This is a genomic window from Croceibacter atlanticus HTCC2559 (assembly GCF_000196315.1).
Taxonomy (GTDB): domain Bacteria; phylum Bacteroidota; class Bacteroidia; order Flavobacteriales; family Flavobacteriaceae; genus Croceibacter; species Croceibacter atlanticus.
In genome coordinates this window covers 1,211,100-1,255,000 of the sequence record NC_014230.1, presented here as the reverse complement: position 1 = coordinate 1,255,000, position 43,901 = coordinate 1,211,100, and the positions used below count along the sequence as shown (strand labels likewise).

Here is a 43,901-nt window from a genome sequence, read left to right as displayed (position 1 = left end):
ACTATAGGAAGCATCTGCTAAAAAATAATTACCATTAGTATCACCAGAGACACTCGTCATTAAGTTCGCTTTCACTTTAAACTTCCCTATTGTATTAAAGTATTCTGCTCCTACCTGAGGTATTCCACCCAAAAGCCTATTAGCTATAAAAGTGTTATCAACGTTTACTGTCCTATTATAACCATAATTAAAGTCTGTATAACCTGCCTTAACTGTAAATTCACCTAATGTTTTATTATAGTAGGTTAATCTACCTTCATTATATATATCTTGAAATTCAGTTAGGTTTTGTAAATCTGTAGTTTCAAAAGAGTCTCCAAAAAGTGAGCTAGGTGTAACTTGAGTATACTCTAGTTCTTTGTCTGTGAAATTCATTTTATGTCCTACAGATACCTCATTGTTTGGTATTGAATCGGAGGATTTTATTATATAGTATTTGTGATCTAGATAAAATCGCCTGGAATCCATCAAACTTTGGGCATCTTGAAAGTTAACCTCTAATACACTTCTATCATCAAATTCCTGTATTTCGTCTATATATTGCTGAACAGCTTCTTCTGTTAATCCTCCATTTTCATTTATGGTGTAGTCTTGCGCTACAAAATGACTCTTTATATAGTATCTTTTGTTTTTAGTATTATAACTAAAGCCTAATCTTAAATTACCAACACTAGTTAAAGAGCTTTGGTACTTCCCTAAAGATCTTAATCCTTTATAGGCAACAAAGAAATTAAATTGGGGTGACGTATTAGATGTAAATAAAGCATCTAAATTCTGTCCTTGTTCTAATACGGTTTTAAAATACAACTCTGTAAAAGGTGTAGCAACATTATAGTAGTTTATGTCTTCTACTTCATAATGATTAAAGTGTTTTGCTCTCGCACCAAATTTTGGTGCTATATAGACATCACTGAATTCATATCCCAATTTAGTATAAGGTTGGCCAACATTATTAAAAGGGAGCAATTCAAAATCATCTTTTTGTAAATAGTTCCATTTATAGTCCTTATATATAGACAAGGTTGTATCTACATAGGTAGTATCATTTTTCGCAGATATAATTTTATAATCTGTAATTGGAGGTCGCTCTCTTTTATCTACTACAGTTTGTTGACTATTATTTTGCCTGTTTTGAGTGCCTGTTGGATTTATTTCTGAACCTATAAAATCTTGAGCAGTTACCGTGGTTGCCCAAGTGATTAAAACAGAAAGTAGAAGAAGTTGTTTCATTATATATATTACTGAAGCAAAAGTATGTTTTTTTAACGAGTCTATTTCTTATAAATTGTTTGCTATGACCTTATCTATTTTAATACTTTAGCACCCATGTTATTACCGCAATACTTATTAGATGTTATAGAGTGTGGCACAGACGAAGCTGGAAGAGGTTGTCTTGCAGGTCCAGTTACAGCAGCAGCCGTTATTCTTCCACAAGACTTCAATAATCCCGTTTTAAATGACAGTAAAAAATTAACTCATAAACAAAGAGATTTACTAAGACCAATTATTGAAACAGAAGCTGTTTCATTTTCTGTTATACATATAGATATAGATACTATAGATAAGATAAATATTCTTAATGCATCTATTTTAGGGATGCAGGAATCTATAAGAAGTCTACAAACAAAACCTGAACATATAGCTGTAGATGGTAATAGGTTTAAACCTTGTGATGATATTCCTTATAAATGTATTATTAAAGGTGACGGCAAATATTTAAATATTGCTAGCGCATCTATATTAGCAAAAACATATAGGGATAACTATATGGAGAAAATACACGAAGAATTTCCGATGTACAATTGGAAACAGAATAAGGGGTACCCAACTAAAGAACATAGAGAAGCTATAAGAACTCACGGCCCTTCAAAATATCATAGAAAAAGCTTTAGGCTATTACCAGAACAATACCAATTTAACTTTTAATATCTTAAATAGTCTGTTCACTAAAATACAGATGGTCTTGTTACATTTGTAAAAATTGAATTGCTATGAAAAAGTACCTTTTCCTATTAATAGGTATTACAATACTAGGATGTACAAAGAAAACATCTCAATCAGAAACTCTGGCACATTACGCTCCTAAAGATGCCGCTATAGTGTTTAGCATTAAAAGTTTAGACATCTTTACTTCTAATCTTCAGAATAATGAATTTATTTATGACAATTCAGATTTTCACCTCAACCAAGATACTAAGGAGGTTTTACAAAATTTAAAATATATTAAAACGCCTAATAGCGCATTACTATCATTTTCTAAAATCGGTCAAAATGAATTTGGGTTTACGTTTATCACTAAAGACTCACCTAATTTAATACAGACAGACTCCATAGCTAATAAAACTATTGAAAGTCAAGATTACTCAAATAAGACTATAAAAAAACTCACTTTAGAAAACTCGGTATCCTATGCCACCACTTTAGACAGTATTTTTATAGCCAGCAACTCTAAATTGCTAATTGAGAATGCAATTAGAAATTACAGTAATAATATTAAGAACCAGGATTTAAAGGAATTAATAGACACAAGCGGAGATGGCACTTCAGTTTTTATTAATACAACATACTTTAATACAGCATTCAACGATTACTTTTCAAACACTAAAAATCTCCCTATTGAAAAGTTTACCACCAACTTATCTCTAGATCTCGAAATAAGCCAAAAAACACTTCAGTTAAATGGTGTAGCAATTACTAACGATTCTATTCCCAAAATTCTTGACATTTTTAAAGGTGTAGAACCTCAAGAAACTCACATCGCTAAAATTACTCCTTTAAGTGCTACAGGCTTTTACTCTTTTACATATAACAGTTTTGAAATATTAAGAGAAAATTTAAAAACTTATCACGCTAAGGATAGAGCATTAAACCCTGTTTCAAACGAAGCCTTTTTTAACTCCTTAAATGAAGTTGGAGTAATTTATAATAATGACCAGAGCATAGTTATTGTTCATTCTTTAGATCCTGATGTAACTGAACAAGCTTTAATAAGCCAACAAGATGAAGAAAAAAGTTATAGAGATGTTACTATTTTCAAATTAAGCTCATCTAATATATTTACTGAAGCTTTTAATCCTCTTATAACTATTAAAGAATTAAATTACTATACAAGAATAAAAGACTATTACCTTTTTGCTAAGGATACAGAAGCTCTTGAAAACATTATCGCTAATTACCAAAACAAATCAATCTTAGGAGAACAAGATTATTACATAGATGTTTCAAAAAGCTTGAGTGATGAAAGCTCTATATTAATGGTAACAAATACAGATGAGCTAAAAAACAAGCTTCCTAATATCGTGGACTCAAAATTTAAATCATCTGCTGAGAAAGTTAAATTTAAAGATCATAAGCTAGCTGCACTTCAATTTATATACGAGCGTAATTTTGCACACGTACACGCTATAATTGAAAAAGCTGGTGCAAAGTCATCATCTAATGGCATCTCTCAAGTTGCAACAGTAAAACTAGATGCTAGTTTACAGAACACGCCTAAGCTTTTCAAAAATCACACTAACAAAACCAGAGACATTGTAGTGCAAGATGTATCTAATACCCTTTATCTTATATCGAACAAAGGAAAAATAAAGTGGAAAAAAAATCTTGGTGCTGCAATTTTAGGAGACATAACAGAAGTAGATTTATATAGAAATGGCAAATACCAACTTGCATTTACTACTCAAGACAAATTATATGTTTTAGATAGAAATGGTAAAGAAGTAGAAAGTTTCCCAATAGAATTTAAGGATCCTATTACTCAACCACTAGCTGTATTCGATTATGACCGTAACAGAAAATACAGATTTCTAGTAACCCAAGGAAATTCTGTGCTTATGTATAATAAGGACGCAAAACGTGTTACTGGATTTAAATTTGACAAAGCAGACAAGACCATAGTAACACAACCTAAACATATTAGAATTGGCAGCCGAGATTACATCTTAGTAATGTCTAATTCTGGAAAGCTAAATATCTTAAGTAGAACTGGAACAGAACGTGTTTCTATTAAGACCAATCTAGATATCTCAGATAATAATTGGTATAAGTATGAAAACACGTTTGCCAATACCAATGAAAATGGTGAGCTAATGCAAATTTCAGAAAAAGGGAAACTAAATATTACAAAACTAGGATTACCACAAGATCATTATATAGAAAGTACAAACAAGACATTTGTAAGCTTAGCTGAAAATAAATTAACTATAAAGGGTAAAACGATAGAGTTAGATTTTGGGCTGTATACAAGACCTCAGATATTTTATATTAATAATAAAATTTACGTGAGTGTTACAGACACACAGTCTCATAAAGTGTATTTATTTGATAGTAATGGTATACTAAGACCTAACTTCCCTGTGTATGGTAATTCTCAAATTGATTTTGAAAATATGGATTCAGACAATAATTTAGAGTTTGTCGTAAAAGGCGAAGAAGATAGTGTCCTTATATATAAGGTAAACTAACCTTTAAGTTCAGCTTCAAACAAATTTAAAAAGTGATGTAATAGTTTTTCTCTTACATCATTCATATTCACTTCTGCAACACCAAGCTCTACATTAAGAGATGTAACTGCTTTCCCTTTTATGCCACAAGGTATCATATTATCAAAATAACCAAGGTTAGTATTTACGTTCAAAGCAAATCCATGCATAGTTACCCAACGGCTTGCCCTAACACCCATTGCACATATTTTTCGTGCAAACGGTGTACCTACATCTAACCAAACACCTGTCTCTCCTTTACTACGCTCAGAAGTTATGCCGTAATCTTTAAGGGTAAGAATAACCATTTCTTCTAACAGCCTAAGATACTTATGTATATCTGTAAAGAAATTTTCAAGATCTAAAATAGGGTATCCAACAATTTGTCCTGGACCGTGATAAGTAATATCGCCACCTCTATTTATCTTGTAAAAAGTAGCATCAATCTCTTTAAGGTAATCTTCTGTAACCAATAGGTTTTCAAAGTCACCACTTTTACCTAAAGTATAAACGTGAGGATGCTCAACAAATAAAAGATAGTTTGGGGTTTCCAACTCTAAGTCTTCTCTTCTGTTTCGTATTTTCAAATCAAGAATTTCTTTAAAAAGTTGTTCTTGATAGTCCCAAGTGTCCTTATAATCTTTAAGACCTAAATTTTGAAGTGTAATTTGCTTATTCATCTCTGCAAATTTCGTGAAAATTTATGAGTAATACCTTTTTTAAGTCTTTTGTCGAAACTACACTACATCTTATAGAATTCATAGCAACAAATAGGGCTTTAATTTTGCACTTCGTTAATATATTAACTGTTTTTAATGAATTATCTTTAATAATCATATTTTTAAGTATTGAATCCTCATCTATGAAAAAAATTACATTATTTGTATTGCTGTGTTGTTTTGTCTTCTCGGGCTTTTCTCAAGAAAATTTATGGCAATTAGTCGAAGCTTCTAAAATAGAACAATCTTCACAATTTTTAAGACGTTCAAACCCTACTAAATTTTCATTATACACTTTAAACTTAAACTCTCTTTCAAACACATTATCTAAAACACATCTAAGCAAAGCCAAAGATGTCTTATTAAAGTTTCCTTTAGCAGATGGTAATTTTGAAACCTTTAGAGTAACAGAAAACTCTAACTTTCAAGATGGGTTACAAGCTAGTCATCCAAACATTAGAGCTTATAAAGGAGTTAGTTTAAAAAACAAATCAACCATTATTAACTTTAGCGTTTCTCCAACAATGGGCTTAAACGCTATGATTACATCAGGAAAATTTGGCTCATTCTATATAGACACTTACACAAAAGATAAGGCAACATATATGGCATATGAGCGCCAAAATCTTCCAGCTCCAGATGAAGCGTTTCAATGTGAGGTTATTGGTAACTCAGCATTAAATCAACTACCTAACTCGTCATCTAGTAAAAATGCAAATGATGGTGTATTAAGAAACTACAGATTGGCATTAGCTTGTACGGGAGAGTATGCCCAGTTTCACTTAGATGCTGCAGGTATTCCTATTACAGACATCACAACGCCAGATTCTGAAAAGAAAGCTGTTGTTTTAGAAGCTATGAATGTTTCTATGACAAGAGTAAATGGTATTTACGAGAGAGATATTTCTATTCATATGGATATTGTAGACAATAATGAAGACATAATTTTTCTAAATTTTGCTACAGATCCTTATGTTAATGAAGATGGTGTATCTATGCTTGCTACAAACCAAGCTACGTGTGATGGTATAATAGGAGAAGAAAATTATGATATAGGTCATGTGTACAGTACTGGTGGTGGTGGTGTAGCATTTCTGGGTGTACCTTGTAGCTTACAAAAAGCTGGTGGTGTTACAGGTTTACCAGAGCCAACAGGAGATCCTTATTGGGTAGATTACGTATCACACGAAATGGGACATCAATTTGGTGCAAATCACACACAAAATAATGACTGCCAAAGAAATGGCAGTACATCTATGGAGCCAGGAAGCGCCTCTACTATCTTAGGATATGCAGGTATTTGCGCTCCAAATGTTCAAACAAATAGTGATGCTCACTTTCACGCCATAAGTATAGATGAAATTTGGAATTATGTAAACACACAAGATTGTGAAGTACAGACTCCGACTGGAAATACTGCACCGCAAGCTATTGCTCCAGCAGATTTTACAATACCAGCATCTACGCCTTTTCAACTAGATGCAATTGGTATAGATAGTGACAATGATGAACTTACATACTGCTGGGAACAAATAGATGAAGAAATTGGTGAGGTTATGCCTCCAGATCCTACAAATACATTAGGACCAATGTTTAGGTCTTTACCTCCTACTACAGAAAGAACTCGATTTATGCCAGATATGCTTACTGTTATGCAAGGCTTATCTGCAAATATTTGGGAAGTTGTACCGTCTGTTAACAGAACAATGGAGTTTAGAGTAACGGTTAGAGACAATGCACCTAATGGTGCAAGCTCTGCTTCTGATGATGTTATTGTAACTGTTGACTCTTCTTCTGGTCCTTTCATTATTACTTCTCAAAATACAGAAACCACTTGGGAGCCAGGTTCTAGTCAAACAATTACTTGGGATGTTGCAAATACAGATCAAGCACCTATAAACACAACAAATGTAAACATCTTGTTTTCTGAGGATGATGGCATTACATTTCCAACGACATTGGCATCTAATGTACCAAATGATGGTAGTCAAGATATAACTGCACCTAATCTCCTTACTACAACTGCAAGAGTAAAAATTGTACCTGTGGGCAATTCGTACTTTGATGTTAATGATGCTCCTATAACAATTGATGGTGTTTTAGCAACTACAGATATAAATGAAAATTTTGGGACTACCATTTACCCAAACCCTTCAACAGGAAACTTTACGGTACAATTTAATCCCTTAGCAAAACAAGATATCTCGATAGCACTAATAGATATTAGAGGTCGTCTCATTACGACTAAGCATTTTTCTCATCAAGAATCATTCAACAGAACTCTCAATTTTAGCCAAGCCTCAAAAGGTGTATATTTTATTAAAATAACTAACGGAGACTATCAAATTACCGAAAAAATAGTCATAAAGTAGTGTTCACCTTATAGGTATATAAAGCGAAATCAAATGTATTTGATTTCGCTTTTTTTTTTATCGGTTTGGGTTATTTAAAATTACCAAAGCTGCAATTACTCCAGGAATCCATCCACAAAGTGTTAGTAAGAAAACAATTAAAATACTTCCACAGCCTTTATCTATAACAGCTAAAGGTGGAAACAAAATTGAAAGTAAGACTCTAAAAAATCCCATGATATAAGTTTTGATTTGATTGATGTATATAATAGGTCTATAAACAAATCCTAATGTTACAACTATTGATTGCTTACTACATAAATGGTATCTTTGCACGCTTAAAACTAAAGTAAATGCAACTCTCTGAACAAGAAATCGTAAGACGCGAAAAACTAAGCCAACTGCGCGAGTTGGGCATTAATCCATATCCAGCAGATTTATATCCTGTCAAACAAACTACTGCAGATATTAAAAACAACTTTGAAGATGGTAAGAAAGTTGTAATTGCTGGGCGTTTATTACAGAAAAACATTCAGGGAAAAGCATCTTTTGGTCAATTGCAGGATAGCGCAGGTCGAATTCAAGTTTACTTTAACAGAGATGAAATTTGTGAAGGTGAAGACAAAACACTTTATAATACAGTATTTAAAAAGCTTTTAGATTTAGGAGACTTTATAGGTATTGAAGGTGAATTATTCACAACACAAGTTGGAGAAAAAACCGTAATGGTTAAGAATTTCTCCATCCTAAGTAAATCACTAAGACCTTTACCATTACCTAAAAAAGATAAAGATGGTAATGTGTATGATGAGTTTAATGATCCAGAGTTACGTTATCGCCAACGTTATGTAGACTTAGTAGTTAACCCAAAAGTAAAAGAAGTCTTTGTTAAACGTACAAAGCTTTTTAATGCTATGCGTAATTTCTTTAATGATGCTGGCTATTTTGAAGTTGAAACACCTATCCTACAACCAATTCCTGGCGGAGCTGCAGCAAAGCCATTTATATCTCACCACAATGCCTTAGACATACCTTTATATATGCGTATTGCTAATGAGCTCTATTTAAAGCGTCTTATTGTTGGTGGTTTTGATGGTGTGTATGAGTTTTCTAAAAACTTTAGAAACGAAGGTATGGACCGTACCCATAATCCAGAATTTACAGCGATGGAAATTTATGTAGCCTATAAAGACTACAATTGGATGATGGAGTTTACTGAAAATTTACTTGAACACTGTGCAGTAGCAGTAAACGGAAAAACAGAAGCTACTTTTGGAGAACACACCGTTAACTTTAAAGCACCTTATGCTAGAGTAACTATGACAGACTCCATAAAACACTTTACAGGTTTCGATATTTCTGGAAAAACTGAAAAAGAGCTTTACGAAGCTGCTAAAGGTATGGGTATCGATGTAGATGAAACTATGGGTAAAGGAAAGCTTATCGATGAGATTTTTGGAGAAAAATGTGAGGGCAACTATATACAACCTACATTTATTACAGATTATCCTAAAGAAATGAGTCCTTTATGTAAGGAACATAGAGACAATCCAGAATTAACTGAACGTTTTGAGTTAATGGTTTGCGGTAAAGAAATTGCAAATGCATATTCAGAACTTAATGACCCTATAGATCAACGTGAACGTTTTGAGGCACAATTAAAACTTGCAGATCGTGGAGATGACGAGGCTATGTTTATAGATCAAGATTTCTTACGTGCTTTAGAGTATGGTATGCCACCTACTTCTGGTTTAGGTATTGGTATGGACCGTTTAATTATGTTCTTAACAAACAACCAAAGTATACAAGAGGTTCTATTCTTTCCTCAAATGAAACCAGAAAAGACAATTTCTGTTGAACTTAATGAAGATGAAAAACTCATTTTTGAATTACTTAAAAAACAATCTCCAGCAGAGCTTGATAGTATAAAAGCAGATTCTGGTTTAAGTAACAAGAAATGGGACAAAGCTGTAAAAGGATTACGTGCTAAAGATGTGGCTACTGTTAATAAAACAGATAACGGTTTGTTCGTTGAACTTTTATAAACGTATGAACAGTTAATGATTAAAATAAAAAACAGGATGTAGAAACATCCTGTTTTTTTTGTCATTAAAACGACTGTAAAATCACATTTAATTTAAGTTTCTAATTTAAACCTAAGATTTCCTATTAAATAATATATAATTCAACTCTTAATATGGTTCAACCATAGCGACAACTTATGCATTTTTTGCATAGTTAATCAATCGTTTAGTTAAAATTATGCATTTAATTTAAATATTATCAAGCATTGATAATGACTCGATAATCCTCGTTAAAGTTTGTACTTTTGCCGTCGAAATACATATTTCTGACACAAAAGCTTATTTTATGATGATTACCAACAAATGTTTAACATTTTACCTTATAATGTTTTTTAGTATTTTAGGAAGTGTTGTAACATCTGCACAAGTAGGAATTGGCACAACAACACCTCAAGGCGCCTTAGACATATCTAGCTCTAATTCTGGCGTTGTTATTCCTAGAGTCGGAATTACATCTGCTACAGATAATACTACAGTAATTAACCCTAATGGCGGCGCAGTATTACCTAGTACTATGATATATAATGATGGTAGTGGCGGTTTTACTCCTGTAGGTTTTTTATTTTGGAATGGCGCAAACTGGACGGCAGTATCTGGTAAAAGCTCTGGAGATATAAAACATGGGTTTCAATCTGCAGACCATAATGGATGGTATTTATTAGATGGCCGTTCCATATCAAGTTTACCTGCTAACGCACAAACAGCTGCAAACAACCTAGGCTTTTCTGGAAACTTACCAGATGCTACAAATAGAGTATTAAAAAATACAAACGGTTCAGAAACTTTAGGCAGTACAACTGGCTCAAATTCTGTCACCTTATCACAAGCAAACCTTCCAAATTTTGATATGAGCGGAACAACGTCCACAGATGGAAACCACAATCACTCAGGTTCAACTTCTGAAGATGGAGAACACGACCACGATTATCTAGATGCAGGAGTTGGAAGTATAAGAGTTAGAGAAAATGGTGGACAATCTACATTTGTTGCAAATGATGTTACAATAACAGATGAAACAGATGAAGATGGAGATCACACGCACTCTTTAAATATAAACTCTAATGGTAATCATAACCATACCGTATCTGTAAATTCTGGAGGTAGTAATAGAGCTATTAATACTACACCAGCAAGTTTAGTGACCAATACCTTTATATTTTTGGGTAAATAATCACTATCCATAACTTCATCATCATGAAGTTATACGCTTTATCGATGTTTTCAGTATCTTGTAGGTTTATTAATCAAACTTACATATGAGATATTCTTATTTAATGCGCTTAGGCTTTGTAGGCGCTATGGCGGTCGGCATTTCCAGTTGTGCCGTTTTCCAGCCAAACAAGAAGGCGAATTCAAAAACTGCTGCCGCCGCAAAGAAAAAACCAGAAAAAGGAGACATTCAACCTTACAGTAAAGTCATCACTAAAGATGCAAAAAGCGACGAAGGTCTTTTTACAGTACACAAACTAAAAGAAAATTACTTTTACGAGATACCAGACAGTCTTTTTAACAGAGAGATGCTAATGGTAACTCGTATTGCAAAAACAGCTACCAATATTGGTTTTGGTGGTGGTAAGCAAAACACACAAGTATTACGATGGGAAAAGAAAGATAAGCAAGTTTTACTAAGAGTTGTATCTCATCAAATTTACGCTGCAGACTCTTTACCAATTCATGAGGCAGTAGTAAATTCTAATTTCGAGCCTATACTCTATTCATTTCCTATTAAAGCATTCAAAAAAGATTCTATAGCAAACAATACTGTTATTGATGTTACAGAGCTTTTTAATAAAGATGTTAAAGCTTTAGGTTTCCCTGAAAGCAGACGTAAATCTTACAAAATATCACGTCTTGATGAAAAGCGTTCATACATTGATACTATTAGAAGCTATCCATTAAACGTTGAAGCACGACACATTAAAACTTATAATGCTGGTGCACCACCAAGCAACTCAAGTACAGGTTCTATTTCATTAATGATGAGCAATTCTATGATATTGCTACCTAAAGAACCTATGAAACGCCGTTACTTTGATCAACGTGTTGGTTGGTTTGCAAGAGGGCAAGTGGATTACGGCCAAGATGCTCAAAAAAGTAAAACACTTACGTATTTAGATAGATGGAGGTTAGAAGTAAAAGATGAAGATAAAGCCAAGTTTGAACGTGGTGAGTTGGTAGAACCTAAAAAGCAAATTGTTTATTATATAGATAGAGCAACACCTAAAAAATGGCGCCTATATATTAAACAAGGAATAGAAGATTGGCAAGTAGCTTTTGAAGCTGCAGGTTTTAAAAATGCAATTATTGCTAAAGATCCCCCAAGTGTAGAGGAAGATCCAGATTGGAGCCCAGAAGATGTACGCTATTCTGTTGTGCGTTATTTAGCATCTCCTATTCCTAACGCAAACGGACCTCACGTAAGTGATCCTCGTTCTGGAGAGATTTTAGAGAGCGACATAAATTGGTACCACAATGTTATGACCTTGTTGCGCAATTGGTTCTTTATACAAACTGCAGCTATTAACCCAGACGCAAGAGGTGTTGAATTTAAAGACGAAGTTATGGGGCGTTTAATACGTTTTGTATCTTCTCACGAAGTTGGACATACATTAGGGTTACCTCATAATATGGGAAGTAGTGTTGCTTATCCTGTAGAGAATTTAAGAGATCCAGAGTTTACTAAAAAGTATGGTACTGCACCTTCTATAATGGATTACGCTCGCTTTAACTACGTTGCACAACCTGGAGATGGTGATGTTGCCTTAATGCCAAACATTGGTATTTATGACAAATATGCTATTAAATGGGGTTATCGTCCTATTCTAAATGAATCTGCAAAAGATGAAAAGGAAACTTTAGATGCTTGGATTTTAGAGCACGCTGGCGATCCTATGTATAGGTTTGGTAAGCAACAGTCTGGTGTTATAGACCCTAGTTCTCAAACCGAAGATTTAGGAGATGATGCTGTACTTGCAAGCCAATATGGTATTGCTAACCTTAAGAGAATTGTCCCTAATTTATTTGAATGGACAAAAGAAGATGGTAAAGATTATGAAGATTTAGAAACTCTATATGGTCAAGTTCTTTCTCAATACAACCGCTATATGGGTCACGTCTCAAATAATATTGGTGGTGTTTATGAATACTATAAAACATATGACCAAGATGGCGCAGTATACACTCACGTTCCTAAAGAAAAGCAAGAAAATGCTATGAAGTTTATTCAGGATGAATTATTTACAACTCCAGAATGGCTTATAGATCAAGAGATTTTTAATAGAATTGAATTTGATGGTAATTTAGAGCGCATTAGAGGTTACCAAGTAAGAACTCTAAATAACATTCTTGATTTTGGTAGAATGGCTAGATTACTTGAAAATGAAGAGGTAAATGGCAGCAAAGCATATGGTTTGTTAGATATGATGACAGACTTACGTGAAGGCTTATTTAATGAGGTGAGAAATGGAAAAACTATTAATCGCTACAGAAGAAATCTTCAACGTGCATATATAGAGCGTTTAGAAATGTTAATGACAGAAGAACAATCTGCTATTCCTGCAGCTTACAGACGTTATGTATCTAGAAGTAATATAGATGTGTCTCAAAGTGATATTCGCCCAGTAGTTAGAGGAGAATTAGAAACATTACAAGGGCAAGTTAAAAGAGCTTCAAACAGAACTGGAGACAAGATGACAAAATATCATCTTAAAGATTTAGCCGAACGTATAGATTTAATTTTAAATCCTATCACAAAACCTTAATCTAACTTAAGGTTATACTTTTAAAAAGCTTCCTCTATACCGAGGAAGCTTTTTTTATGCATAAAACTACGATTAAGTGCATAGGTGTTGTTAAATATTAATCAACCTCTAACATTGTTAGTATTAGGATTAAAGAACGTTTACACAGTCATCATCTTAAGGTAACTGCATCTACTTTGCTTTGAAGGTAATTTTGCAAAATAACTAAAGCAAGCTACCATGAAACATATTTTACTATTAGGTTTTCTAATAATTGTACTTTCATCGAAAGGACAAAACATTCAATACCAACGTTCCTCAAACAATTTAGCCACACAATCTTCTACAGCAGTATTTAATGAAGATTTACAACCATTTTATCATGGCGTTGCCTCTGGTGATCCGCTTTCAGATCGTGTTATAATTTGGACTCGTGTAACTCCAGAAAACAATGAGACAACTATTGATGTGCAATGGAGAGTTGCTACAGATATAGAATTTACAAATGTAGTGTTACAAGGAGCTACCACTACAGATGCAACTGTAGATTATACTGTAAAAGTAGATGCTATTGGTCTTAATCCTGCAACTACATACTACTATCACTTTTTTGCTTTAGAAAGAAGCTCAATCATAGGTAGAACTAGAACAGCACCAAGTGCAGATGCAGATCAACTAAGGTTTGCTATAACAAGCTGCTCAAACTATCAAGCAGGATATTTTAATGCGTATAAGAAAATTGCCCAACGCCAAGACTTAGATGCTGTTATACATTTAGGAGACTATATTTATGAATATGGTTCAGGACCTGGAACATATGGTTATAGCGCAGAAAGACCAGATAGAGCAAATGAACCTTCTAATGAAATTATTTCTTTAGTAGATTACAGAACACGTTACTCATTATATAGGTTAGATCCAGATTTAAGAGCTGTGCACCAACAACACCCATTCATTACAATTTGGGATGACCACGAAAGCACTAATGACAGTTACAAAGATGGTGCAGAAAACCATAATGATGGTGAAGGCGAATGGGAAGACCGCAAAGCCATTTCTAAACAGGTTTATTTCGAATGGTTGCCTATAAGAAATCATCCAGATAATAAAATTTCAAGAACACTTAATTATGGTAATCTTGCAACTATAATTAACTTAGACACACGCCTTGAAGGCAGAGAACTACAAATAGATGATGTAAACGATCCAGAATTATACAATGTAAATCGCACAATGCTTGGTGAGCCACAAAGAGATTGGTTCTTTGATGAACTAAGCAACTCAACCGCAAAATGGAAAATAGTCTCTAACCAAGTAATGCTTGCTGAATTTAACTTAGGCTGGGCTTCTGGTGGTTTAGGGTTAGGTGGTGATGAACTTGAGAGTTCCTTCTTAGATATATGGGATGGATATCCTGCAGAACGAGATAAAATTTTAGATCATATACAAGACAACAATATTAATGATGTCGTTTTTTTAACTGGAGATATTCACACTTCGTTTTCTTATGATGTTTCTAAGAGGCCAACAGACAACCATCCAGATGCAGATAACCAAGACTTTATGGTTGATTATGATCCAAATACCGGAAATGGATCTATAGCAGTTGAATTTGTTGGACCAAGTGTTACTTCAGATAATTTTGATGAAGTTTTAACTGCAGCAGGATCTGCCTATATTGCTTCTGGCATAAACCAATCAAGCGTTGCTAACGGTTTTTCTAATCCTAATCCGCACATGAAATATACTAACCTAAACGATCACGGTTACTATATACTAGACTTAACTAACACTAAAGCACAGGCAGATTACTACTTTATAGATATATTGAATTCTGACTCTAACACTGAAGCTTTTGATGAAGGTTGGTTTACAAATACGTTAGATAACCACCTAACACAAGCAACTGAAGCCGCACCAGAAAAAAATGAACAACCAGAATTAGCACCTGTTGAAGTTCCAGATTTTGGTACACTTTCAAATGATGAGTTTACTTCAAAAGATTTAGCAGTATTTAGCCTATACCCTAACCCACTTTATAGTAACAACATTTTATACTTACAATATGGTGTTAAGAATGATACCAGAATAAAAATAAGTTTATACAACTTACAAGGTAAACAAGTTCACACATTTTATAATAAGGAGACGCCACAAGGAATTTTCTTTAGCGGTTTTACATTACCGGCAATAGCTAATGGTAACTATATTTTAAACATTTCAACAAGAGACACTACCATTTCAAAACAAATTATTATCAAGTAAACACCTCTTATTTGTTAATACCAAGCTACTTTTTAATTAAAGTAGCTTTTTTTATTTAAACCATTTAAGTTTTTAAGAGTCATAGTATTATAACTTAAAATAAAAAATTATGAAAACTAAAATCACAGTAATGCTTGCCATATTATTAATGGGTACAGCAATGGCGCAAGACAGAAAAGACCGTCCTAACAGAAAAGGAGATAGAACAGAAATTTCTGCAGAACAGAAAGCTGAACTTATCACTAAAAAGATGACGTTAAAGTTAGACCTTAACAAGTCACAACAGGATAAAGTAATGGCTTTACACTTAGATAACTTTTCTAAAATGGAAACAAAGAGAAAAGAACTAAAAGCAAATAGAGAAGACGGCAAAAGACTTACAAAAGAAGAACGCCATGATCAAAAGCTTGCAATGCTAGATCATAAGATAGAGATGAAAAATGAAATGAAATCTATCTTAAATGCTGAACAGTTTGAAAAGTGGGAAGCATCAAAAAAATCTCCACGAAAGATGAAAGGAAAACGTGGCGGTAAAGATTCTCATAACCGTAGAAGATAATTGAAAAAGAAGTGATAATTGATTTGAATTAGCCAAAAAGCCTCATTTTAAATGGGGCTTTTTTTAGGGCTATGCTTGAGCTAACATAGTCTTCAAACTATCAATATTTTTTGATTTTTGTACAGTAAAATTTCGTTGTGCAAATGGCGTATGAAATTTATGCCCTTCTAAGAATTTAATATTTAAATCTGCCCACTCAACATCTGTAAACTTAATATTATTACAGGTTTCCCATTCAAATCTTAATTTTAAGTTTTTAGTAATAAAATTGGCTTTACCAAGATGTGCCAAATCTGCATCACAAATTATTTGCTGTAATTTACTTACTGGTTGTTGTGGCATCTTTGTGGCTTTTATTGCACTTACCACATTTTTAATTCTATGCTCAGGAAAATCTTCATTGGCTAGAAAAGATGCTGCAAACTCACAGCTAAAATGCTCGTGGTTACAAACGTCTTCAATATTTCCTGTATCGTGAAAGTAAGAAGCAATAATTAAGTCTTCTGCTTCAGTATCTTTTAAATTTTCAAAAGAAGATATTAACGCTGTTTGTATTGCTACATCTTCTGTGTGTTGCCAATTGTGAAATGGCAATTCTTTACACTTACTATTATCTATTAAAGATTTGCAGTAAGCTCTTACTTTGGAAATTAACTCTAAATTCATACTCAAACATTAGTAACTAATTAAGACACCTATTTATTGTTTGAATAAGTATAAATTTTGAAGTTTTTAAAGTTTATCCAGGATTTGTTCCAAAGCCATTCCTCGGGATCCTTTTACAAGCAATGTTCCTGTTTTATATTTTGAAAAATCTTCGTTTTCCAATAGCTCTTTTGTTGAAGTATAATATGCTATACCTGGCGCATCAAAATTTAAATTGCTGAAATTTTCACCTACCAATAAAACACCATCTAAATGTATTGATGCTGCTAACTTAGCAATACTCATATGCTCTTTCTTAGCTGAAGCACCCAACTCAAACATATCGCCTAGAATTGCATATTTAGGAGTGTCGTTTAATGCCTGAAGGTTTTCCAAAGCAACTTTCATACTACTAGGATTTGCGTTATAGGCATCTAATAATATTGTCAAGTTATCTTTTTTGATAATTTGAGATCTGTTGTTTGAAGGCACATAATTCTCAACAGCTTCAACTATATGCTTATCTGAAATTTTAAAATATCTTCCTATTGCAACGGCAGCCGCAATATTATTTGAATTGTAAACTCCTATAAGGTTACTTTTTATAGTAAGGTTGTCTAAATTCATTTCAACCAAAGGATTTACATTTTTAAAGGACACCCAAACATCAGATTGTTTTAATCCAAAAGTAAAGGTTTTCATTCCTTTAGTTAAATCAACTTGCTTTGCATCATTAGAGTTAACAAAGACAATTTTATCGTGGCTTTTTAAGTGTTTATATAATTCACTTTTACCAATAACTACACCTTCTTCACTACCAAATCCTTCTAAGTGAGCTTTGCCAAAATTAGTGATATAACCATAGTCTGGTTGTGCAATATTACAAAGCATCTCTATCTCACCAATATGATTTGCTCCCATCTCGACTATTCCTAACTCTGTGTCTTTAGACATAGAAAGCAATGTTAGCGGCACACCAATATGATTATTTAAATTTCCTACTGTGGCTACTGTTTTATAACCCTTAGTAAGTACTGCATTTATAAGTTCTTTTGTAGTGGTTTTCCCATTACTTCCTGTTAATGATATAATAGGTATTCCTAAGTAGTTTCTATGAAAAGAAGCTAATTCCTGTAGGGTTTGTAAAACATCATCTACCAAGATGTATCTATCATCTTTTTTAAATTGCTCTTCATCTATTACCACATAAGATGCACCTTGGTCAATAGCTAAATCTGCATAAGTATTACCATTAAAGTTATCTCCTTTTAGGGCAAAGAATATATTATCCTTTTTAATCTTTCTGGTATCTGTACTTATACCTGTACTGTTTAAAAAATGGTGATGAAGTGTCATTAAATTTGGAAATTGGGTATAAAAAAAGTCCTAATGTAAACTTAGGACTTTTTTAAATATGTGTTACTAAAAATTAGTTTCTAGCGCGTTTTCCTTGTTTAGATTTAGAACCAACACGTGACATTGCATTTCTAAAACCAATGTAATCTGTTGCCATATCTTGAGGGAAATAACGACGGTTTGCAGGATCTAGCCAATAAGCTCTATCTCTCCAGCTACCACCTTTATAAACACGTACTTGGTCATTAACTAAAGTTGTTCTTTTAGATGACTCATCGTATTCTCTTAATAAAGAACCAGAGCTATCTGCAGATACTTGGTGTGTTGGAGCGTTATACATACGCTTAGTATCAGAAACTTCTTCATCTCCAAAAGTTGTGTAATATCTTGTAGAGCGCTTATCTCCATCTCTAAAGTCACGGTTGTCACTTGTTGAGAATTGAGTTCTTAAGTAAGTTTCTTTTTCATCAACAGGTACGCTAACAATTTCTCCAGGTAAATCTCTAGCTATAATTTTACCGTTGCTTAAAGTATCATAAACAATATCTTCTGTAGTTACTAGCTTAACTGTACCATCCTCATTAATATCGTTTTTAGTATAAACGTTACCACGATAGTAGTTAAAGTCGTTAAACTCATCATCTACAATAGGTCTGTAAACATCTGCTACCCATTCTGCAACATTACCAGCCATATCATAAAGACCGTAATCGTTTGGCTCATAAGTTTTAATTTCTGCAGTGATATCTGCACCATCATCACTCCAACCAGCAATACCACCATAATCACCATCACCTTGCTTAAAGTTTGCTAATTGGTCTCCACGAGATCTGCGGTTTCCAGAACGTGTGTACTGGCCATCCCAAGGATATTTCTTACGTCCTCTATAAACATTATAATCTCTAATTCCAACTAAACCAAGTGCTGCGTATTCCCACTCTGCCTCTGTTGGCAATCTGTATTCTGGTAATAAAAGACCATCTTTACGTTGTACATAAAGATCTGTTGCTTCTCCACCACCAGTACCATCTTTATTGGTACGAGGTGTATTATTTTTTTCTAAACGCTCAGACATCTTACCACCACGAGTAATCTCATCATTTCCACCGTAAGTAGATGTTGGAGAATTTATGTAAGTCTCAGTATCAAAAGTAGAACCTGCGTCTACATTATATTTTGCGCCTCTTTGCGTAAAGCCTTCTTCCTCAAGAATAGACTCGTTAACTCTATTTGTACGCCATTTACTAAATTCAACTGCCTGTATCCAGTTTACACCAACTACTGGGTAAAATGCATATGCTGGGTGGCGTAGGTAGTTATTGGTCATTGTTTCATTATAACCTAAACGGTTTCTCCAAACTAAAGTATCTGGTAATGCACCATTATATATGTTTCTGTAGCTTTCTTCAGTTGGAGGAAATACTTTTTTCAACCAATCTAAATACTCTAAATACATTGCATTGGTCACCTCGGTCTCATCCATATAAAAAGACTGAACGTGTTGTTGGTTAGGAGTGTTATTCCAATCATGCATAACATCATCCTGTACCTGACCCATTGTAAAAGTACCACCTTCAACAAAAACTAATCCTGGACCTGTTTCTTGTTCTTGAAAATCTGTGTTTAATTGAAAACCACCATCTTTTCCGTTAACATTCCAGCCAGTAGCTCTTGAAGAATCTCTATATTCTCGCGAGTTGTTACAACTTACCAAACCAAGACATAATGTAATGGCAGCAAGCACTCTATAGGTTAATTTAATTTTCATACGCATTATTAGGTTTATGAAATTTGGGTTTGCAATATAATAATTAACGCAAACTTTTCAAGATTATTTTACGTTAATTGAAGTACAAACATACATTATATTATTAGAAGAACGAAAATAGGTTAAGATTCGTATAAATACTTAATTTTGTTTTTGTTGTCTTAACAAATACTACTCCATAAAAATTTGCGTTATTGTAGTCCATGAAAATATCTTTATTCTTTACTTTTTTATTATTTACTGTCGTTGTTACCGCACAATCTAAGCAGTTTTCTATTGTTTGGGAAGATGAAAAAGCTGTTGCAACCTCTAGATCTTCATTTACAGTACCAGGTTTTGAAACCAAGAATTTTGAATTTGATGATGTTTTAAAAACAATACATTATAGCACACAATGGAAAGAATCTGGATATATTTCACAAAATTCTGTTTCCTTAAGTAATGTATCTTACCAAACTATTAATAAGACATTACTATCTAACCTAGATACTTCGAAAATACCAACTAACCATAATCCTGAACTTAAAATTTCATACGCAAGAGGCATTGGTTATGCTACATTACGATTAAGCCCAATTATTAAAGACAAAAACACTTACAAGAGACTTACTTCTTTTACGGTTAATTACACCAACAACCCATCACTTCAACGAGCAACTAATAACACACAGTCTCAAGCAGTAACAAATTCTGTATTAGCATCTGGAAATATTTATAAGTTTTATGTTGAAAAGGATGGTGTGCATCAACTTACCCGTAGTTTCCTCCAAGATTTAGGTATGAATGTGAATAACATAGATCCTAGACGTTTAAAGATTTATGGACATGGCGGAAGAGCGTTACCATTATTAGTTTCAGAAAATGAACATTTTGATCCACCACAAGTTAGCATTCAAGTTATTGGCGAAGAAGACGGCAGTTTTGATAATAATGACAGTGTTCTTTTTTACGCCGAAAGTATTAATGGTTTTGTAGAGGAAAACAACAGCAATATTAATCCGTATGCAGAACGTGCTTACTACTATATCACAGCCGATGGTGATTTAGGTAATCGTATTTTTCCTTTTACTCAGCCTACAGGAACACCAGACGTAACTTTTACAACATTTGATGATTACAAGTTCGTTGAAGAAGACAGGTTTTCTCCTGTTTTAGTAGGAAGACGTTGGTTTGGAGATCGTTTTGATGTTGAGAATGACAGAACTTATGAGTTTAACTTCCCCAACATTGTAAATTCTGAGCAAATGCTCGTAAAAGTTTATGCAGCAGCAGCTTCAGAAAGCTCTACCACATTAAATGTAAATATTAATGGTGAAGATGTAGATAATCTCTTTTTTGGAGCCATTGCAGGAACATCCTTAGGAAGTGCTAATCAATTTGTCGGCAATGTAGATGCAACTTCAGATAATGTTTCAGTTAATCTCAATTACAATAATAATGGTAATCCTGCCAGTAGAGGCTACTTAGATTACATAAGTATAGAAGCACGACGAGAACTCATTGCAGACAATATTCAGTTTAAATTTAAAAATCGTGACGCTATATCAGCCTCTGGCATTGGAGAATATATAATTCAGAATTCACAAAACATATCTCAGGTTTGGGATATCACCAATGCACAACAAGTTACAAGTATTGCAAATACTACTAACGCAAATACATTATCTTTTAAAACCACATTAGGTGAAGAGAGAAACTATGTGGCTATTTCACCAACAGACTATTACACACCTTTGAGAGAATCACAATCACAGGTAATTAATCAAAATCTTAAAGGCACAATATTTAACAGCAATACAGCGAATTTTGAAGATGTAGATTATCTAATGCTGGTAGATAATACTTTAATTTCTGAAGCTAATAGGCTTGCTCAATACAGAAGAGATAGAGATGGCCTTAATGTAAAAGTAGTGCAGCTACAAACCATTTATAACGAATTTAGCTCTGGACAACAAGACATTTCTGCAATAAGAAATTTTGTTAAATATGTTTATGACAACGCCTCATCTCCAGCAAGCCGTTTAAAATACGTGTGTTTGTTTGGTGAAGGCTCTGTAGATTATAAAGACAGACTTCAAAATAACAACCTTATCATACCTACCTACCAAAGGCTTCGTAGCTTCTCTTTATTAAGCTCGTTTGCTTCAGATGATTATTTTGGGATGATAGACCCTAACGAAGGTACCTTTCAGAACTTTGACAAACTAGATATTGCTATTGGTAGAATTTTAGCCGACACACCTCAATTAGCAAGAACGTTAGTAGACAAAATTATTGATTACGAAAGCAAAGTATCTTATGGAAGATGGCGAAATAACTTTCTACTAATTTCAGATGATGTAGATGTTGAGTTTGAATATGAAGGTATCGAGGTACAACTAGATGCCTTGGGAGATGAAATAGGACAAAACAAACCTAGCTTAAATGTATATAAAATTCACTCAGATGCATTTCAACAAGAATCAACAGCTGGAGGAAACAGGTATCCAGATGTAAACGAAGCCATTACAAATGCAATAGAAAGAGGTGCCACTGTAACAAATTATTTTGGTCACGGCGGAGAAGATGGCTTAGCTAATGAATTTATTGTTACACAACCAGGAATTAATAATTGGGCAAATACAAACAGGTACACCATGTTTGTTACTGTAACTTGTGAGTTTACAAAATTTGACAACCCTTTAAGGATTGCTGCTGGAGAGTTAACACTACAAAATCCAATTGGCGGTTCTGTAGCTATGATTACTACAACAAGAGAAATTACCGTAGTAAATGGTGTAGATTTTAATGCAATCTTGGCACCATTCCTATTCGACTATGATGGTAATGACGACTCTGTTGCAGAAGCTTTAAGGAAAACTAAGAACGAAATAAACAACAACGGAAAACGTGTTGTGTTTTATTTAGGAGATCCTGCAATGAAACTCTCTAACCCTAAACCAAATGTGAGATTAACACATATTAATGACACTCCTATTTCTCAACCTACAGATACCCTAAAAGCATTAAGCTATGTAAAAATGAGAGGTCAAGTAACTACACCTTCTGGCGGATTGTTAAATAACTACACTGGTAATTTAGAAGTTACCATTTTTGATAAAAGGATACAACGCACAACATTAGGAAATGATAATGTGAGAGATGATGATGGGCAATTACTCCTACTAGATTTCACAACGTTAGGAAATACAATTTTTAGAGGCCAAGCCTCTGTCACTAACGGTGAGTTTGAGTTTGATTTTATAGTTCCACAAGATATAGGTATTCCTGTTGGTAATGGTAGAATTAGTTTTTATGCTGAAAAAGAAGGAGAGCTAGATGACCAATCCGGTTTTAATGAACAGATATTAGTAGGTGGAATAAATGAAAATGCGCCAGAAGATAACGAGCCTCCAATTATAAATCTCTTTATGAATGATGAGAGTTTTGTGTCTGGAGACATAACAAATAGCTCTCCATTTATATTAGCAAAATTAGAGGACCTTAATGGTATAAATACGGCGAGTGGTATTGGCCATGACATTACAGCTGTTTTAGATGGCGAAGAAATAGATCCTATAATCCTTAATGACTACTATGAAGCAGAAGTAGATGACTACTCTAAAGGTGAAGTTGTTTATAGGCTAAGAGGACTAGAAGAAGGTTTACATACATTAACCTTTACAGCTTGGGACACCTACAATAATAAATCTACTGCAGACATACAGTTTATTGTAACTGGTGATGATGAGCTTGCAATTACAAGGGTTTTAAATTACCCAAACCCATTTACAAATTATACAGAGTTTTGGTTTAAACATAATCGCCCATTTGAACCTTTAGAAGTACAAGTACAAGTTATGACTGTTTCCGGAAAAGTGGTCTGGACAACTAACCAAATAGTGAATACAGGTGTTTCAGAATTATCCAGAGATATAACTTGGGATGGCAGAGATGATTTTGGTGACCGTATAGGAAAAGGGGTTTATATTTATAAACTTTCGGTTAAATCTACAGTTACAAATAAGAGTTTCAGCAAATTTGAAAAACTGGTCATTCTATAAATACAATTAAAAATCTATATTTGTTAAAATTTTGAACTACATGAAAAAAGCAGCATTTGTTTTATTTGGCACCCTTCTGTTATTCAACATACAAGCTAACGCGCAAAGTGAAAACAACAGAGTTATTACAACAGGTGTTCCTTTCTTATTAATTTCAGGAGACGCAAGAGCATCTGGTATTGGTGATATGGGAGCAGCGTCTTCACCAGACACCTACTCACAGCAATGGAACCCAGCAAAATATGCATTTGCACTTGACCAACAAGGTATTGCAGTTTCATACACACCATACCTAAGAGAGTTGGTTAATGATATAAATATAGGTACGCTAACCTATTACAATAGATTTAGCGAACGTAGTGCTGTTGCAGGATCTTTAAAATATTCGAGTTATGGTGATATTGAGTTAAGAGAAACACCAGACCAACAACCACTATTAGTAAAACCAAATGAGCTTGCCTTAGACCTTGGATACTCTCTTAAATTAAGTGAGCGTTTTTCTATGGGTGTTACAGGTCGCTATATAAGATCAGACTTACAAATACAAAGTACTAACAATGACGCTTCTGCAGCAAATACCTTTGGCGTAGATGTTTCTGCTTATTATCAAAGTGAAGAAATTGCTTATAATAATTTTGATGGACGCTGGAGAGCTGGTGTTAACATAAGTAATATAGGCCCTAAAATTAAATATGATGATGCAGGACAAGAAAGCTTTATTCCTACAAACTTTAGACTAGGTGTAGGGCACGACTTTATACTAGATTTCGACAATAAGATTTCTGCAATAGTTGAAGTTAACAAGCTATTAGTACCAACGCCACCAGCTGTCGATGAGGATATGGACGGACAGTTATCTGAAGAAGATGAGCAAGCAATAAGAGATTACAATAATACAAGTTCTTTTGGTGCTATTTTCTCTTCTTGGGGAGATGCTCCAGATGGTTTTAGTGAAGAATTAAAAGAATTTACTTGGGCTATTGGTGCAGAATATTGGTACCAAGATAGCTTTGCTTTTAGAGCTGGTTATTTTAATGAAAGTGATGAAAAAGGGTTTAGAAAATTTGCAACAATTGGTGCAGGTTTTAGGTACAGCTTAGCAACTATAGATGTTTCTTATCTATTCTCTACATCTCAAACTCAAAACCCATTAGAAGGCACTTTAAGATTTAGCTTAGCCTTTAATTTTGGAGATACTTGGGATGAATATTAAAATCTCTAATTAAATAGATATACAAAAAGCTCCTTTTGGGAGCTTTTTTTACCTTTATCATATATGAAAGAAGTTAACATTACCGCTACCCTACACGTTTACGATAATTTAGAAGAGTGTCCAGAAGATATTCAAGGACTAATGCATAAAGCTTTTGAAGCTCGAGATAAAGCTTATGCACCCTATTCAAAATTTTTAGTTGGAGCAGCACTCATATTAGAAGATGGTACAATTGTAACTGGGAACAATCAAGAAAATGCAGCTTACCCTTCAGGTTTATGTGCAGAACGCACTGCTATATTTTATGCTGGCTCACAATATCCTGACAAAAAAATAACGAGAATGGCATTATCTGCATCTTCATCAAACCATACGGTAATGACTCCTATTCCACCTTGTGGCGCGTGCAGACAATCTATATCCGAATACGAGATAAAACAAGAAACACCTATAGAAATTTACTTTATGGGACAAACAGGAAAAGTTGTAAAAGTTAGCTCATTATCAGACTTATTACCATTAGCTTTTGATAAGTCTTATTTATAGGCATTCTTTCCTTGTCGTAAATTTTTTAATCACCCTTATTATCTTATTTTTGTTACCCATTTCAAGAATTTTGAAATGCTAACACGATCACTATGAAGAAAATCACAAAAGCTACCTACCTAAAGTGGTATGAAGACATGCTATTTTGGAGAAAGTTTGAAGACAAATTAGCACAAGTATATATACAACAAAAAGTTAGAGGGTTTTTACACCTTTACAACGGTCAAGAAGCTATCCTTGCAGGTACATTGCATGCTATGGATACAGATAAGGATCGTTTAATAACCGCTTACAGAAACCACGTACAACCAATTGGTATGGGTGTAGACCCTAAACGTGTAATGGCAGAATTATATGGTAAAGGCACAGGTACCTCACAAGGTCTTGGTGGGTCTATGCATATTTTCTCTAAAGAACACCGTTTTTATGGTGGTCACGGTATTGTTGGTGGTCAAATTCCTCTAGGTGCAGGTTTAGCATTTGCAGACCAGTATCATGATAGAGACAATGTTACCATCACATATTTTGGAGATGGTGCTGCAAGACAAGGTTCACTTCATGAAACCTTTAACTTGGCTATGCTATGGAATTTACCTGTAGTATTTTGTGTTGAAAACAATGGATACGCCATGGGAACATCTGTTGCAAGAACAGCAAACCATACAGATATCTGGAAACTTGGTTTAGGATATGAAATGCCTTGCGGACCAGTAGATGCTATGAACCCTGTTAAGGTTGCAGAAGCAATGTCTGAAGCAATTGAGCGTGCAAGAACTGGTGGTGGCCCAACTTTCTTAGAGTTAAAAACATACAGATATAGAGGACACTCAATGAGTGATGCTCAAAAATATAGAACTAAAGACGAAGTAGCAGAATACCAAAAGATAGATCCTATAACGCAAGTAAAAGAGATTATCTTAGATAAAAAATATGCTACAGAAGATGAAGTTAAAGAAATAGATCAGAGAGTTAAAGATCTTGTTAAGGAATGTGAAGAGTTTGCAGAAAACTCAGACTTCCCAGAAAAGAACGTGATGTATGACGTTGTTTACGAGCAAGAAGACTATCCATTTTTATCACATAAACCAGTTTAAGAGATGGCCGAAGTAATAAATATGCCAAGATTAAGTGACACCATGGAAGAAGGTGTTGTTGCTAAATGGCTAAAGCAAAAAGGAGACAAAGTTGAAGAAGGTGATATTCTTGCTGAAATAGAGACAGATAAAGCTACTATGGAGTTTGAGTCTTTTTATGAAGGCGTATTACTTCATATAGGTGTTGAAGAAGGCGAAACTGCTCCTGTAGACCAACTCTTGGCAATTATCGGTGAAGAAGGTGAAGATATTTCAGACCTACTAAATGGTTCTAGTGCTTCAGGTTCTAAAAGCGACAAAGAAGATAAAAAATCTTCTGAAAGCGATAATGAAGAATCAAATGATGAGGAGAAAACTGACGAGAAAGAAGAGTCTTCTTCAGACGATTCAGGCATACCAGAAGGTGTAGAAATAATCACAATGCCTCGCCTTTCTGATACTATGGAAGAAGGTACTGTTGCAACTTGGTTGAAACAAGAAGGCGATACTATTGAAGAAGGTGATATCCTTGCAGAAATAGAAACCGATAAAGCTACAATGGAGTTTGAATCTTTTTACTCTGGTACCCTTTTAAAAATTGGCGTAGCAGAAGGTGAAACTGCAAAAGTAGATAAGTTATTAGCTATCATAGGACCTGAAGGAACAGATGTATCTGGAATTTCTGGAGACAGCCCTAAAGCTTCTAAAGCAGAAACAAAATCTTCTAAAGAAGAAAAAGACGCAAAGGCTGATACCGACAAAGAAGAAACTTCATCTAAAAGCAGTACAACTTCAGACGGAAAACGAATTTTTGTATCTCCTTTAGCTAAGAAAATGGCAGAAGAAAAAGGAATAGATTTATCTGAAGTAAATGGTAGTGGAGATAATGGCCGTATTGTAAAGAAAGATATAGAGAACTTTAAACCTTCAGCAACATCTAAAAAAGACACTGCTCAAGCTAAAGAGTCTCAAACTAATGAGGCACCAACAATACAACCTTATGTACCTGCTGGTGAGGAGTCTTTTGAGGAAACTAAGAATTCTCAAATGCGTAAGACAATTGCAAAACGCTTAGGCGAATCTAAATTCTCGGCACCACATTACTACTTAACTGTAGAGATAAATATGGAGCACGCAATGTCTTCTAGATCTCAAATTAATCAAATGCCAGATGTAAAAGTATCTTATAACGATATGGTTATAAAAGCTGCTGCTATGGCGTTACGCAAACATCCACAAGTTAATTCTCAATGGGATGGCGACAAAACAAAAGTAGCTAACCACATACATATGGGCGTTGCTGTTGCTGTAGATGAAGGCCTATTGGTGCCTGTACTTAAATTTGCAGACCAAATGTCTCTAACCCAAATTGGTGGTAATGTAAAATCTTTAGCTGGCAAAGCTAGAAACAAGAAAATCACTCCAGATGAGATGTCTGGCAGCACTTTTACAGTGTCTAACTTAGGAATGTTTGGTATTACAGAATTTACTAGTATTATTAATCAGCCTAATTCTTCTATTCTATCTATAGGTGCAATCGTTGAAAAGCCTGTAGTTAAGAACGGTGAGATTGTTGTTGGACATACTATGAAAGTTACTATGGCAAATGATCATAGAACTGTGGATGGTGCAACAGGAGCACAATTCTTACAAACCTTTAAAACTTATATGGAGAACCCAGTTACAATGCTGGCCTAACTCTTTTGGGTAAATAAAAAAAGGTCTGTAATTTTTACGGACCTTTTTTTATGCTCTTAACTCATATAATATTACAATCTGATATTAATAATTACAACATCAGGTTTTTAATTCTAGAATGTTTATTTTTTGTAAAATTATCATACATGAAACACATAATAATTACTGGCGCAAGTAAAGGTATTGGCTTAGAGTTGGCAAAACTATTTTCCATACAAAATCACAAGGTTATTGCGCTATCTAGAAACACATCTCACCTTAAGTCTTTATCCCTAGATAATGTTACTTGTTTAGATCTTGATATTACAAAAGAAGAGCAAAACAACATTCTTAACAATGCTATAAAAAATGTGTTTAATAATCGTGTAGACATATTAATAAACAATGCAGGCCTGTTAGCAAATTCATCTTTCAACACTACTTCTTTAGATACCTTTAAAAGTGTTTACAATACTAATGTTTATGGAGTTGTAAATATGACCCAACAAGCACTACCTTATATGAACAACAAAAGCCATGTTGTTAATATAAGTAGTATGGGCGGCATACAAGGAAGTATGAAATTCGCAGGATTATCTGCCTATAGTTCTAGCAAGGGTGCACTCATTACATTAACAGAGCTTTTAGCAGAAGAGTATAAGGAAACAGGACCGTCGTTTAATGTATTGGCTTTAGGTGCTGTTCAAACCGAAATGTTAGAGCAAGCTTTTCCTGGTTTTCAAGCTCCAGTAACTGCAGAAGAAATGGCAGAATATATTGCTAATTTTGCTTTAACTGGACAACAGTTTTATAATGGAAAAATATTACAGGTTTCAAGCACCACACCTTAATGGCTAATGTTTTAACTAAATATTTACCACCAATGGCTGTAGAGCCAGCGTTTAATCTTATAAAGACTTATGGCGTACACCTTAAAATTGTAAACGAACGTAAGACGCGCCACGGCGATTATAGGAAAATGCCAGATGGCACCTTACAGATTACTGTTAATGCCAACTTAAACCCATATCGGTTTTTAATTACTTTAATACATGAAATTGCTCATTTAAAAGCATTTCAGGAATTTGGATTTCAAATAAAGCCACACGGCAAAGAGTGGAAACGTACATTTACTTTGTTAATGTTACCATTTATTAATCCTAATATTTTTCCTCAAGAGCTGCTACCCTATCTCGCAAGACATTTTAAAAACCCCAAAGCAAGTAGTGATACAGATACGCAACTAGCTATTAAACTGAAGTCTTACGATCCTCCAACTGATAAAAATTATATATTTGAAATACCTACCGGAAGTATCTTCAAAATTTACAATGGTAAAGTTTTCAAAAAAGGATTACAGCGTGTAAAACGCTATGAATGTGTTGAAATAGCAACAGGAAAAGTATACCTGTTTCAACCTAATGCAGAAGTTGAATTTATTAAAAACTAACTATTAATGGAAAATAAAAATTACTATGCTGTGCTAATGGCTGGTGGTATTGGATCAAGATTTTGGCCTGTAAGCACTACTAGTTTCCCAAAGCAATTTCATGATATGCTAGGCACTGGCTCTTCATTAATACAAAAAACCTTTGCAAGGCTTTCTAAAACTGTACCAGAAGAGAATATTTTTATACTCACCAACTCAAAATATGAAGACCTGGTAAAAGAGCAGTTACCTAATGTAACAGATAGACAAATAGTCCTAGAGCCTGTAATGAGAAATACGGCACCTTGTATATTATTAGCAGCTTTAAAAATTCAGAAAGAAAATCCTGATGCATTAATGCTCGTAGCTCCTAGTGATCATTGGATAGAAGATGAAAATGCTTTTAACGATAATATTCGTACGGCTTTTGATGCTTGCCAAAGACAACCTATTCTTATGACTCTTGGTATTGAGCCAACTTTTGCAAATACGGGTTATGGTTATATAAATTATATAGAAGACACTTCTACACCAATAAAGAAAGTTAAGCATTTTACCGAAAAACCTAATAAAGAGCTTGCAAAACAATTTTTAGCTGACGGCAATTACTTATGGAATGCCGGAATTTTTATTTGGAGTGCTAATACTATTGTCGAAGCTTTTGAAAAACAAATGCCAGATATGCATCATCTGTTTTTTAGAGGAATTGATGCTTTAAATACAGAACGTGAAACAAAATTCCTATCAAGAACATATCCTAAAGCAGATAACATTTCTATAGATTTTGGTATAATGGAAAATGCTGCTGATGTAAGAGTACTACCCGCTACTTTTGACTGGAATGACCTTGGTACTTGGGGATCTTTATATGAAAAGCTTACCAAAGATTTTCAGAATAATGCAATTGTAAATGCTGAAACATTTGCACCCAACAGCCAAGGAAATATGATACACACACAGTCTAACAAAGCTGTGGTAATAGATGGTTTAGAAGATTATATCATTGTAGATAGAGATGATGTTTTAATGATTGTTCCAAAGGAGAAAGAACAAGACATAAAATCTATTAGTAAATCTGTACAGCAAAAATTAGGTAAAAACTTAAATTAATGGCAAACGAACCTAATATAGGTAGCAATCCTCCTTTAGATGAGGAAAACAAAGACTTACGTAAAGAAGCACAAGGTCTTTGGCAACAAATTAAAATTTTTGTTTCAGAGCTTCTGAATATAAAAAATGATACCGATCGGGATTCGACTATTGAAGCCGTTAAGAAAGACATACCTTTTAAAGGGCATAACGCTTGGATTCTTATCTTTTCAATATTTGTAGCTTCTATCGGGCTTAACGTTAGCAGTACTGCTGTTGTTATAGGAGCAATGCTTATTTCTCCATTAATGGGACCAATTGTAGGTATTGGGTTGTCTGTTGCTATTAATGATATTGACACCTTAAGACGATCTTTAGTAAACTTAGGTGTTATGATTTTCCTAAGTGTTATTACTGCATTTATCTATTTTAAAATATCGCCTATAACCGAGGCTACTCCAGAATTATTGGCTCGAACTTACCCAACAATATTAGACGTACTTGTTGCCTTATTTGGTGGTTTGGCTCTTATTGTAGCTAAAACTAAAAAAGGAACCATTGCAAGTGTAATATTTGGTGTTGCTATTGCTACTGCTTTAATGCCACCATTATGTACTGTAGGTTATGGCTTAGCTATTGGTAATTGGAGCTATGCTAGTGGTGCTATGTATTTATTTTCTATAAATGCAGTATTTATAGCATTATCTACATTTTTAGTATCTAAGTTACTTGGTTTTCCATTAGTAAAGTATGCCAACCAAAAACGCCGTAAGCGTATAGCTTTTATTGCTTCACTAATTGCAATTATAGTTATGGTACCAAGTGTCTACTTATTTATAAACTTGCTTAGAATACAAGTCTTTGAAACTAAAACAAACGATTTTGTAACCAATGTTATTAAGTATGAAGGTACAGAAGTTGTAAAATCTACTCAAGATTTTAAATCAAAGGATATTAATGTGTACTTAATAGGACAACCAGTTCCTAGCAGTAAAATAAATAGTTGGATTGCTGAACTTAAGAAAGATGAAGCTCTTAAAGATGCTAATCTTAAAATTCATCAAGGATCAGATCAAAGTAGTGATTTGGCAGAACAACTGAGCTCTTCTGTAAAAGCTGGAATATTAGAAGATCTTTATCTTAAAAATCAAGAAGCACTTCAAAGTAAAGATGCACGTATCCTATTGTTAGAAGATCAACTTTCTAAACTAAAAGGTGCAGGAATCCCTTTTGAAGGTCTAAGTAGAGAAACAAAAATTAACTACCCTAACATTCAGCGGTTTTCATTTTCAAATGAATTGGTTAGTACATTTTCTGCTACAGACTCTATTAATACAACTCTAGATACCATTCCTACCTTTTCTGTAAAGTGGGTAGATAGTATTCCGCAACAAACTATAATAAAAGACCAAAAAAGACTTAGGGCTTGGCTCTATGAAAAATTTGATATGGATACCATAGCCATTAATCGAATTCAATAAAAAAAGCGATCCTATTAGGATCGCTTTTTAAATTTTAAGTCTAATAAAATTACTTCTTAATTAGCTTGAAAGATTTGTTTTGACCATTTACAGTTACTTTAGCTAAGTAAATTCCAGAAGAAAGATCTGCAAGACTTACTTGTGCTTCTTGAGAAGCTAGCTTCACAGTTTTTACTTGTTTACCTAATACATTATATAGTTCTACAGATTCTAACACTTCATTAGAAGACATATACAGAGTATTATTTGAGTCTACAAACTGCGTGAAATTTAATGCTGCAAATTCTTCAACAGCAAGTGGATTTTCTGCGTAAGTTAAATTATCAAAGTATGCTCCACTTTCAAAATTATCAAATAAGAAAACAGCAGACTCTACATTAGTTGCTCCAAATGCTTCTCCTGTATAAATAAGAGAATCATCTATGTAATATAGAATTTCATTATCAGCAAACCTATGCTCTATTTTAAATTCGAAAAATGCATTTCTAACAAATGTACCTGCAGGAATAAATGCTAAAGTTTCAGTACCAGTACCATCATCGTCTAATACAGAAACATTGCCTTGAAAATCAAAATTTACACGAGCCGTAACCAATTCTTGAGATGGAGATTGGGTGATAATCTGAACATCTGAATTTTCACCTCCAGTTGGAGCAGCTTCAATAAATGCATCAACGGTAAATACTACTACATCTGCAGAAGATGTAATTGTTGGCCCTAATGCAACTAAGTTAGATTGACCATTAGTTGGAATTAATTGCAAAGATTGTGTTCCATCTGTAGCTTGGTCTGTAGAGATTGAAAAATTTGCGTCGGCACCGGTTGTATTAGCCCAACCATTTTGACCATTTAGAGCACCAACAGTGAATCCTTCTCCTGTTTCAAAAGAGGTTTCAATTTGCGCATTTGAATAGAAAGCAACCAGTAAAGCTGCTAACAAAGTAATTTTTTTCATAATAAATAGTTTAAAGTTTAGTATTTCATCTATAAATGTAAACATTTCATCGGATTTTGTTTACTTTATTTTAATATAAATTATTCAATTTGGCTTATGTATCTTTGTAATAGTGAAAGTAATATCTAAAATAAAGCAGCCCATTGAACAGGAAATGGAAGACTTTGAAAAGCGTTTTCGCCAATCTATGTCTTCTCAAGTGGCACTCCTAAATCGCATAACCCATTATGTGGTTAATAGAAAAGGAAAGCAAATGCGCCCAATGTTTGTGTTTCTTGTGGCTAAGATGGTAAGTGAAGGTTCTGTAAACGATCGTACCTACCGTGGTGCGGCTGTTATTGAGCTTATACATACGGCCACATTGGTACATGATGATATTGTAGACGACTCTAATAGGCGTCGTGGTTTTTTCTCTATTAATGCGCTTTGGAAAAACAAAATTGCAGTTCTTGTAGGGGATTATCTGCTATCTAAAGGTTTATTATTATCTATTGACAACAATGATTTTGATTTACTTAAAATTATTTCGGTTGCAGTAAGAGAAATGAGTGAAGGTGAACTTTTACAAATTGAAAAAGCGCGCCGTTTAGACATAACTGAAGATGTATACTACGACATAATCAAGAAGAAAACGGCCACTTTAATTGCCGCTTGTTGTAGTTTGGGCGCTGCATCTGTTAACCCAAATTCTGATGATGTTACGCTTATGCGTTTATTTGGTGAGAAGATAGGTATGGCTTTTCAAATTAAAGACGATTTGTTTGATTATGGAAATACTGCTATTGGTAAACCTACCGGAATTGATATAAAAGAACAGAAAATGACACTGCCACTTATTTACACACTTAATACTGTAAGTAAAGAAGACAAACGTTGGTTAATTAACTCCGTTAAAAACCATAACAAGGACAAGGCTCGTGTAAATAAGGTTATTGAATTTGTAAAAGAAAATGGAGGCTTAGAGTATGCAGTTATGCAAATGAAACAGTTTCAAAAAGAAGCTTTAGCACTATTAGAAAAATTTCCGCCTTCACCTTATAAAGAAAGTTTAGAACTTATGGTAAATTACGTGATAGAGCGTAAAAAATAAAGCTTAGGTTAATAAAGGCCTCTTGTGTTTTACTATCCAAATTTCATATACTGCCATTCCTATAACAACCAAATACTCAACAGCTACCAGCCACAAGTTTTCGTTAAATTCTTCGCCATATGCACTATAGCTTAGCATAACTAACAGAGACCAAACTATTGCAAATCTATACCTTGTAAATACAGACAGCAACAACGGCGTTGCCACATACCAAGGATGCACTGTTGTAGAAAGTAAAAAGTAAACACTTACAGAAAATAACATAGCAACCAATAATTGTGCTGTGGTTTCTATACGCTTAAATATAGCAATAGCAAGAATGCTCAAAACAACTACTATTGGTAATATTTTTCCAACTGTACCAATAATATTCCAACCTATAGTTTGAAAGCCAATCCATCTTATTATGTAATATACACTAGCATTAAATTCGAAATTTTGAAACCAAAGTCCAATAGTATTTAGAAAATTAGTGATGAATTCTATTGATAAAAACGGAAGAAAAGTAACGAGTGTGGTTAGTATTACTATACCGTAAAAACATACTAACGTTTTAATGTTTATTGAAGCTATTCGATGTAGAAACGAAGCCTCTTTAAGGTCTTTAGTATTAAAATAAGTTAATAATAAAGGCAACAAAAGTAACGGCAATAATTTAACTGAAATAGACACGCCTATTAACACAGCAGCCCAAGCCCAATGTTTGTTATGCAATAAATATAAGGCCCACATAAAAAAGAAGAGCATAACACTCTCAAAATGTAAATTCCCAGAAAACTCAATGATGACAAATGGATTTAATATAAACCAAAAAATAAAATGCCTTGGTAATTTAAGTGATTTTAATAGCTTACTCCCAAAATACAGAATACCTAAGTCTGCCAATATAATAGTAAGGCGAAGTATAACAGCTCCGCCAAGTATCGAGTTTGGTGATAACCAACCAGATATAAGAAAAAACAGTTGATTTATTGGTGGATAATTTGTGTAGTGTCCTGCATTTAAAGCGCCCATACCTTTATATAAAGCATCAGACTGTGCTACTGGCTGTAAACCTTGATCTATAAAAGATTGTACAGTTTGCAAATAGGGATTTATACCTTGAGCTAGCAACCTGGCATCCCATAAAAATCTGTAAAAATCTTGTGATAAACCTGGCAACGTACCAATAAACACCAGTCTTGCTGTAAAAGCAACACCAACTAAAAACCAGAAATAAACACGAGCTCTTTTATATAGAGCGTAGGATAAAAAGAAAAGACCTACAATTAAGGATATTAATTTAGGAAAATCTGCTCTATTTAAATCATATGCAAAAGTGGCATACATTGCCAAGAGACTTAAGGTTAAAAACCCAGTAAGTATGTGGTGCTTCACAAAAGCATTCATAATTAGAATTTAGCCTTTTGCAAATAACGATTTTAGACCGACAAACCCAAATCCTGCAAAAAGCATAAGGTGAAAAATAATAAGACCAAAATCTCCTGTGGTAAATGCACTATAAATAGCATATCCAAAATACAGCATTAAAACCAACTCGATTATGGTGTTTCCAGATACATTTTGACTCAAATATTTATTGCCTTTCCAAGAGTCCTTAATACTATTAATATTAAACTTTGGGGTTCTTACAAACTCAGATTTCTTTCCTAAGTGACCTTCTATCACCGCAACCGAATTATGTACAGAAAAACCCATTGCAACTGAAAAGAAAGTAAAGAACATGGCAATGAAGCTTATAAAATTTTTAAATCCGCCACCATGAATTTTTTTGTAAGTAAGCCAATAGCTTATAAAAAAGATAAGTGTACTTAATCCAAAAAAAGCAATAACATTAAAATACCAGCTAAAGTCTGGATTGTTGTTTTTTATAAATAGTACAGGTACACTTAATATAGCCACCAACAATACTAGTAAAAACATGCTACTGTTAAGTAAATGAAAAAAGCTATGAAATTTAGTTTTTGCAGAGACTGTTTTGTCTGTAAACAAACGCCAATACAGTTTCTGAAAGTTTTCTGCAGCGCCTTTGTTCCATCTAAATTGTTGAGATCTTGCTGCACTTATAACAACCGGTAATTCAGCTGGAGTCTCAACATCTTCTAAATACTTAAACTTCCAATCTTTTAGCTGTGCACGATAGCTTAAATCTAAATCTTCAGTTAAGGTATCGCCTTGCCAGTCACCAGCATCTAAAATGCAGGATTTTCTCCAAACGCCTGCTGTACCATTAAAATTTATAAAATGGTTTCCAAAATTTCGGCCTACTTGTTCTAATATAAAATGAAAATCGAGTGCAAATGCCTGCACCTTTGTAAGCATAGAATAGTTTCTATTAATATGTCCCCAACGGGTTTGCACCACACCAATTTGTTCATCTTTAAAGTAGGGAATGGTTTTTAGTAACCAGTTTGGTTTTGGCAAAAAATCTGCATCAAAAATGGCTATAAATTCACCTTTTGCAATTTTTAAACCTTCTTTTAAAGCTCCTGCTTTAAACCCTTTTCTATTTACTCTGGTTATGTGAATAATGTCAAGACCGTTAGCTCTTAATTCTTCAATTTGGTCTTTGGTTTGCAAAACAGATTCATCTGTTGAGTCATCTAAAACTTGTATTTCTAACCTATCTTTAGGATACTCTATAGTTGCAATATTATTCAACAAACGTTCAACAACGTATTTTTCATTATACAAGGGAAGTTGTATTGTAACATAAGGAACCTCGTGTGGATTGTTTAAATTGAAGGTTTCACAATCCTGATTACTCTTTTTTGCTTTTAAGTAATTAAAATAAAGGTTGAGCTGCGCCAAACTGTAGAAGAAGATTAACAGTAAAGCTAATGTGTAGATAATAATGATAATCAAGTCCATTACTTGAAACTGTATTTAAAGATCCAACCTAAAATTTTAACGCCAGCAAATATAGCACCTTTTAAAGTGCCTGATATTTTAGAGACACCTATTCTGTTTCTATACGGCACTTTAACTTCTGTATATGCCAATCTTTGCTTTAATGCCTTTAGTTGCATCTCAACTGTCCAGCCATAAGTTTTGTCTTCCATCTCAAGACCCAGTAATGTCTCATATTTTATGGCTCTAAAAGGACCAAGGTCTGTAAATCTACTTTTAAAAAAGAGTTTCATTAAACGAGTTGCTAGCCAGTTACCAAAGATTTGGGGTGTTGTCATACTACCATCTTCTCTAAGCTCTTTTGCCCTAGCACCAATAACTAAATCGACATCGCACTTAATAATTGGCCTTACTATGACATCTAAATACTCTGGGTAATCACTATAATCGCCATCTAGAAAAACTATAATATCTGGCTTTACCAAACGTTCTTTTATATAAGCCAAGCCTTTTAAACAGGCATAACCATAACCTCTTTGGTTTTCCTCTAAAACTGTAGCTCCAGCACTTTCTGCAATGGCAATAGTTTTATCTGTTGAGTTGTTACTAACCACAATAACCTCATTAACATGTTTGGGAATATCTGCAATAACACGACCAATTGAATTGGCTTCATTAAATGCTGGAATGATGACTTTTATATGGGGTTCTTTCAAAACGTTTGTTAAGTTGAAAATGTGGGTTACCTAAAAATTAGAGGTTAGTTTTTATAATCTTGGTGTTAGACGAGTTTCTTTCTAAATGCTAACATAGCTTTAAAGTGAAACCAAAATTGAAACAGAATTTCCTCCAAAACCTACAGCATTTACAAGTATGTTCTTAATTCTTTTAGGTTGAATTTGATTTTCAATAAAAGGAACTCCTATAAATTTTTGATGCTTTAGCATAAGAAGCGCCATTTCTAAACTTAATATTCCTGAAGCTCCAAATGTATGACCTAGTTGCCATTTATTCGAAGTTACAGCTGGCATATGTTCTCCAAAGACATCTTTAATAGCATTTATTTCAGCTTGATCGCCTTTAACAGTTCCTGGCGCATGGCATACCACAACATCAATATCTTTTGGGTTTATTTGCTTTATTGCCATACGCATTGAAGCCTGCATACAAGCCGCATCTTTAGAAATTGAAGCACTATGTTTTAATGTCTCTGTTCCAAAACCAATCCCTTTAATCTCACCAACATTTTGTTCAGATTGTATTTTAGATAAAGTTATTAAACCAGAACCTTCACCTAAAATCATAGAATTTCGCGTTTTACTTAAATTAAGTGCTTGGTTTGGATAGTTAGGGTTTTTTACTTGACCAACCTCAGCATAAATTTTCATAGCTCGCATTTGCGCTATGGTAAAAGGAGTTAATGGTGCTTCACTACCACCAACTATAAACTCTTCGGCCATTTGTGCTTGCAACCAAGCTACACCATTTAATATCGCATGAAATGCTGTAGAACATGTTATACTATGAGAAAACCTAGGGCCTTTGCTTTGTAAATCTTGAGCTAGCCAACTGGATATATTCCCTAAAGTAGTAGTAGGTGAGCTTAATGTAGAGGTTTGTCCAGATTTTATGTATTGCTCATGATAATTTTCAAACAACGTAGTGGCACCTCTAGATGACCCTACGTTTATTCCAAAATCTGTTGTGTTAAGCGGTGCTTTTAAAATTAAATCTCTTCCACATAGCATTGCGTACAACACAGAGTTATCTAACTCTGCATATAATTTATCAGATTGTTTTAATTGCTCAACACGTTCTTTATCTGTGTTAGAAAGCTCTCCAACAAATGTTGGAATATCATCTATTTTCTTAGATTTTAAAAAAGAGCGTTGAGACAAATAATTAGTCCAAATATCATCAGGATGGCTTCCCAAAGCAGAAACTGTAGATATGCCTTTTATATATATTGGGTGTTGCAAAGCGTAGATTTGATACTGCAAATATCGTGAATAGTAGCCGAGTTTATTGGCCTTAACTTAAAAATTTAGATGCCCTAAGAAAAAGACTCTAAAGCCTCTAGTATAGCACTATAAACAGCTTTTAATTGTGCTTCTGTAATTACAAATGGTGGCAAAATATAAATTGTATTTCCGAGAGGTCTTAAATAAACACCTTTATCCATAAAAAACTGAAAAAGCTTATTTCTTAAATTGCCATAGCGCTCCATTTCTACATCCATTTCAAAAGCTAGAATAACACCGCTTTGCCTTGGATTAAGCACCTTTGGATGGGCTGAAATTTTATTAAGAAACTCTCCGTGAGCTTTAATTATGTAAGCTTGCTGTTCTTTTATTTCTTGAGTTTGCAACAACTCTAAGCCTGCTAAAGCAGTTGCGCAGGCAATAGGGTTTGCAGAATAGGTATGTGCATGAAATAAACCTTTACCAACATTATCATCTAAAAAGGCATCATAAATATCTTGAGAACAGGTTGTAATACCCATAGGAACTAAACCAGCTGTTAGTGCTTTGGAAAGACATATAACGTCTGGTAATTCTTTAATATTTAAAGATGCGAAATATGTACCTGTCTTGCCTAAGCCTGTCATCACCTCATCTGCAACAGTTATAATTTTGTTTGTTTTACATATCTTAAGTATTTCATTTAAACCTTGTGCATCGTACATTTTCATACCAGCAGCACCTTGTACTAATGGTTCATAAACAAATCCCGCAATATTATGAGTTTCAATCAATGCGTTTAGTTGTTTTAAAACCTCAGCATTATTTGTTCCGTCTGGAGTTGGAATACGTACTACTTTTAAAAAGTGATCATCAAAAGGGCCATTATAAACAGATAGACCACTCACACTCATAGCTCCAAAAGTATCGCCATGAAATCCGTTTTCAAAAGCTAAAAGTGTATCTCTTTTATCGTTGTTATTATGATGAAATTGTAGTGCCATTTTAATACCAATCTCAACAGATGTTGAACCATTGTCATTAAACATTACTTTGGCTTGGTTCTTAGGCAAAATAGATAAAAGTTCTTCGGCAAGTTTTACTGCTGGTTCATGTGTAAAGCCTGTAAATACAACTTGATCTAAAGTTTGCATTTGTTTAAAAGCACTCTCAAGTATGTAATCGTTACAATGGCCATACATTGCAGTGTACCATGATGCAATAGCGTCTATATACTCCTTACCGTTTTCATCATAAAGCAAAGCTGCTTTTGCTTTACTAATTGCCAATGGCAATTTAGCTGTTTTGTGTTGTGTTAATGGGTGCCAAATTGTTTTGCTATCTCTCTTACTTAAGCTCATTCTTAAATTTTTCTGCATATTCTTTTACAACATGACTATCTATATAAGGCTCATTTTCAATGCGACCAATAACAGGAACTTTAGTCATTCTAGTTATAATATCTTCTGTGGTTTTGGTTAAAGGTCCATTAAAGATTATACCGAAGACTTCAAGTCCTTTCGCCCTAAGTGATTCAATAGTTAGTAAGGTATGATTTATACTTCCTAAGTAATGTCTGGACACCACTACTACTCTATCTTTTTTACTTATAAGATCTGCAATTGTTTGAGTATTACTTATAGGAACCAATAAGCCACCAGCACCTTCAATTACTAGGTTTTTAGATGTTTTTGGTCGTTTAACTTTAGATTTAGACAATGTTACACCATCAATTTCTGCGGCCGCGTGCGGACTCATAGGTGTTTTAAGGTTAAAGGCACTATCAAAGAATTTGGTTTTAGAGTTGTTAACCCAACGTTCAACTTTATGAGTATCACTATTAGATAAATCTCCTGCTTGTATGGGTTTCCAATAATCTGCTTCTAAAGCTTCAGTAAGAATAGCAGAAGCAACAGTTTTACCAACATCTGTTCCTATGCCTGTTACAAAATATGTATGTGTCATTGTATAAATTTAGTATTGCAGTTGGTACAACGGTATTGCATTTTTGGATTATCTAAAAGTAAGTTTGAAAAAAAATGCTTAAGATTTGCCCATAAATCTCTAGTACCACTAACCGTAATATCATGTTCTATGTCCACACTTTCGCATTGGGGACAACTTAAACATTGTGAATCTTCATCATTATTATTTAAAGAACTTAGTATATGCTTAGCTCTTATAACGTCTTCGGCTTTTACTTTTAATTTAATGCCTCCCATTGCTTGGCTTGCGCCTGGCTCTGCCTCAACAGAATATAGATCTCCTAAGTATACAGAAATACCATCTGCCTCCAAACGCCCTTTTAAAATTTGGGCTTGGTAGCTATATTCATATACTGCAATAGTTTTATAGTTGTTTGCCATGTGACACAAAGGTAGCTAAGTGTTGCAGAACTTGAGTGATTTCAACTTTAGAATTAAAACTATGTATGCAAAACCTTAAACGCTCTTTTCCTTCTGGAACTGTTGGAGATAAAATAGGACGTACATCATAACCTTTTTCGCCTAAAAATTCTGAAGCTTTCTTCACTCTATTATTACCAGGAACTATACAAGATTGTATGGCAGATGAGCTCTCAATAAATAACTTATCTAGCCTTAGCCTAGCAACCTCACGTTTAAATGCATTAATATTGTTCTGAAGCTTTTCTAGGCAATTAATCCCTTTGTTGTTTTGTAATATATTATATGCCGAGCCAATTGCTAAAAGTGAATGTGGTGGCATTGCCGTTGTATAAATAAAAGGTCTTGAGAAATTTACAAGAAATTCCTTTAAGCCTACACTTCCTAAAATTGCAGCTCCATGACAACCCATAGCTTTTCCATACGTGACAATTCTTGCAAAAACCTGTGTTTCTAAACCTAAATCCTGGATTACACCTTCACCTTTATTCCCAAACACACCTATTGCATGAGCTTCATCTATAATAAGGTTGGCATTATATGCTTTAGATAAGTTTACAATTTGGTTTAGGTCTGGTTGATCACCATCCATAGAAAAAACAGACTCTGTCACAATATAACATTCTGCAGTACCTTTAAATTTATCAAGTAGCTGTTTTAAGTGATCTAAATTATTATGCTTAAACTTTATTGCTTTGGCATATCCCATTGTTATACCATCTCGGATAGATGCGTGTGACCATTCGTCATAAAACACAACATCACCACGCATTAAAATTGCAGATAGTAAACCTAGATTAGCATCGTATCCAGAATTAAAAAGTAATGCAGCTTCTGCATTATGGAAACCTGCAATTTGTTGCTCAGTTTTTTCAAATAAAGCTGAATGACCTGAAAGTAATCGAGAACCTGTAGCACCATTTAAAATTGAGTGTTCTTCAAGATGTATTTTAGCATCAGAAATTAATTTTGAAAACCCTAAATAATCGTTTGAGCTAAAATCTATTAAATTTTGAGGTAGCCTTAAAGCTCTTAGACTATTGTTGTCTTTTCTTAAATCTATTTTTTTCTGTAGTCGCTCTGGTAACATACCTCAAAGATAAGGTCATTTTAATAATCCTTATTATATTTATAAAAACAAGCGTATGGAATTACAAGATTTTATAATTCGAGTAAGTCTAGCTTTAGGATCTGGATTTCTAATAGGATTAGAAAGAGAGTTTAAAAGCAAAAGTGCTGGACTTAAAACAAACATGCTCGTTGCATTGGGTGCATCAATATTCGTGTTGGTTTCATTAGAGTTTAGCAATAAAGACTATACAGATCTTACGCGTGTTTTGGGACAAGTTGTAACAGGTATTGGTTTTCTTGGTGCTGGAGCTATAATTCAAAAAGGCACAAATATTAAAGGGTTAACTACAGCTGCTACTATTTGGTGTAGCGCTGGAGCAGGTTGTTTGGCTGCTGTTGGCATGTATTGGGAACTGCTCACAATAACTGTGCTTGTTCTCATTGTAAACTTTATCTTTGGACTATTAGACACAAAAATTGAAAACACACTTAAAGACTAACCCTTGAAAATAGCAAAAAACCCCGTTGAGAATTTTATTAATCACTCAACTTCTGGAAGTTTTATACTTATAGCGTGTACTATTATTGCACTAATTTGGGCAAACTCACCTTGGCAAGATGCTTACCACGCACTTTGGGCATCAGATTTTTCTCTTGGTTTTACAGATACAACGTTTGCTATAACCAAACCTCTATACTTATGGATTAATGATGGTCTTATGACCTTATTCTTCTTATACGTAGGTTTAGAAATTAAACGTGAAATAATAGATGGAGAGCTAACCTCCTTTAAAAAAGCATCTATGCCTGTCTTTGCTGCTCTAGGCGGCATTGTTGTACCAATTGCATTATTCTTTTTACTAAACCAAGAAGACAGAGGTACACACGGTTGGGGAATACCAATGGCTACCGATATTGCATTTTCTTTAGGAATATTACAATTACTTGGTAAACGTGTGCCTTTAGGGTTAAAAGTTTTCCTTACCACATTTGCCGTAATAGATGACATAGGAGCTATTGTTGTTATAGCCATTTTTTACAGTCATGGCT

At 34.0% G+C, this 43,901-nt stretch carries 35 protein-coding genes (2 of these 35 cut by a window edge); 20 read left to right on the top strand and 15 right to left on the bottom strand.

Annotated features, from left to right (window positions below; translation table 11 throughout):
• A protein-coding gene (locus CA2559_RS05565; protein WP_013186873.1) for a putative porin crosses the window boundary here: on the bottom strand, positions 1–1,230 show its 5' portion. 711 nt of this gene lie to the left of the window's left edge; 1,230 of the gene's 1,941 nt are visible here — the first part of the coding sequence; the start codon lies at positions 1,228–1,230; the stop codon falls past the left edge of the window.
• Positions 1,231–1,326: 96 nt separating this feature from the next.
• On the opposite strand from CA2559_RS05565, the gene CA2559_RS05560 reads away from it, so the two are divergent.
• Both CA2559_RS05560 and CA2559_RS05555 read left to right on the top strand, forming a co-directional pair.
• Entirely contained in the window at positions 1,327–1,926 is a 600-nt protein-coding gene (locus tag CA2559_RS05560) for a ribonuclease HII (protein ID WP_013186872.1), read from the top strand.
• A gap of 65 nt (positions 1,927–1,991) precedes the next feature.
• Positions 1,992–4,463, top strand: coding sequence for a hypothetical protein (locus CA2559_RS05555; protein WP_013186871.1), 2,472 nt, complete (start codon positions 1,992–1,994; stop codon positions 4,461–4,463).
• On the opposite strand, the gene lipB is transcribed toward CA2559_RS05555, so the two are convergent.
• Positions 4,460–5,161 (bottom strand): lipoyl(octanoyl) transferase LipB, encoded by a 702-nt coding sequence (lipB, locus tag CA2559_RS05550; protein ID WP_013186870.1) that lies wholly within the window; start codon positions 5,159–5,161, stop codon positions 4,460–4,462. The two genes, CA2559_RS05555 and lipB, sit on opposite strands and share 4 nt — an antisense overlap.
• 182 nt (positions 5,162–5,343) lie before the next feature.
• Here lipB and CA2559_RS05545 point away from each other — a divergent pair, with 182 nt between their 5' ends.
• Positions 5,344–7,572, top strand: a complete 2,229-nt coding sequence (locus tag CA2559_RS05545) for a zinc-dependent metalloprotease (protein WP_013186868.1) — start codon at positions 5,344–5,346, stop codon at positions 7,570–7,572.
• A 57-nt stretch (positions 7,573–7,629) separates the two neighbouring features.
• Here the strand turns inward: CA2559_RS05545 and CA2559_RS13665 are convergent, their stop codons facing one another.
• Entirely contained in the window at positions 7,630–7,788 is a 159-nt protein-coding gene (locus CA2559_RS13665) for a YqaE/Pmp3 family membrane protein (protein WP_013186867.1), read from the bottom strand.
• 116 nt (positions 7,789–7,904) lie between these two features.
• Here CA2559_RS13665 and lysS point away from each other — a divergent pair, with 116 nt between their 5' ends.
• The 5 genes from lysS to CA2559_RS05520 all read left to right on the top strand — a co-directional run bounded on the left by lysS (position 7,905) and on the right by CA2559_RS05520 (position 16,199).
• Positions 7,905–9,596, top strand: coding sequence for a lysine--tRNA ligase (gene lysS, locus CA2559_RS05540; protein ID WP_013186866.1), 1,692 nt, complete (start codon positions 7,905–7,907; stop codon positions 9,594–9,596).
• Between the two features lie 325 nt (positions 9,597–9,921).
• Positions 9,922–10,806 carry a hypothetical protein gene (locus tag CA2559_RS13550; protein WP_148232780.1) on the top strand — a complete coding sequence of 295 codons (885 nt, stop codon included), beginning with the start codon at positions 9,922–9,924 and terminating at the stop codon, positions 10,804–10,806.
• A gap of 85 nt (positions 10,807–10,891) precedes the next feature.
• Entirely contained in the window at positions 10,892–13,396 is a 2,505-nt protein-coding gene (locus CA2559_RS05530; RefSeq protein WP_013186864.1) for a zinc-dependent metalloprotease, read from the top strand.
• Positions 13,397–13,615: 219 nt separating this feature from the next.
• A complete protein-coding gene (locus CA2559_RS05525) occupies positions 13,616–15,640 on the top strand; it encodes an alkaline phosphatase D family protein (RefSeq protein WP_013186863.1) in 2,025 nt (674 codons plus the stop codon).
• A gap of 109 nt (positions 15,641–15,749) precedes the next feature.
• Complete coding sequence (locus tag CA2559_RS05520) at positions 15,750–16,199, top strand: hypothetical protein (RefSeq protein ID WP_013186862.1); 450 nt, start codon at positions 15,750–15,752, stop codon at positions 16,197–16,199.
• 69 nt (positions 16,200–16,268) lie between these two features.
• On the opposite strand, the gene CA2559_RS05515 is transcribed toward CA2559_RS05520, so the two are convergent.
• The 3 genes from CA2559_RS05515 to gldJ form a co-directional block, all read right to left on the bottom strand.
• Positions 16,269–16,865 (bottom strand): HD domain-containing protein, encoded by a 597-nt coding sequence (locus CA2559_RS05515; protein WP_013186861.1) that lies wholly within the window; start codon positions 16,863–16,865, stop codon positions 16,269–16,271.
• A 66-nt stretch (positions 16,866–16,931) separates the two neighbouring features.
• On the bottom strand, positions 16,932–18,200 hold the full coding sequence (locus CA2559_RS05510; protein ID WP_013186860.1) for a UDP-N-acetylmuramoyl-tripeptide--D-alanyl-D-alanine ligase: 1,269 nt from the start codon (positions 18,198–18,200) through the stop codon (positions 16,932–16,934).
• 73 nt (positions 18,201–18,273) lie between these two features.
• Positions 18,274–19,974 carry a gliding motility lipoprotein GldJ gene (gene gldJ / locus CA2559_RS05505; RefSeq protein ID WP_013186859.1) on the bottom strand — a complete coding sequence of 567 codons (1,701 nt, stop codon included), beginning with the start codon at positions 19,972–19,974 and terminating at the stop codon, positions 18,274–18,276.
• A gap of 197 nt (positions 19,975–20,171) precedes the next feature.
• On the opposite strand from gldJ, the gene porU reads away from it, so the two are divergent.
• From porU to CA2559_RS05460, 9 genes are all read left to right on the top strand, one after another.
• Entirely contained in the window at positions 20,172–24,011 is a 3,840-nt protein-coding gene (gene porU / locus CA2559_RS05500; RefSeq protein ID WP_013186858.1) for a type IX secretion system sortase PorU, read from the top strand.
• A 40-nt stretch (positions 24,012–24,051) separates the two neighbouring features.
• Positions 24,052–25,224: a type IX secretion system outer membrane channel protein PorV gene (gene porV, locus CA2559_RS05495; RefSeq protein WP_013186857.1), complete on the top strand. Its 1,173-nt coding sequence runs from the start codon at positions 24,052–24,054 to the stop codon at positions 25,222–25,224.
• 63 nt (positions 25,225–25,287) lie between these two features.
• Positions 25,288–25,770 (top strand): cytidine deaminase, encoded by a 483-nt coding sequence (cdd, locus tag CA2559_RS05490; RefSeq protein WP_013186856.1) that lies wholly within the window; start codon positions 25,288–25,290, stop codon positions 25,768–25,770.
• A 92-nt stretch (positions 25,771–25,862) separates the two neighbouring features.
• A complete protein-coding gene (pdhA, locus tag CA2559_RS05485; RefSeq protein WP_013186855.1) occupies positions 25,863–26,864 on the top strand; it encodes a pyruvate dehydrogenase (acetyl-transferring) E1 component subunit alpha in 1,002 nt (333 codons plus the stop codon).
• 3 nt (positions 26,865–26,867) lie between these two features.
• A complete protein-coding gene (locus CA2559_RS05480) occupies positions 26,868–28,541 on the top strand; it encodes a pyruvate dehydrogenase complex dihydrolipoamide acetyltransferase (RefSeq protein ID WP_013186854.1) in 1,674 nt (557 codons plus the stop codon).
• A gap of 146 nt (positions 28,542–28,687) precedes the next feature.
• Positions 28,688–29,371, top strand: a complete 684-nt coding sequence (locus CA2559_RS05475; protein WP_013186853.1) for an SDR family NAD(P)-dependent oxidoreductase — start codon at positions 28,688–28,690, stop codon at positions 29,369–29,371.
• Positions 29,371–29,970, top strand: coding sequence for a SprT-like domain-containing protein (locus CA2559_RS05470; RefSeq protein WP_013186852.1), 600 nt, complete (start codon positions 29,371–29,373; stop codon positions 29,968–29,970). Before CA2559_RS05475 ends, CA2559_RS05470 begins: the two co-directional genes overlap by 1 nt.
• A gap of 6 nt (positions 29,971–29,976) precedes the next feature.
• The gene (locus CA2559_RS05465) at positions 29,977–31,059 is read left to right on the top strand and encodes a mannose-1-phosphate guanylyltransferase (RefSeq protein WP_013186851.1); all 1,083 of its coding nucleotides are present in this window, start codon (positions 29,977–29,979) and stop codon (positions 31,057–31,059) included.
• Positions 31,059–32,519, top strand: a complete 1,461-nt coding sequence (locus CA2559_RS05460) for a DUF389 domain-containing protein (RefSeq protein WP_013186850.1) — start codon at positions 31,059–31,061, stop codon at positions 32,517–32,519. Before CA2559_RS05465 ends, CA2559_RS05460 begins: the two co-directional genes overlap by 1 nt.
• A 49-nt stretch (positions 32,520–32,568) precedes the next feature.
• On the opposite strand, the gene CA2559_RS05455 is transcribed toward CA2559_RS05460, so the two are convergent.
• The gene (locus CA2559_RS05455; RefSeq protein WP_158305529.1) at positions 32,569–33,474 is read right to left on the bottom strand and encodes a T9SS type A sorting domain-containing protein; all 906 of its coding nucleotides are present in this window, start codon (positions 33,472–33,474) and stop codon (positions 32,569–32,571) included.
• Positions 33,475–33,628: 154 nt separating this feature from the next.
• On the opposite strand from CA2559_RS05455, the gene CA2559_RS05450 reads away from it, so the two are divergent.
• Entirely contained in the window at positions 33,629–34,564 is a 936-nt protein-coding gene (locus tag CA2559_RS05450) for a polyprenyl synthetase family protein (RefSeq protein ID WP_013186848.1), read from the top strand.
• Positions 34,565–34,567: 3 nt separating this feature from the next.
• Here the strand turns inward: CA2559_RS05450 and CA2559_RS05445 are convergent, their stop codons facing one another.
• The 8 genes from CA2559_RS05445 to CA2559_RS05410 form a co-directional block, all read right to left on the bottom strand.
• Entirely contained in the window at positions 34,568–35,953 is a 1,386-nt protein-coding gene (locus CA2559_RS05445; protein WP_013186847.1) for a glycosyltransferase 87 family protein, read from the bottom strand.
• Positions 35,954–35,962: 9 nt separating this feature from the next.
• Positions 35,963–37,435 carry a cellulose synthase family protein gene (locus tag CA2559_RS05440; RefSeq protein WP_013186846.1) on the bottom strand — a complete coding sequence of 491 codons (1,473 nt, stop codon included), beginning with the start codon at positions 37,433–37,435 and terminating at the stop codon, positions 35,963–35,965.
• Positions 37,435–38,130, bottom strand: coding sequence for a glycosyltransferase family 2 protein (locus tag CA2559_RS05435; RefSeq protein ID WP_013186845.1), 696 nt, complete (start codon positions 38,128–38,130; stop codon positions 37,435–37,437). Before CA2559_RS05435 ends, CA2559_RS05440 begins: the two co-directional genes overlap by 1 nt.
• A gap of 99 nt (positions 38,131–38,229) precedes the next feature.
• On the bottom strand, positions 38,230–39,393 hold the full coding sequence (locus tag CA2559_RS05430; protein WP_041240927.1) for a beta-ketoacyl synthase N-terminal-like domain-containing protein: 1,164 nt from the start codon (positions 39,391–39,393) through the stop codon (positions 38,230–38,232).
• Positions 39,394–39,467: 74 nt separating this feature from the next.
• A complete protein-coding gene (gene bioA, locus CA2559_RS05425; protein WP_041240926.1) occupies positions 39,468–40,736 on the bottom strand; it encodes an adenosylmethionine--8-amino-7-oxononanoate transaminase in 1,269 nt (422 codons plus the stop codon).
• Positions 40,723–41,340, bottom strand: coding sequence for a dethiobiotin synthase (gene bioD, locus CA2559_RS05420; RefSeq protein WP_013186842.1), 618 nt, complete (start codon positions 41,338–41,340; stop codon positions 40,723–40,725). Before bioD ends, bioA begins: the two co-directional genes overlap by 14 nt.
• On the bottom strand, positions 41,337–41,741 hold the full coding sequence (locus tag CA2559_RS05415) for a hypothetical protein (protein ID WP_013186841.1): 405 nt from the start codon (positions 41,739–41,741) through the stop codon (positions 41,337–41,339). The genes bioD and CA2559_RS05415 overlap by 4 nt, the downstream gene beginning before the upstream one ends.
• Positions 41,725–42,870 (bottom strand): aminotransferase class I/II-fold pyridoxal phosphate-dependent enzyme, encoded by a 1,146-nt coding sequence (locus tag CA2559_RS05410; protein WP_013186840.1) that lies wholly within the window; start codon positions 42,868–42,870, stop codon positions 41,725–41,727. Before CA2559_RS05410 ends, CA2559_RS05415 begins: the two co-directional genes overlap by 17 nt.
• A gap of 55 nt (positions 42,871–42,925) precedes the next feature.
• Between CA2559_RS05410 and CA2559_RS05405 the strand changes: the two genes are divergently transcribed.
• The gene (locus CA2559_RS05405) at positions 42,926–43,351 is read left to right on the top strand and encodes an MgtC/SapB family protein (RefSeq protein ID WP_013186839.1); all 426 of its coding nucleotides are present in this window, start codon (positions 42,926–42,928) and stop codon (positions 43,349–43,351) included.
• Between the two features lie 3 nt (positions 43,352–43,354).
• Positions 43,355–43,901 carry the 5' end (the start) of a Na+/H+ antiporter NhaA gene (nhaA, locus tag CA2559_RS05400; protein WP_013186838.1) on the top strand. It continues 761 nt past the right edge of the window, so only the first 547 of its 1,308 coding nucleotides appear in the window; its start codon is at positions 43,355–43,357; its stop codon lies beyond the right edge, outside the window.

Excerpts from the sequence above, each read along its gene's own strand:
- cdd (WP_013186856.1), top strand. The coding sequence starts at position 25,288 with ATGAAAGAAGTTAACATTACCGCTACCCTACACGTTTACGATAATTTA.
- porU (WP_013186858.1), top strand. The coding sequence starts at position 20,172 with ATGAAAATATCTTTATTCTTTACTTTTTTATTATTTACTGTCGTTGTT.
- CA2559_RS05510 (WP_013186860.1), bottom strand. The coding sequence starts at position 18,200 with ATGACACTTCATCACCATTTTTTAAACAGTACAGGTATAAGTACAGAT.
- CA2559_RS05450 (WP_013186848.1), top strand. The coding sequence starts at position 33,629 with ATGGAAGACTTTGAAAAGCGTTTTCGCCAATCTATGTCTTCTCAAGTG.
- pdhA (WP_013186855.1), top strand. The coding sequence starts at position 25,863 with ATGAAGAAAATCACAAAAGCTACCTACCTAAAGTGGTATGAAGACATG.
- CA2559_RS05440 (WP_013186846.1), bottom strand. The coding sequence starts at position 37,435 with ATGGACTTGATTATCATTATTATCTACACATTAGCTTTACTGTTAATC.
- CA2559_RS05415 (WP_013186841.1), bottom strand. The coding sequence starts at position 41,741 with ATGGCAAACAACTATAAAACTATTGCAGTATATGAATATAGCTACCAA.
- CA2559_RS05520 (WP_013186862.1), top strand. The coding sequence starts at position 15,750 with ATGAAAACTAAAATCACAGTAATGCTTGCCATATTATTAATGGGTACA.
- CA2559_RS05445 (WP_013186847.1), bottom strand. The coding sequence starts at position 35,953 with ATGAATGCTTTTGTGAAGCACCACATACTTACTGGGTTTTTAACCTTA.
- CA2559_RS05515 (WP_013186861.1), bottom strand. The coding sequence starts at position 16,865 with ATGAATTTAGAGTTAATTTCCAAAGTAAGAGCTTACTGCAAATCTTTA.
- CA2559_RS05405 (WP_013186839.1), top strand. The coding sequence starts at position 42,926 with ATGGAATTACAAGATTTTATAATTCGAGTAAGTCTAGCTTTAGGATCT.
- CA2559_RS13550 (WP_148232780.1), top strand. The coding sequence starts at position 9,922 with ATGATGATTACCAACAAATGTTTAACATTTTACCTTATAATGTTTTTT.
- gldJ (WP_013186859.1), bottom strand. The coding sequence starts at position 19,974 with ATGCGTATGAAAATTAAATTAACCTATAGAGTGCTTGCTGCCATTACA.
- CA2559_RS05410 (WP_013186840.1), bottom strand. The coding sequence starts at position 42,870 with ATGTTACCAGAGCGACTACAGAAAAAAATAGATTTAAGAAAAGACAAC.
- CA2559_RS05460 (WP_013186850.1), top strand. The coding sequence starts at position 31,059 with ATGGCAAACGAACCTAATATAGGTAGCAATCCTCCTTTAGATGAGGAA.
- lysS (WP_013186866.1), top strand. The coding sequence starts at position 7,905 with ATGCAACTCTCTGAACAAGAAATCGTAAGACGCGAAAAACTAAGCCAA.
- bioA (WP_041240926.1), bottom strand. The coding sequence starts at position 40,736 with ATGAGCTTAAGTAAGAGAGATAGCAAAACAATTTGGCACCCATTAACA.
- CA2559_RS05530 (WP_013186864.1), top strand. The coding sequence starts at position 10,892 with ATGAGATATTCTTATTTAATGCGCTTAGGCTTTGTAGGCGCTATGGCG.
- CA2559_RS05465 (WP_013186851.1), top strand. The coding sequence starts at position 29,977 with ATGGAAAATAAAAATTACTATGCTGTGCTAATGGCTGGTGGTATTGGA.
- lipB (WP_013186870.1), bottom strand. The coding sequence starts at position 5,161 with ATGAATAAGCAAATTACACTTCAAAATTTAGGTCTTAAAGATTATAAG.
- porV (WP_013186857.1), top strand. The coding sequence starts at position 24,052 with ATGAAAAAAGCAGCATTTGTTTTATTTGGCACCCTTCTGTTATTCAAC.
- CA2559_RS05470 (WP_013186852.1), top strand. The coding sequence starts at position 29,371 with ATGGCTAATGTTTTAACTAAATATTTACCACCAATGGCTGTAGAGCCA.
- CA2559_RS05560 (WP_013186872.1), top strand. The coding sequence starts at position 1,327 with ATGTTATTACCGCAATACTTATTAGATGTTATAGAGTGTGGCACAGAC.
- CA2559_RS05455 (WP_158305529.1), bottom strand. The coding sequence starts at position 33,474 with ATGAAAAAAATTACTTTGTTAGCAGCTTTACTGGTTGCTTTCTATTCA.
- CA2559_RS05555 (WP_013186871.1), top strand. The coding sequence starts at position 1,992 with ATGAAAAAGTACCTTTTCCTATTAATAGGTATTACAATACTAGGATGT.
- bioD (WP_013186842.1), bottom strand. The coding sequence starts at position 41,340 with ATGACACATACATATTTTGTAACAGGCATAGGAACAGATGTTGGTAAA.
- CA2559_RS13665 (WP_013186867.1), bottom strand. The coding sequence starts at position 7,788 with ATGGGATTTTTTAGAGTCTTACTTTCAATTTTGTTTCCACCTTTAGCT.
- CA2559_RS05475 (WP_013186853.1), top strand. The coding sequence starts at position 28,688 with ATGAAACACATAATAATTACTGGCGCAAGTAAAGGTATTGGCTTAGAG.
- CA2559_RS05525 (WP_013186863.1), top strand. The coding sequence starts at position 13,616 with ATGAAACATATTTTACTATTAGGTTTTCTAATAATTGTACTTTCATCG.
- CA2559_RS05480 (WP_013186854.1), top strand. The coding sequence starts at position 26,868 with ATGGCCGAAGTAATAAATATGCCAAGATTAAGTGACACCATGGAAGAA.
- CA2559_RS05545 (WP_013186868.1), top strand. The coding sequence starts at position 5,344 with ATGAAAAAAATTACATTATTTGTATTGCTGTGTTGTTTTGTCTTCTCG.